Source organism: Woeseia sp. D3-10, assembly GCF_055809415.1.
On the sequence record NZ_JBVVTW010000007.1, the window covers coordinates 1844612 to 1902282 of the forward strand.

53 protein-coding genes (2 of these 53 running past the window's edge) are annotated in these 57671 nt (G+C 57.8%); 15 read left to right on the forward strand and 38 right to left on the reverse strand.

What is annotated here, in order from left to right:
• Together AC0L8N_RS08730 and AC0L8N_RS08735 are read left to right on the forward strand one after the other, a co-directional pair.
• Positions 1–461, forward strand: the 3' portion of a protein-coding gene (locus tag AC0L8N_RS08730; RefSeq protein ID WP_473667245.1) for a HEAT repeat domain-containing protein. The gene continues 439 nt to the left of window position 1, outside the view; the window shows 461 of its 900 coding nt (coding positions 440–900); the start codon falls outside the window, past its left edge; it ends in the stop codon at positions 459–461.
• Positions 461–1423 (forward strand): HEAT repeat domain-containing protein, encoded by a 963-nt coding sequence (locus AC0L8N_RS08735; RefSeq protein WP_473667246.1) that lies wholly within the window; start codon positions 461–463, stop codon positions 1421–1423. Before AC0L8N_RS08730 ends, AC0L8N_RS08735 begins: the two co-directional genes overlap by 1 nt.
• A 127-nt stretch (positions 1424–1550) precedes the next feature.
• Here the strand turns inward: AC0L8N_RS08735 and ald are convergent, their stop codons facing one another.
• Positions 1551–2672 (reverse strand): alanine dehydrogenase, encoded by a 1122-nt coding sequence (gene ald / locus AC0L8N_RS08740; protein ID WP_473667247.1) that lies wholly within the window; start codon positions 2670–2672, stop codon positions 1551–1553.
• A gap of 138 nt (positions 2673–2810) precedes the next feature.
• Here ald and AC0L8N_RS08745 point away from each other — a divergent pair, with 138 nt between their 5' ends.
• Entirely contained in the window at positions 2811–3272 is a 462-nt protein-coding gene (locus AC0L8N_RS08745) for an Lrp/AsnC family transcriptional regulator (protein WP_473667248.1), read from the forward strand.
• Between the two features lie 12 nt (positions 3273–3284).
• Here AC0L8N_RS08745 and nhaR read toward each other — a convergent pair whose 3' ends face one another.
• On the reverse strand, positions 3285–4202 hold the full coding sequence (gene nhaR, locus AC0L8N_RS08750; protein ID WP_473667249.1) for a transcriptional activator NhaR: 918 nt from the start codon (positions 4200–4202) through the stop codon (positions 3285–3287).
• Between the two features lie 780 nt (positions 4203–4982).
• Here nhaR and egtB point away from each other — a divergent pair.
• Both egtB and egtD read left to right on the forward strand, forming a co-directional pair.
• A complete protein-coding gene (egtB, locus tag AC0L8N_RS08755) occupies positions 4983–6248 on the forward strand; it encodes an ergothioneine biosynthesis protein EgtB (RefSeq protein ID WP_473667251.1) in 1266 nt (421 codons plus the stop codon).
• 9 nt (positions 6249–6257) lie between these two features.
• Complete coding sequence (egtD, locus tag AC0L8N_RS08760; protein WP_473667252.1) at positions 6258–7229, forward strand: L-histidine N(alpha)-methyltransferase; 972 nt, start codon at positions 6258–6260, stop codon at positions 7227–7229.
• A 3-nt stretch (positions 7230–7232) separates the two neighbouring features.
• Here egtD and AC0L8N_RS08765 read toward each other — a convergent pair whose 3' ends face one another.
• The 7 genes from AC0L8N_RS08765 to AC0L8N_RS08795 form a co-directional block, all read right to left on the reverse strand.
• Positions 7233–7502, reverse strand: coding sequence for an oxidative damage protection protein (locus AC0L8N_RS08765; protein ID WP_473667253.1), 270 nt, complete (start codon positions 7500–7502; stop codon positions 7233–7235).
• A 16-nt stretch (positions 7503–7518) separates the two neighbouring features.
• Positions 7519–8562, reverse strand: a complete 1044-nt coding sequence (gene mutY / locus AC0L8N_RS08770) for an A/G-specific adenine glycosylase (protein ID WP_473667254.1) — start codon at positions 8560–8562, stop codon at positions 7519–7521.
• Between the two features lie 57 nt (positions 8563–8619).
• Positions 8620–9222, reverse strand: coding sequence for an SRPBCC family protein (locus AC0L8N_RS08775; protein WP_473667256.1), 603 nt, complete (start codon positions 9220–9222; stop codon positions 8620–8622).
• The gene (locus tag AC0L8N_RS08780; protein ID WP_473667257.1) at positions 9212–11395 is read right to left on the reverse strand and encodes an AsmA family protein; all 2184 of its coding nucleotides are present in this window, start codon (positions 11393–11395) and stop codon (positions 9212–9214) included. Before AC0L8N_RS08780 ends, AC0L8N_RS08775 begins: the two co-directional genes overlap by 11 nt.
• Before the next feature lie 126 nt (positions 11396–11521).
• Positions 11522–12412, reverse strand: coding sequence for a DUF4097 family beta strand repeat-containing protein (locus tag AC0L8N_RS08785; RefSeq protein WP_473667258.1), 891 nt, complete (start codon positions 12410–12412; stop codon positions 11522–11524).
• Between the two features lie 68 nt (positions 12413–12480).
• Entirely contained in the window at positions 12481–13071 is a 591-nt protein-coding gene (locus AC0L8N_RS08790) for a hypothetical protein (protein ID WP_473667259.1), read from the reverse strand.
• Positions 13068–13718 (reverse strand): RNA polymerase sigma factor, encoded by a 651-nt coding sequence (locus AC0L8N_RS08795; protein WP_473667260.1) that lies wholly within the window; start codon positions 13716–13718, stop codon positions 13068–13070. Before AC0L8N_RS08795 ends, AC0L8N_RS08790 begins: the two co-directional genes overlap by 4 nt.
• Positions 13719–14062: 344 nt before the next feature.
• Here AC0L8N_RS08795 and AC0L8N_RS08800 point away from each other — a divergent pair, with 344 nt between their 5' ends.
• The gene (locus tag AC0L8N_RS08800) at positions 14063–16177 is read left to right on the forward strand and encodes an EAL domain-containing protein (protein ID WP_473667261.1); all 2115 of its coding nucleotides are present in this window, start codon (positions 14063–14065) and stop codon (positions 16175–16177) included.
• Between the two features lies 1 nt (position 16178).
• On the opposite strand, the gene AC0L8N_RS08805 is transcribed toward AC0L8N_RS08800, so the two are convergent.
• The 10 genes from AC0L8N_RS08805 to AC0L8N_RS08850 form a co-directional block, all read right to left on the reverse strand.
• Positions 16179–16487 (reverse strand): putative signal transducing protein, encoded by a 309-nt coding sequence (locus AC0L8N_RS08805; RefSeq protein ID WP_473667263.1) that lies wholly within the window; start codon positions 16485–16487, stop codon positions 16179–16181.
• A 17-nt stretch (positions 16488–16504) separates the two neighbouring features.
• Positions 16505–17275: a tryptophan synthase subunit alpha gene (gene trpA / locus AC0L8N_RS08810; RefSeq protein WP_473667264.1), complete on the reverse strand. Its 771-nt coding sequence runs from the start codon at positions 17273–17275 to the stop codon at positions 16505–16507.
• Positions 17272–18516, reverse strand: coding sequence for a tryptophan synthase subunit beta (gene trpB / locus AC0L8N_RS08815; RefSeq protein ID WP_473667265.1), 1245 nt, complete (start codon positions 18514–18516; stop codon positions 17272–17274). The genes trpA and trpB overlap by 4 nt, the downstream gene beginning before the upstream one ends.
• A 19-nt stretch (positions 18517–18535) precedes the next feature.
• Positions 18536–19129, reverse strand: coding sequence for a phosphoribosylanthranilate isomerase (locus tag AC0L8N_RS08820; protein WP_473667266.1), 594 nt, complete (start codon positions 19127–19129; stop codon positions 18536–18538).
• Positions 19126–19947, reverse strand: coding sequence for an indole-3-glycerol phosphate synthase TrpC (locus AC0L8N_RS08825; protein WP_473667267.1), 822 nt, complete (start codon positions 19945–19947; stop codon positions 19126–19128). Before AC0L8N_RS08825 ends, AC0L8N_RS08820 begins: the two co-directional genes overlap by 4 nt.
• Before the next feature lies 1 nt (position 19948).
• Entirely contained in the window at positions 19949–20974 is a 1026-nt protein-coding gene (gene trpD / locus AC0L8N_RS08830) for an anthranilate phosphoribosyltransferase (RefSeq protein WP_473667269.1), read from the reverse strand.
• A complete protein-coding gene (locus tag AC0L8N_RS08835) occupies positions 20971–21552 on the reverse strand; it encodes an anthranilate synthase component II (RefSeq protein WP_473667270.1) in 582 nt (193 codons plus the stop codon). Before AC0L8N_RS08835 ends, trpD begins: the two co-directional genes overlap by 4 nt.
• Entirely contained in the window at positions 21549–22934 is a 1386-nt protein-coding gene (locus AC0L8N_RS08840) for an anthranilate synthase component I family protein (RefSeq protein WP_473667271.1), read from the reverse strand. The genes AC0L8N_RS08835 and AC0L8N_RS08840 overlap by 4 nt, the downstream gene beginning before the upstream one ends.
• Before the next feature lie 228 nt (positions 22935–23162).
• Positions 23163–24998: an SLC13 family permease gene (locus AC0L8N_RS08845; protein WP_473667272.1), complete on the reverse strand. Its 1836-nt coding sequence runs from the start codon at positions 24996–24998 to the stop codon at positions 23163–23165.
• 83 nt (positions 24999–25081) lie between these two features.
• Entirely contained in the window at positions 25082–26233 is a 1152-nt protein-coding gene (locus tag AC0L8N_RS08850) for a hypothetical protein (protein ID WP_473667273.1), read from the reverse strand.
• Between the two features lie 323 nt (positions 26234–26556).
• Between AC0L8N_RS08850 and AC0L8N_RS08855 the strand changes: the two genes are divergently transcribed.
• The 4 genes from AC0L8N_RS08855 (at position 26557) to ppc (ending at position 31557) form a co-directional block, all read left to right on the forward strand.
• Positions 26557–26895 (forward strand): type 1 pili tip component, encoded by a 339-nt coding sequence (locus AC0L8N_RS08855; protein WP_473667274.1) that lies wholly within the window; start codon positions 26557–26559, stop codon positions 26893–26895.
• Between the two features lie 105 nt (positions 26896–27000).
• The gene (locus AC0L8N_RS08860; RefSeq protein ID WP_473670103.1) at positions 27001–28299 is read left to right on the forward strand and encodes a TlpA disulfide reductase family protein; all 1299 of its coding nucleotides are present in this window, start codon (positions 27001–27003) and stop codon (positions 28297–28299) included.
• A 23-nt stretch (positions 28300–28322) separates the two neighbouring features.
• A complete protein-coding gene (locus AC0L8N_RS08865; protein WP_473667275.1) occupies positions 28323–28805 on the forward strand; it encodes a YajQ family cyclic di-GMP-binding protein in 483 nt (160 codons plus the stop codon).
• Between the two features lie 34 nt (positions 28806–28839).
• Positions 28840–31557 carry a phosphoenolpyruvate carboxylase gene (gene ppc, locus AC0L8N_RS08870; RefSeq protein WP_473667276.1) on the forward strand — a complete coding sequence of 906 codons (2718 nt, stop codon included), beginning with the start codon at positions 28840–28842 and terminating at the stop codon, positions 31555–31557.
• A gap of 14 nt (positions 31558–31571) precedes the next feature.
• Here ppc and AC0L8N_RS08875 read toward each other — a convergent pair whose 3' ends face one another.
• Positions 31572–32246: a nitroreductase family protein gene (locus tag AC0L8N_RS08875; protein WP_473667277.1), complete on the reverse strand. Its 675-nt coding sequence runs from the start codon at positions 32244–32246 to the stop codon at positions 31572–31574.
• On the reverse strand, positions 32247–32693 hold the full coding sequence (locus AC0L8N_RS08880) for a YcgN family cysteine cluster protein (protein WP_473667278.1): 447 nt from the start codon (positions 32691–32693) through the stop codon (positions 32247–32249). It lies immediately after the preceding gene.
• A 49-nt stretch (positions 32694–32742) separates the two neighbouring features.
• Between AC0L8N_RS08880 and AC0L8N_RS08885 the strand changes: the two genes are divergently transcribed.
• Positions 32743–33699 carry a D-2-hydroxyacid dehydrogenase gene (locus tag AC0L8N_RS08885; protein WP_473667279.1) on the forward strand — a complete coding sequence of 319 codons (957 nt, stop codon included), beginning with the start codon at positions 32743–32745 and terminating at the stop codon, positions 33697–33699.
• A 5-nt stretch (positions 33700–33704) separates the two neighbouring features.
• On the opposite strand, the gene AC0L8N_RS08890 is transcribed toward AC0L8N_RS08885, so the two are convergent.
• Genes AC0L8N_RS08890 through AC0L8N_RS08900 form a run of 3 tightly spaced genes read right to left on the reverse strand, consistent with a single transcriptional unit; the run spans position 33705 to position 37332 of the window.
• Positions 33705–34124, reverse strand: coding sequence for an NUDIX domain-containing protein (locus AC0L8N_RS08890; protein ID WP_473667280.1), 420 nt, complete (start codon positions 34122–34124; stop codon positions 33705–33707).
• Positions 34125–34138: 14 nt separating this feature from the next.
• Positions 34139–36628 (reverse strand): ABC transporter permease, encoded by a 2490-nt coding sequence (locus AC0L8N_RS08895; protein WP_473667281.1) that lies wholly within the window; start codon positions 36626–36628, stop codon positions 34139–34141.
• Positions 36625–37332, reverse strand: a complete 708-nt coding sequence (locus tag AC0L8N_RS08900; protein WP_473667282.1) for an ABC transporter ATP-binding protein — start codon at positions 37330–37332, stop codon at positions 36625–36627. Before AC0L8N_RS08900 ends, AC0L8N_RS08895 begins: the two co-directional genes overlap by 4 nt.
• On the opposite strand from AC0L8N_RS08900, the gene AC0L8N_RS08905 reads away from it, so the two are divergent.
• Positions 37331–37978, forward strand: coding sequence for an arylesterase (locus tag AC0L8N_RS08905; protein ID WP_473667283.1), 648 nt, complete (start codon positions 37331–37333; stop codon positions 37976–37978). The two genes, AC0L8N_RS08900 and AC0L8N_RS08905, sit on opposite strands and share 2 nt — an antisense overlap.
• Before the next feature lie 47 nt (positions 37979–38025).
• On the forward strand, positions 38026–39693 hold the full coding sequence (locus tag AC0L8N_RS08910) for an AMP-binding protein (protein ID WP_473667284.1): 1668 nt from the start codon (positions 38026–38028) through the stop codon (positions 39691–39693).
• Between the two features lie 14 nt (positions 39694–39707).
• Here AC0L8N_RS08910 and hemE read toward each other — a convergent pair whose 3' ends face one another.
• From hemE to AC0L8N_RS08965, 11 genes are all read right to left on the reverse strand, one after another.
• Positions 39708–40778 (reverse strand): uroporphyrinogen decarboxylase, encoded by a 1071-nt coding sequence (gene hemE / locus AC0L8N_RS08915; RefSeq protein ID WP_473667285.1) that lies wholly within the window; start codon positions 40776–40778, stop codon positions 39708–39710.
• A complete protein-coding gene (gene pyrF / locus AC0L8N_RS08920) occupies positions 40778–41497 on the reverse strand; it encodes an orotidine-5'-phosphate decarboxylase (RefSeq protein ID WP_473667286.1) in 720 nt (239 codons plus the stop codon). The genes hemE and pyrF overlap by 1 nt, the downstream gene beginning before the upstream one ends.
• Before the next feature lie 95 nt (positions 41498–41592).
• Positions 41593–42735: a deoxyguanosinetriphosphate triphosphohydrolase gene (locus tag AC0L8N_RS08925; protein ID WP_473667287.1), complete on the reverse strand. Its 1143-nt coding sequence runs from the start codon at positions 42733–42735 to the stop codon at positions 41593–41595.
• Positions 42732–43805, reverse strand: coding sequence for a 3-dehydroquinate synthase (gene aroB / locus AC0L8N_RS08930; protein WP_473667288.1), 1074 nt, complete (start codon positions 43803–43805; stop codon positions 42732–42734). Before aroB ends, AC0L8N_RS08925 begins: the two co-directional genes overlap by 4 nt.
• A gap of 79 nt (positions 43806–43884) precedes the next feature.
• Positions 43885–44394 carry a shikimate kinase AroK gene (gene aroK, locus AC0L8N_RS08935; protein ID WP_473667289.1) on the reverse strand — a complete coding sequence of 170 codons (510 nt, stop codon included), beginning with the start codon at positions 44392–44394 and terminating at the stop codon, positions 43885–43887.
• Positions 44395–44452: 58 nt separating this feature from the next.
• Positions 44453–46291, reverse strand: coding sequence for an Ig-like domain-containing protein (locus AC0L8N_RS08940; protein WP_473667290.1), 1839 nt, complete (start codon positions 46289–46291; stop codon positions 44453–44455).
• 47 nt (positions 46292–46338) lie between these two features.
• Positions 46339–48534, reverse strand: a complete 2196-nt coding sequence (locus tag AC0L8N_RS08945) for a type IV pilus secretin PilQ (protein ID WP_473667291.1) — start codon at positions 48532–48534, stop codon at positions 46339–46341.
• Between the two features lie 28 nt (positions 48535–48562).
• Positions 48563–49087 carry a pilus assembly protein PilP gene (locus AC0L8N_RS08950; protein WP_473667292.1) on the reverse strand — a complete coding sequence of 175 codons (525 nt, stop codon included), beginning with the start codon at positions 49085–49087 and terminating at the stop codon, positions 48563–48565.
• 2 nt (positions 49088–49089) lie between these two features.
• Positions 49090–49689, reverse strand: coding sequence for a type IV pilus inner membrane component PilO (locus AC0L8N_RS08955; protein ID WP_473667293.1), 600 nt, complete (start codon positions 49687–49689; stop codon positions 49090–49092).
• Entirely contained in the window at positions 49686–50255 is a 570-nt protein-coding gene (locus AC0L8N_RS08960) for a PilN domain-containing protein (protein ID WP_473667294.1), read from the reverse strand. The genes AC0L8N_RS08955 and AC0L8N_RS08960 overlap by 4 nt, the downstream gene beginning before the upstream one ends.
• 1 nt (position 50256) lies before the next feature.
• A complete protein-coding gene (locus AC0L8N_RS08965) occupies positions 50257–51318 on the reverse strand; it encodes a pilus assembly protein PilM (protein WP_068618508.1) in 1062 nt (353 codons plus the stop codon).
• Positions 51319–51777: 459 nt separating this feature from the next.
• Between AC0L8N_RS08965 and AC0L8N_RS08970 the strand changes: the two genes are divergently transcribed.
• Both AC0L8N_RS08970 and AC0L8N_RS08975 read left to right on the forward strand, forming a co-directional pair.
• Positions 51778–54474, forward strand: coding sequence for a penicillin-binding protein 1A (locus AC0L8N_RS08970; RefSeq protein ID WP_473667295.1), 2697 nt, complete (start codon positions 51778–51780; stop codon positions 54472–54474).
• 79 nt (positions 54475–54553) lie between these two features.
• Entirely contained in the window at positions 54554–55171 is a 618-nt protein-coding gene (locus AC0L8N_RS08975; protein WP_473667296.1) for a hypothetical protein, read from the forward strand.
• An 82-nt stretch (positions 55172–55253) separates the two neighbouring features.
• On the opposite strand, the gene AC0L8N_RS08980 is transcribed toward AC0L8N_RS08975, so the two are convergent.
• The 3 genes from AC0L8N_RS08980 to hemW all read right to left on the reverse strand — a co-directional run.
• Positions 55254–56549 (reverse strand): citrate synthase, encoded by a 1296-nt coding sequence (locus tag AC0L8N_RS08980; protein WP_473667297.1) that lies wholly within the window; start codon positions 56547–56549, stop codon positions 55254–55256.
• Between the two features lie 280 nt (positions 56550–56829).
• Positions 56830–57054, reverse strand: coding sequence for a 50S ribosomal protein L31 (rpmE, locus tag AC0L8N_RS08985; RefSeq protein ID WP_068618517.1), 225 nt, complete (start codon positions 57052–57054; stop codon positions 56830–56832).
• Positions 57055–57397: 343 nt separating this feature from the next.
• On the reverse strand, positions 57398–57671 hold the 3' portion of the coding sequence (gene hemW, locus AC0L8N_RS08990; protein WP_473667298.1) for a radical SAM family heme chaperone HemW. The gene runs 890 nt beyond the window's last position; 274 of the gene's 1164 nt are visible here — the last part of the coding sequence; its start codon lies beyond the right edge, outside the window — the gene reads right to left on this strand; the stop codon is at positions 57398–57400.

The window sequence follows — 57671 nt, forward strand, 5'->3', positions numbered from 1 at the left end:
TCGCCGAAGCCGCCGTGGATGCCGATGAGTTCGAGGATGCGGTGGAGACGCTCGGTGCGATGAGAGCTACCGAACACCTGCGTTCGCTGCGCAGTAAGAAGGGCATGTCCGAGGCACTGATCGAAGCCTACGCCATAGCTGGCGACGTCGAATCGCTGCGCGAACTTGCAATGGACAGCAGTGAACCGGAACGCCAGGCTGAAGCGCTCGAAGGTCTCGCTATCGCCGGCGACGATGATGCAAATCAAACCTTCATGAGCGTTTATCGCAACACCGACAACGATGATCTGAAAGAAGCCGCGCTCGAGGCAATGCTGATTTCCGGCTACGACGAAGGTGTGCTCCTGTTGTTCCGCGAAAGCACGGATGCAGCTGAGAAGCGTGAGTTGCTGCAAATGCTGGTGCACATGGACAGCGATGCCGTATGGGACATTATCGATGCCACTCTGGAGGACGACTGATGCGTACCTTCTTCACGGCCTGTTTGCTGATCACGCTTTGGCCAGCACCTGTTTATGCACTCCCCGGTGCGGCGGTCGATGGCTGGTACACCTGGCGCGTCCCGGTCGTCGATGACGCTCCGAACTGGTGCTGCGTGGACTGGAAGAGTGGCCGGTCGACGCCCGTCGCCTGCCAACTCGACAACCGCAACTATGGCTTCAGCAACACGGACGGCTACCTGCCGGAAACCGGGGAACTACAGATTTACGCATTGCTGGTGGATGGCAAAGTGGAGCGCATTCGACCTTTGAGTCCAGCCTGCCCCGTCGAAGCCAGCAAGCCAATTAGCGATCTGGGGCTGGTCAAGGCTGCCGATAGCCTCGACTGGCTGGCACCCTACGTTCGCAATGACGATGACAACGATGCACTGCCGGCTATCAGCATGCACCGGGGCTCGGAAGCTCTGAGTTATGTACGCAATCTTGCGTTGCACGATCAGAACACGGAGCTGCGCGAGCGCGCGATATTCTGGCTGGGTCAGGTGCGAATCGCCGATGGTAAAGACACGCTCGTGCAAATAATGTTTGACGACACGAGCACTGATCTTCGCGAGTACGCGGCGTTTTCTCTCTCGCAATCTAACGCTGTCGACAAGACCGAGCTGCTGACCCGGCAAGGTCGCACTGACAAAAATTCAGAGGTTCGTGGCCGGGCCTGGTTCTGGCTGGCGCAAACTGGGGCGGCAGAAAGCGAGGCCATCATTCTCCAGGCAATGCGGGACGACCGCAGCACGGAAGTACGTGAAAGTGCGGTATTCGCATTGTCGCAATTGCCGGACGGGCGCGGCATCTCCGGTCTCGTGCGCATAGTTAAGGACAAGACCATGGGTCGCGAGTTGCGGGAGCAGGCGTTGTTCTGGCTTGCAGAGTCGGACAGCGATGAAGCGTTCGCGCTTATCGACGGATTGTTGTCGGCACGCTGACAAGCCGCACTATTGGGAACAGCGACAGGCACAAAAAAAGCCGGGCTTGCGCCCGGCTTCAAACTGGCCTGATTCAGAGGGGGGAGGTGAATCAGGCAGCGTTCTGTAACCCTTATATTGCGGCCGATTATCCCGCTTTCAAGGCGTCTTCGGCCGACAAATACTGATAACCCAGCTCCTTGGCCACCGCTTCGTAATTGACGTGGCCGTCGTGGACGTTCAGACCCATCGCAAGGTGCGAATCCCGGCGCAATGCTTCCCGCCAGCCGTGATTCGCCAGCGCTTTCGCGAACGGCAGAGTCACGTTGGTCAGGGCAAACGTCGATGTACGTGGGACAGCGCCCGGCATGTTGGTCACGCAGTAGTGAACAACATCGTCCACGAGGTAGGTCGGTTCGGCGTGAGTCGTCGGACGACTGGTTTCGAAACAACCACCCTGATCGATCGAAATATCCACCAGCACTGCACCAGGGCGCATAGCCTTGACGTGCTCACGGGTAACGAGCTTCGGCGCCGCTGCGCCAGCGATCAAGACCGCGCCTATAACCAGGTCCGCGTCAGGAACAAGACGATCCATCGCGTCCTTGGTCGAGTACACCGTGTGCACGCGACCGTTAAAAATTGTATCCAGTTGACGCAAGCGCGGTACCGAACGATCAAGCACCGTGACATCAGCGCCCATACCAACCGCCATCTCCGCCGCGTGCGTACCCGCAACACCGCCGCCGACAACCAGCACTTTGGCCGGTGGAACGCCCGGCACACCGCCGAGCAACACACCGCGTCCGCCGTTCGCCTTTTGCAGCGCAAAGGCGCCAGCCTGAATCGACAAACGACCCGCTACTTCGCTCATGGGGGTTAACAATGGAAGTGAACCGTCTTTGGCGGTAACGGTCTCGTAGGCAATTGCCGTTGCGCCGGACTTGACGAGCGCCTCGGCCTGAGCCGGATCAGCCGCCAGATGCAGGTAAGTGAACAACACCTGCCCTTTCCTCAACATTGCGCATTCATGTAGCTGCGGCTCTTTCACTTTGACGATCATGTCAGCCGCAGAGAAAATTTCTTCGGGGGTCGCTAGAACGGTTGCACCCGCCGCTTGGTAATCTTCATCGGTCATGCCGATTCCGAGTCCTGCACCGGTCTCGACCAGGACTTCGTGTCCGTCGTGGACCAGCTCTCCAACACCCGCCGGGACCATGCCTACGCGGTATTCGAGAACCTTGATTTCTTTTGGCACGCCGATTTTCATTACTAGCCTCCCCTGTTTTTTGGTTATGCCACGCAATATACGCCCCCCTATGAGCAAGTTCCTTGCCGTATCAGTGACATATCCGGGATTTACTGGCATATTCTGTCGTTCAAACTCCTTTTTACACAAGATTCCCTCATGAGCCTGGACCGGTATGACCGCGCGATCCTGCAAGCCCTGCAGCAAGACGGCCGAATCAGCAATGTGGTTTTGGCGGGGATAGTTAACCTGTCCGAATCAGCTTGCCTGCGAAGGGTACGGGCACTGGAAGCGAAAGGATTGATTGAACGCTACGTCGCGTTGCTGAATCAGAAACAGGCTGGTTTGGCGGGCAACGTTTTCGTACACATAGCCCTGAACCGCGAAGAACAAAGCGAGCTCGCCGCGTTCGAAGAAGCCGTGCAGCATTTGCCGGAAGTAATGGAGTGCTATCTGATGACCGGCGAGTTTGATTATCTGTTACGAATTGTTGTCTCGGATATGGCTGACTTTGAGCGCGTGCACAACGAGTCACTCACTCGCCTGCCCGGCGTTGCGCGCGTGAACTCCAGCGTTGCCATTCGCACGGTACGCAAGACGACCGAATTGCCGATCGCGTAACACGCCCTGCCCTCAGCTCTTACTCAACCACGCCAGGTTGCTGGCGGCTGCCTTCTTGATCGCAACAACGGCTGCATGCCGTAACCGTCTTTCGGTAGAAATCAGATAGAAGCTCTGCGTTATCTCCGTCGTGCGACCAACAACGCCCACTTTGTAGCGCTGCAAGATGTCACTCTCCATCGCCGTAGGCAACGCGTAAACGCCGGTATTTGCCTCACCAAATGCGTTCATCAATGCGCTGTCTTCAAATTCTGCAACCGTGCGTGGCTGAATGCTGTTGCTCTCGAACCATTGCGCAAGGCTGTCCCTTAGCGCACAGGTTCGTGCTGGTAACAAGAATTCTGCGCGATGCAGGCTGTGCGGAAACCGTCCTTGATATTGCGCTACGGATCGACGGGCCGCGAAGAACGACAAACCCGATTCTCCCAGGAGATGGTTGTACGCTTTGACCGGGTAGCTGTTGTTTACCGGACTGTCGGTTAGAACAAGGTCGAGTTTGTGGACTGCCAGATCAGCGAGCAAGCTTTCTACCGGAGCTTCATGACAATAAAGCCGGACAGGCTGCTCCATCTTCAGGACCGGCTCTAAAGTCCTGTACGCAATCAACTTGGGAACCACCATTGCGATGCCCGCGTTACAACTGATCGGCCGACGAATCTCGCCGTCGCGCAACACTTCCTGCAGCTCTTCACCCTTGCGGAAAATCTGGTCGGCGTAGGCCTGCACAACGCGGCCGGTTTCCGTCAGTGCCAGTCCGCGGCCACTTCGCGTGAACAGCCGCTCGCCTATACGCTCTTCCAGCTTGCGCAACTGGCCGCTGATGGTCTGCGGCGTGACATGCAGGATGGCTGACGCACTCAGCAGTGAATCGGAGTTAGCAACCACCCAAAAGTAATGCAGGTGATTGTAGTTAAGACTCTTGCTGATCATTCGGTGCCTCCACGTGCGGGTAGCGTGGATTATAGGGCGTCGGTGCTGAAAGGAACTTCGTATTAATCGACCGACTATATCGGTTTTTTCGAAGTATTGGTGACCCTCGACTCTACGGCAATACCGTAGCAGGCACCGCAATAGAACCGACTATTCAGTTCTGATGGTTTGAAATACAGTGCCTTACAAGCTGTTGGACGAACAATCCGACAAGCAACGCTCACTTTCGAGCAGGCCCTTCCCGTACACGCTGAAGCGCTCTAACCAGCGATTACAGCTCACGCAGGGAAGGCCGGATGCCCCACGAAAACGGACTGCCGCAGTATCGTTCGGTATTAACGCCGACCTCACTGCGCCCGCTCACACGGCACAATTCGGGGAAGGGTTTCCCGAACCCGAAAGGAGCCACACAAACGCTCCGCAGACGAGGCGAGTTTCGCCCGCTCGGCCAAAGGACACTCCGTGCAGTCCCCCCTGCACAGCCTCCGGCGCGCCAGGTTCAGGTAGTCAGCGCATTGCCACAGGCTGTGACTTTGCAGATATACCTGTCCCTGGCGCTGCCGGCTTTTTTCGATACAGATACCGTGAACTCTGTGCCCGTGCTTCCGCAGCAATCAAGCTGAAAGCCGCAGCCAGCAGCGACCTGCCGTTCTGCCATTGAACCGGCCACGCGACCCGCGGTCTTAAGGGGCACACGACGAGCGCCGCACGATATCGGCGCTTTGACAATATACAGGGCAGCACTTACGCTGATTCGCCGCTTCCATCAGGACCTTTTCCATGCTGCCAGACAGGGAAGCCGCCACCAGTTCGCAGGCCATAGGGCCGTTGCTTTCGCGCTATCAGGAAGTCCGCAGTACAACCGAAAGACTGTGCAGCACGCTGGTGCCCGAAGACTTCGTCGTCCAAAGCATGCCGGACGTCAGCCCGACAAAGTGGCACCTCGCGCATGTAAGCTGGTTCTTCGAGCGGTTTGTACTCGAGCATTTTTCACCCGGGTACCGCCGTTATGACGAACAGTTTCACTACCTGTTTAACTCCTACTACTTCAGTGTCGGACAGATGCACGCGCGCCCAAAGCGTGGCTTGCTGTCGCGACCAACGGTAGATGAGATATTGCAGTACCGACAGCATGTCGACGAGCAGATGCATGCACTCATCGCACGCCGCGAGGGCGACCCGGAACTTGAACAGCGAACGACACTGGGCTTGCATCACGAGCAGCAACACCAGGAGTTATTACTGACCGATATCAAACACGTGTTTTCCTGCAATCCATTGCTGCCTGCGGTCAACCCCGGTCTCTCGATTCCGTCGGCATCAATTGCTGCGGACTTGCACTGGCAGGTCGGTGCCTCCGGGATTCAGGAGATCGGCACGAACGGTGATAGCGCATTCTGCTTCGACAATGAAACACCGCGGCACCGCGTGCTGCTGCAGGAACACAGTCTCGCGAGCCGACTCGTAACCAACGGCGAATATCGCGACTTCATTCGGAATGGCGCATACCGTAAGCCGGCGCTGTGGTTGTCGGACGGCTGGAGTGTACTCAATGAGCGTGGCTGGCAACGCCCGTTGTACTGGAGTGAGGACCTCGAACAGGAATTCACGCTGGCCGGCCTGCGCACGCTCGATCTTCACGCACCCGTCACACACATCAGTTATTACGAAGCTGATGCCTACGCGCGCTGGGCTGGCGCCCGTCTGCCACTGGAAGCGGAGTGGGAGACTGCCGCCGCCAGGGAGATCGAAGGTAATTTTCTCGACAACAACGTCTGGCAGCCGGTTGCGGGAAGCGGGCAGTTTTATGGCGATGCCTGGGAGTGGACCGCGTCGCCGTACACGGCGTACCCCGGGTTCGAACCGTTGGCGGGTTCGCTTGGTGAATACAACGGCAAGTTCATGTGCAACCAGATGACCGTGCGTGGTGGCTCCTGCGTGACGTCGCGCGAGCACATGCGGACAAGCTATCGCAGCTTTTTTTACCCCGACGCTCGCTGGCAGTTCCTGGGCCTGCGTTTAGCAAAAAGCGCCGCGCAGGCGTAAGGAACACCCATGTCACAGGAAGCACCGCAACTGGAACTGACTGAGCAGGACGCGGCAGTCACTGACGACCTCGCCGAGATACTGGCCGGGCTCAGCCGGGCGCAAAAGACACTGTCACCGAAGTTCTTTTACGACGAGGCGGGCTCTTTGCTGTTCGAACAGATCACCGAACTGCCAGAGTACTACCCGACACAAACAGAGCTGTCGATCATGCAGGATACAGTGCACGAAATGGTGGCACTGATAGGCGCGGAGGCCAGCCTTATAGAATTCGGCAGCGGCTCCAGTCTCAAAATCCGCTTGTTGCTGGAGCACATGATCAAACCGGCGGCCTATGTACCTGTCGACATATCCAGGGATCACTTACTGGCTTCTGCCGAGAGTCTGGCCGCTGATTTTCCGGATATAGAAATTCTGCCGGTTGCTGCGGATTTCACTCAGCCATTCGCGCTGCCGGATCCGGTCATCGCACCCGTTCGGAATATTGTCTACTTTCCCGGTTCGACCATCGGAAATTTTTCGCCTGAAGAGGCAAAGAGTTTGCTGGAAGTCATGCACGAGGAAGCGGGCGAGGGCGGCGCACTGCTCATTGGCGTTGACCTGCAAAAAAGCGTGGAGGTTCTGGAACGAGCCTACGACGACAGCGCGGGCGTAACCGCCAGTTTCAATCTCAATCTGTTGCAGCGGTTGAACAATGAGTTTGGAGCAGACTTCGACATTGATGCCTTCGAGCACGTGGCGTACTACAACAGCGCCAAGAGCCGTATCGAAATGCACCTGAAGAGCCTGCAAGCTCAGACCGTTACGATAGGCGGACGCAGTTTCAACTTCGAACCGGGCGAACTGCTGCACACCGAGAACTCGCACAAGTACACGCTGAAGAGTTTCAGCGAACTCGCCAGCAGCGCAGGCTTCACGGTGCACACAGTCTGGATGGATGAACGCGAGTACTTTTCTATTCAGTACTGCGTACGAGACTGAAACTCAAGCGTTCGGTACGAACTCTTTGGGCTTGGCCGAACCGCCGCCGAAAAAGAACTTCTCCATTTCGGTTTCAATAAATTTGCGCGCTTCCGGCTCAATCGGCGTCAGGCGATACTCGTTAATAAGCATGGTCTGATGCGCGACCCATTGCTGCCACGCTTCCTTGCTCACGTTGTCATAGATGCGCTTGCCCAGGTCGCCCGGGTACGGCGCGTAGTCAAGACCTTCGGCGTCTTTTTTCAGCAGGATGCAGTGTACGTTTCGTGACATGTCGAACAGGACCTTCTCAGTGCGTGATATCCAATTGTGCCAGTAATTTGCTAACCGGTGCTGCCAGGCCGACGTTCAGTGGCTGATCCAGCGGGTACCAGGCGCCCGGCAGGTCCGCCACTGTACGTGATACCCCTGAAAGGCGCACCGTAAGCGGTTGAATATCGAGATCGTAGTGACTAAAGCTGTGGCGTAGCAACGGCCATGATTCCACGGTCAATACCCCCGCATTGAGCCGGGTCTGCAGCCAGTCATCAACGTCTTCCGTGCTCGCTATCTCCGGCAGACTCCACAGGCCGCCCCAAATACCGCTCGGTGGACGTCGCTCGAGGAATACCGCATTTTCGTGCAGTGCGAGCAGCATAACCGTGGATTTTTGTGGCCGAACTTTCTGCGGTTTGCGCCCCGGGTAATCACTCTGGGTGTTGCTGGCACAGGCCTGACACGCCGTCCGCAACGGGCAGTCACCACAGCGCGGCCGGCTGCGGGTGCACAGCGTTGCACCCAGGTCCATGATCGCCTGAGTGTAATCGGCCACTCTCGATTCCGGCGTATGCTGTTCCGCTTTCTGCCACAACGCCGCAGCAACGGCGGCAATGCCAGGCCAGCCGTCAATGGCGTGATAGCGCGCCAGCACCCGCTTGACGTTGCCATCAAGAATCGCATGACGCGCATTGCGCGACAGCGCCAGAATCGCGCCCGCCGTGGAACGACCGATGCCGGGCAGGGCCAAGACCTCATCGAATTGCTCCGGGAACTCTCCGCCGTATTCCTCGCAAATCGTCACCGCTGTCTTGTGCAGATTGCGGCAGCGCGCGTAATAGCCAAGTCCTGACCAGTGATGCAGGACATCGTCGACGGGTGCGGTCGCCAGTCGCTGAATATCAGGATAGGACTGCATGAACCGGGTGTAGTAGGGGATTACCGTTGCAACCTGGGTCTGCTGCAGCATGATTTCGGAAACCCAGACCCGGTAAGGTGTGGGTTGTTGTTGCCACGGCAAGTCGTGACGACCGTGCAGGTCGAACCAGGCTAGCAACTGTTCAGCGAAAGTTTTCACGAAGTCATTGTCTGCTTGCCCGCGCGACAAGGAAAGCCGGGGCCTTGCATGAACCCGTTAAGGTTTCGGTTCCTTGCCCTGGGCAACCGCTTCGATACGATCAACAGCGTCGATGCCACCTGCGCGGAGTACGCGTTTGATCACGAACGGTCCTACTACCGGCGGCACCCAGAAAGCCGGTTCCAATTCGAAGTAGTAGGTCATCAAGGTGCCATCACCGTCGTCCTGCAACACCCAGCGTTCACGACTGAAATTGAAGTCACTGCTGTCTCTGTGTGCAATCGCGATAATTTCGGAGGGTGGATTAAGAACCAGATGGCCCGTGCGCCGCATAGATTTGCAGAACAGCAATACGCAGCCTTCCATACGCGTGAAAAAGCCCGGACGACCGGCATTATCCGGCGCCAGATTGCGCGTTTCCACAAAAGCCGACGTGAACTTTTCGAACAAGTCGTAGTTGGTTAACACCCGGTACAGATCAGCCCGCCGGACATCAAACCGCGCCCTTGATTCAAGTCGATAGCGATCGTTCTCGAATTCGACGGTAACCTTCTGCAGGTCGGCGCCAGTGACTGGCGACTGCACGGCAAGTAATGCCAATGCCGCCAGCAACAGGCCGAAGCAACCGCGTGCAGAGTATTGGAAAGTGCTATCTCTCAAGTAATTTCTTCAGCCTGTCCTTAAGCTGGTCCTCTACGCTCGGCTCTTCGGCGGGCTCTGCGCTGTCAGTCGCAGCACCCTCGGCCGTATCGCCTGCCGGCGCATCCTTGGGCGGCGCAATGCGGTCGAGCAATCTCTGACGCAACTCGTCACCTTTCTCTTTCAACGAGTCCTCCACTTCTTTGCGGAACATCGCTTCTATATCAGGCCGTACGCTGGGATCAGCCAGCGGTCCGCGCACGCGGACGGGTATCAGTGCTTCGGTGAACTCGGACAGTTCTGCGTCGGTGGCACCGCGCACAAACTCCGGGCGCTCGAGTACGCGAGCCTGTAATGCGTAGTCGATCTCGCCTGCCACGAGGTTCACAACACCATTGCCGGTAAGCTGCAGGAACGGCATTTCTGCCAACAAGTCGTCGTTGCTGAAGACACCGTCTGTGACGGTTCCGGTCGCTTTAACCGAACTGAACTCGGTCTGCACCGGCGTTTTCGCCGGAGGCGGCTCTTCGCGCTTGTACAGGGCACGGGCTGTGCGCAATTGCTGCCACATATCCACGCCCTGCCAGGCACCATCCGCCAGCTCGAATGACATAGTGCCGTTCAGATTCTGCCGCATGGCAGACAACGTTTTGCCGCGCGCCGTCAGCACGAAGCGGCCGGCGATGCTGCCGGTAATGTTGTCACGCTCGAACATGGCCTGCGCCAGCGGTGTCAGGCTGACACCGGTAAGTTGTTCGTTCAGCGACAGCTTGGGAGTCTCACCCGAAGCGTCAATACGAACATCACCTGAGTAGGTGCCGTCAAAAAGCTCTGCCGACAGCGGGTTGAGCTGCAGCTTGCCGCCACTCACGTTCAGACCGAGCTGCATGTTGGTAAAGAGCATGCCGGAAAATGTGGCTTCAGCAAGTCGTAAGTTGCCTCGCGCATTAAGGCCGCGGATCATTTCGACAGGAATCTCGAAGTCATCGGCAGCAGCAGAATCCGCAGCGGTATCATCTTCGCTGGCCGGCGCCATGTAGCGATCAACATCCATACGATCAGCGTTCAGGTCGAAACGAATCGGTGCATCACCACTCATTGGCAACGCCAGCTCACCCGTGATCGTGGTGTCGTCTAGCTGCATATTCATCTTGCCCAGGGTCAGGGCGCTGGCATCCAGCGCGGCATCCGCGCTGAACGAAAGTTTTTGCAAAGCATTCGGGTCAGCCGTTTCCGGCGCTTCGATGTCCAGCAAAGCAAGCAGCTCAGGCAATGAAAACTGTGCCACTTTAATGCCGGCGTCAGCCGTAAGGTCGCTGGCCCAGGACAACGCCCGCACGTCTGCGTCGACCGTCAGGCCCAACGCCGTCAATACCAGGCTGGTGGGTGCGAGCCGGCTGTTCTCGAGATCGACCTTCAGGGTCGCCGCAGCCAGACCTACCTCAGTGCTGTCTTTGGCAATACCGCTGACGACGCCGTCGATAACCAGATCATCGAGTGCGATGCTGGCGAAATCGTCCGCAATATTGGCCACGCCTGACATGACCAATTGGCCGCTGATGGCATCCGGCTTCGCGTCAAATGCAAACTCGCCGCGTACATCAAAAGGTGTACCCAGTGCGATACGCCCAGTGCTGAGATTAACTTCATTCAGGGTGTACTCGGCGCCGCTTTGCCTGTCGCGGTAGCGTATTTCAGCGCCGCTGATTTCTACGCTGGCGATATCGAGTCCCGCCAGCCCGGAACCTGAGGCATCATCTTGCGTCGCTGCGGCGCCTGCATCGTCACTGGACGCGAGGTCCTGCCAGTTGTTGTTGCCATCGCTGCTGACTTCAAGATTGAGTCGCAACGATTCGAGCGATGCCGTTCCAACTGCGATCTCGCGCCGAAGCAGTAAAGGTAATAAGCGCACGCTCAGCCGCGCCGATTCGAAGCTCGCAAAGGCTTCATCGTCAAAACCGGCCGCGTTGCCCAGGCGGGTTTCGCCCATCTCCACGGCAAGCCAGGGAAAAATGCTTACGGAGAGATCGCCTTCGATCGTCAGGTTGCGACCCGTGGCCGTTTCAACTTTCGCTGCTATTTCGTCACGGAAGTTGTTGGGGTCAACGAACAGCAGTATCGCGACTGCGCTCAACACGACCAACAGAACGATGCCGGCGATGGCCAGCGTCAGGACTTTGAATAAGCGGTTCATACGGCTCCGGGGGATTTGCAACGAACGGCGAAGGATATCAAATATCAATGACCGCCTGCGTGTGAGGCCGTTCCGCTTTTTTATGATTTACGGCTAATTCCGGGCCTTATTCGCCGCCAGCGTCGCTTAATCGCGACACATTTGCAGATCGCCGTTCAAAGTACGGATGGTGACCCGGGCGCTACCGCCACCTTCGGTGAACACCAGCTCTCGCCCTGGCGCGTACTTGCTGGTACGTCGTGATTCCGGCCCAAAGCAGTTGCGAATATCGCCATTGAAGGTTTCCACGTCGAAACGCGCGGAAATTTCGCCCGCGAACTCAATATCAACGTCGCCGCTAATCGTTTCCACGTCCAGCCGGCCCTTACTCAACAACTGTGCGCGAAAGTCGATGTCACCACTGGTAGTGTTCATGGCGACCCGCGTAAACCGACCTCCGGCTACCACCACGTCACCACTAACGGAGCCGGTTTCGATCTCACCCGACAAACCAACGATATCAATATCGCCACTGACCGAACCAATCGTTGCGTGCAGTTCTTTGTCATCACCGCGGACGTTTATGTCTCCACTAACGGTATCGATATCAACGTCCGACTCGAACGCGTAAGTATCAATGTCACCACTGACGGATTGCAGTCGCTGCGAACCGTGTATGTCGTTGGTCACGATGTCCGCGCTAACGCCGGCGATCTTGACTGAACTGTTTTGCGGCACGCGAATTTCCAGATCACTTGACGCTCCACGCGCATTGTTGCGCGGGATTTTGACGATGACTTTCACTTCATTGCCATCCCGCTCAAAGATCAGCTCTTCGACACCGCGACCAAGATCACTGTTGACCTCAACCTGATTACGCGACCAGCCTTTCACCTCGATTGTCCCGGCCGGATTGGAAATCGACACCAGCCCATCTTCGCTCGCGTCGATAATTTGCCGAATTTCCTCGGCGGCCACAAAAGCAGTACCGGCAAGGTACAAAGCAACTGCGACGAATCCTTTAATAGTCCTGCTCATTTCAGTATCTCGTGTGTCGGGTTCGTGCGCGTTGCCGCTGCACCCCTGCGAACCTCGGTTGCCAATCCCTAGATATCCGTGCGGCGCATGACCGCATGGCTGATTCCATCGACTTTTTGCATGATCGCCAGTTCTTCGCTGTAGGTGCTGAGCAGCAATTCCTGCAACAACACATTGTCCGGTTCTTGCGCCAGAGCCTTGTTGATTTCCGCAATCGCCGCTCGAATTACGGCGATATTTTTCTCAACTTCGAGCCGCGTTTCGGCGGGTAAACGCTCCAGCTGTTGGTCGAGCTTAACCACCAGACTGTCGCGCGCATCCTGAAAGTCTGGCCCGAAACTGTATTTGCTACCAAACGAGCCAGAGACAGGCTCGAAGGTCAACTCGCCGGAACTGACCACCGGATCGACTGTAACGGTTGTGTTGTTCATGGTGACCCAGGTCAATGCGGACGACGCGCCGACCAGCAACAACACAGCCGCCGCCTGCGCGAACATTGTCGGCCAGCGTCGCCCGGCTTGCACAGCTGGCCGCTCACTGACGTCAATAGCGGCAGCGATACCCGGCCACAAATCGCGCGCAGGCTGAACATCAGTCGCGATGTTCCGCGCCCGTTTCAGCACCTCACGTTCCCTGTCCGTCATTTCATTGTTGTTCATGTCTCTGCACCTTCCAGTTGCTGCGCCAGCAAGCGGCGCGCGCGGTGTAGTTGTGCCTTGCTGGTACCGCTCGCGATACCCAGCATTTCGCCTGTTTCATCGTGGCTGTAACCGTATACGGCGTTCAGCACGAACACGTGGCGGGCACCGGCTGGCAATTCGTCGAGCGCCTGCTCCAGATCCTGCAAGCCGCCACTGTCACCGACAGTCGCGGTGGGCGGCGCTATATCGCGTACCACCTGCAAGCGGTCGTGTTCCCGACGGGACTTACGCATACGTCCCAGTACTGCATTGACGGCGATTCTGTGCAACCAGGTTGCAAATGCGCTATCCCCCCGAAACAACTCAAGCTTCGTCCACGCCTGAATAAAGGCGTCCTGGGCACAATCTTCGGCTTCGCTCGCATTGCCGGTCATGCGCAGACACAGTCCGTAGACTTTGCCGACGTGCAGGCGATAAAGCGCCTCGAACGCCGTCGAACTGCCTTTCTGTGCCAAAGCAATAAGCGTTTGCTCATCGCCCGCACCCTGATTGCTTACCGCCACTGCCTCATCTTCCTCGCGATTGGCGGCCACAGACGCTCCCAAAGCCGTAATCTCCCGTACTTTGCTGTTTGGACGTCCGTCGTCGCTGTTTGGTTTAAGCAATTGGCGCAGTAGAAGTGTGAATTGTGCCCCAGAAAGCGGTCGAGCAGGGGGTAACCCGCGATTTCTGGCGGGGGCGGTACCGATAGCCACAGCAATCGGCAGCAGTATTTCCAGCAGCCTTTCGCCACTCTCGTCGGAGCAGAAAAAAGCAGCCGGTACGACACGAAACGGAAGCCTGTGCGCGGGCACTATTCTGGTATTATGCCGCTGGGGAAAATCTAACGCGTAACGCCAAACCGAAACGAAAAAGAAATAACATAATGGCGCATGGATAGTAGCGACCAGAAACTAACCACGCAGGCACAGTCAAAGGGATCGCAACCAATGCCGGCAACATGTAGCTGATGGCGAGTTATATCGTTCTGTATCTCGGCCATCGTGAATTTGCCGAAGACTTCCTGCACAGACTCGAGCAACTGGATTGCTGCGAGCGGTTAATCGTCTGCGACAATCCCGCCTCTGCTGTTGCAGCGGCCAAAGACAGCCGTGTCGATATCATATTGTTTGAGACCGGGCCTGGCATGGGTCGCTCTGGCGAAATCCTGAAGAACCTTGTTCGATCCTTCACCGCTTTTCCGCTGGTTGCCGTAACAGACCGCGACCATGAGCATCGTGGTGTCGCCGCGGTACGTGTCGGCGCACAGGGTTATCTGTGCATGGACGACAGCAGCGTGGAGCGGCAAGCAGGAATTCTTGATCACGCCATACAGCGCCACCGATTGCTCGAAAGCCTGTCAGAAGCTGACGACACCGTGCTGTCTATACTAAAGAGCATCAACGACGGCGTGATCGTCGTGGACAGTGAAGGGCATGTACTCGACATCAACCCGGCGGCCCGCTCGATACTGGGTCTGCCACGACGTGGCACGCCAGGACCGGAATGGGTCACGACCTTCTGCGCCCTTGAAGCAGACGGAGTCACGCAAACCGGGCAGACTCTGCAACCGCTGTTTCGTGCTCGTCGCGGTGAAAAATTCAGCAATCAGATTGCACTGCACCGTGCCGAGCAACAGGCCGATACATTGCTTAGTATCAACGGACAGGGGCTTTATAACTCCAGCCAATCGCTGGTCGGCGGCGTCATCACGTTTCGCGATGTCACCGAAGTCATGTACAAGACGCTCGAGCTGGAGAAGCGGGCTGAGTACGACGACCTGACCATGCTGCCGAACCGCCGCTTGTTTTCCCGACAACTGCAAAAATCCATGGGCCGCGCGCAACGGAGCAAACGGCCGCTCGGCGTTTTGTTTATTGACCTCGACCGGTTCAAATCCATCAATGACACGCTTGGCCATGACTGCGGCGATGAATTACTCCGTCAGGTTGCCAATCGTATTCAGAGCAATCTCCGGGTTGGTGACTTTTGCGGTCGTTGGGGTGGTGACGAGTTCGTCGCTTGCCTGGAAGAGTTTGGCGACGCCGATGACGCTGCAGCCGTTGCGCAGAAACTGTTGCTGGTGCTGTCCGAGAAATACACCATCAATGAAAGCGAAGTCTACGCAACGCCCAGCATCGGCATTGCTTTGTACCCCGAATCGGGACTGACCACAGATCGCCTGGTGAAAGCGGCTGACGTAGCCATGTATCAGGCTAAAAAGCGCGGTGGTGGCCGCTTTCAATATTATTCTGCTGCCCTTAACGCCAAGCTTGAACAAAGCGACGAGCTTGAGGTTGGCCTGCGACACGCGCTGGTGCGTAACGAGTTCATACTGCATTACCAGCCGCGCATCGACGTACTGTCCGGGCGCCTGATTGGCCTCGAAGCGTTGCTGAGGTGGCAGCATCCGCGCTACGGCCTGTTACCGCCAGCGCGCTTTCTAAGCATTCTCGAGAGCAGTGGGCTTATACATTCAGCCGGGGAATGGATAATCGACACTGCGTGCCGGCAGCTCGCCGCATGGCAACGTCAGTTCGATCTTCCCGACTTGTCGGTTGCCATCAATCTTTCGTCGCAACAGTTGACGCATGGCCGGCTGGTCGATGCCGTTGAGCGCGCGATCGCGAATACGGCGCTTGATCCTGGCTGCATAGAATTCGAATTGTCGGATGGCGACATCGTCGGCCGTCGGCCTACTGAACGGGAGCTACTGGAAGCACTGCGCCGTCTGGGTGTGCGCTTGTCACTCGACAACTTCGGCACACGCGACATCTCGTTCACGTCACTCGACACCGGCGTCATCGACAGTTTCGTGCTCGACCCCAGTCTGATTCAAGACGTAGAAATCAACCACAGTCACCAGCGTATCGTGCGCGCCGCCATTGCGATGGCACGCGGGCTGAACATTGAAGTAGCCGCAGAGGGCGTTGAGACGATTACGCAGCTGGAGTTTCTGAAGAGTTGTGATTGCGACCTCGCACAGGGCTTTTTGATCAGCAAGCCGATGCAAGCGGAAAAAGTATCGAGCATTCTGCGTAACGAAATCGCTGGCGCCCGCCTGTTGCACATCAACGCCGCCTGAATCAGTTTTCGAGCTCGCAACTCCAGCAGGCGGCAAACTGACCTTCGTTATCTTCGCCGCAATTGCTGCAACGCCATACTTCGCCCGGGCTTTCCTGTAACAAGGTCTCGGTATCGATGAGCTGCAATGCCCGATCGTAGTCCAGATCGTTGTTGATCCACAGTTCCGGCCAGACTTCCTGAAACGGCATTTCGCCGACAATAGAACCCAGATGCTCGTTGCGCAGAAATGCGTCGATGCCCTCGCTCTGCAACAGATTGCGGTAGTGGTTGATTGTTATGATCGACGGCGCTGTCGTGAGTTTTCGCATGGCCGTCTCCTTGTCGCTTAGTCTCGCAGGCTACGCAGGAAGGCCGCCGGGTCTTCACCGCGTTCCAGCACTTCAACCAGCGCCGAACCCACGATAGCACCCGCCGCATGCTGACCAACGCTCGCAACGTCGCTGGCCGCACGGATGCCAAAACCCGCGCAAACCGGCAGCGGCGATACCTGGCTTACCCGGTCGAGATAAGCGGCAAGATCATCGGGTAGTCCGCCGTCACCGCCCGTGATACCGGTGATTGTTACCGCGTACAGAAAACCGCGCGACGAATCTGCCAGTAGTTGCAATCGTTCGGCAGGCGTTGCCGGGGTAACCAATTGCACGACGCCCAGCCCCTGCTTTTCGAGCGCGGCACGCAGTTCATCGCTCTCCTCGAATGGCAGATCCGGCACGATAAACCCGCAAACTCCGGCTGACAGTGCACGCTTCGCCAGTTCCTCGTAGCCGATGGCCAACAAGGGGTTCATGTAGGACATAAGCACAACAGGTGCTTTGACCCTATCGCGGTTCGCAGTCAGCTGCTCGAAAATCCAGCGCAACGATACGCCGTTCTTGATCGCTTCATGGCTGGATCGCTGAATCGTCATGCCATCGGCCATCGGGTCCGAGAAGGGCACACCTACCTCAACCACATCACCAACTTCGCTGACCGCAGCCAGCACGTCCATGAAGTCATCAAGCTTCGGATAACCTGCGGTAATGAACGGTATCAGGGCCGGCCGCCCGGCATCGTTCGCGGCACGCAGCGCATTGCTAATTGATTCGTGCGCGCTCATTTGCGGGCACTCACCGGGTACTGGATCAGGGTTGGCATATCTTTGTCACCGCGACCGGAGTTACCGATCAGAATACGTTTACCGGGGTTGCTTGCCGCCCATTTTTTTGCGGCCGCGTAAGCGTGTGCGGTTTCCAGGGCGGTCAGAATACCTTCCGCCTCGCATAACTCGCCCAGTGCTTCCAGAGCTTCCTCGTCGCTGGCCATGATGTAATTCACGCGACCAATAGCCTGCAACAACGCGTGCTCAGGACCCACACCGGAATAATCGAGCCCGGCTGAGATTGAATGGGTTTCCTGCACCTGGCCGTCGTCGTCCTGCAGGATCATCGTGTAACTGCCCTGCAAGACACCCGGTCGGCCCGTGGCTAGCGTCGCTGCGTTATCGCCGAGGCCCGGACCGCGACCGCCAGGCTCAACACCGAATAACTCGGTTTGCGCATCCGCCAGCAGTGGATAGAACAGACCGATTGCGTTCGATCCACCGCCGACGCAGGCGAACGCTGCGTCCGGCAAGCCGCCGGCAAGCCGTAACATTTGCTCGCGTGCTTCCTGGCCGATTACGTTTTGCAGTTCGCGCACCAGCCACGGATACGGATGCGGTCCTACAGCCGAACCCAGCAAATAGTAAATACCATCCGGATCCGACACCCAGCATCGCATGGCTTCATCAATGGCGGCACGCAAAGTCGCATCACCACTCTCGACCGCGACGACTTCGGCACCGAGGCGGTGCATACGATCCACGTTGGGTGCCTGGCGCTTCATGTCGAGCGCGCCCATGTAAACAGTACATGGCAGCCCAACCCGCGCACACGCCGCAGCCGACGCGACACCGTGCTGACCAGCGCCGGTTTCGGCAATCACCCGTCTTGCTCCGAGCCGTTTCGCCAACAAGGCCTGGCCAATCGCATTGTTGATTTTATGGGCACCGGTATGCGCGAGATCTTCGCGCTTCAGCCATACGTCGCAACCCCAGCGGGCACTCAGTGTAGGCGCGGGCGTCAGCGCAGTCGGCCGACCAACCCAGTCGCGCAACTCGGCGCGAAATTCCTTCTGGAAGTCCTCGTCATACAGATAAGTGCGAACGCCTTGTTCAAGCCGTTCGAATGCAGGCACAAGCGTTTCAGGAATGTACCGTCCACCGAACGGCCCGAAACGACCACGTGCATCCGGCAACTCGCCGTTGATTGAGGCAGTGAGCAGTTTTTCTGCGTCGCCTGACTCCAGTAAAGACTTCATGGTTTCCAACCTCGGTTCTTTAATTAAGCTGTATTGATCGTGCTGCGGTTACGAAGGCTGTAATTTTGCCGGTGTCTTTTTTGCCCGGTGCAGATTCGACTGCACTCGATACGTCCACGCCCCAGGGCGCCACGCTCGCAATTGCCGCTGCGACATTCGCGGCGCTCAAGCCCCCGGCCAGGATCATCTGACCCCGGCGAGCGTATTCTGCCGCGACACCCCAGTCCACCTGCTGACCGGCACCACTGTTACTGCCTTCATAGAGAAAGGTCGCCGGCAAAATCATGTCCGGTGTCACCGCGCCTTCGCGGTAGACGGGCCAACGCTCAATGTTCGCCGGGACCTCGAGCTGCCGAAAATCATCTGCGTCGGTTTGCAGGACATCGGGTGCGAATGTTGCCAGCACTTCCTGCCATTCGGCGTTAGTCGGATGGCGCATGACTGCGACGCGTTGCACTTTCGCTGGCACATTGCTGGCGATCTCCGCCGCGGTTTTGGCACTAATCTGCCGCGGCGATGCCGCAAACACGAAGCCAACCGCGTCAGCGCCCGCGTCGATCGCCGCGGCAACAGACGCCTTGTCCGTCAGGCCGCAAATTTTGATCATCGTCATATTGCGGCCCGGGCCGCGCTGCCCGCGCGACGCATGTCGCGAATCAGCCCGGCAGGATCGGCACTGCGCATCAGTGCCGTGCCAACGAGTGCCATGTGATATCCCCAACCGGCGGCGGCGGCGGCATCGGCGCCAGTGTGCAGACCACTTTCGGCTACGCAAACAGCGTTGTTCGGCAATGCCGGGCCGAGCTGCCGGAGGCGATCCGGATCAACTTTCAGCGTCCGCAGGTTACGCGTGTTCACGCCAACGAGTAACTGCCCGGTACTGGCGCGGTCTGCGTAACGCGGCTGCTCCAGCAGTCGCGCGGTGCGCTTGAGATCGTCTTCGTCAAACGCCTCAAGCAGGACGAACAGAGAAAGATCACACGCACAATCGAGCATCTCGATGAGTTGTTGATCATCCTGCATGGCGGTGATCAACAGTGCACCACTGGCACCGGCAGCGCGTGCCTCCAGCAATTGCACCGGATCAACCAGAAAATCTTTGCGCATCGCCGGTATCCCGGCGCCGGCCAGCAATGCCGCCACTTCACTCAGATGTCGGAGGTCGCCGGCGAATCGCGACGGCTCGGTCAACACCGACACGGCCACGGCACCGCCTGCCGCGTACATTTGCGCCTGATGCAGACGATCGCTGTCGGCGCCCGCCAACGCACCTTCAGATGGCGAGTGGTCCTTGATCTCTGCAAGCACATCGAAGCTCGATAAGCTCAATGGCAATAACGGCAGATCAAGTTCATCGTCGCTGTACTTGCGCTTGGCACGACTGGCGCGCTCTGCGCTTGACAGCGCCATCTGCTGTAGAAAATCGCTCATATTATTCCGCGAAATGTGTCCGCATAGCGTCAAGGAATCGAACAGCGCGGCCGTCGTCGATTGCGGCAGCCGCCATCGCGACACCCTCTCGCGGATCGCTCACCAAACCCATGACTTCCAGCACCAGCGAGGTGCCCATCAGCAAGGCATCACGATGCGCGCCCTTGTCGTCGCCATTGAATACCCGTTGCAGTTCGGCCGCGTTGTGTGCCGCGTCGCCACCGGCCAGGTCAGTCGGCGAGCAGCGCGGCACACCGTAGTCCTCCGGGCTGCGCTCGGAGCGGCTTACAGAACCGGGTCGCACATCGAAGAGGACAAAACTGCCCGCCGGTGTCGCTTCGTCCCAGCCGGGTTCGCCATGCACGACAAACGCGCGCTCTATCGGCATGCCGGACAAGGTATCAGCCATCAGTTGCGCTGCATCGGCACTGAACGCGCCGATTAACTGGTAGGGCGGAGCCGCCGGATTCGTCAGAGGCCCCAGTAGATTAAAGACCGTTCGCACGCCGAGCGCGGCACGCACCGGCATGATCGCTTTCATTGCCGGGTGATAAGCCGGGGCAAACAGAAACGTGAAACTCGTTGCATTGAGTGCAGCCATCGCGGCATCAGCCGCCAGCGGCAACGGCATGCCCAAACACTCCAGCATGTCAGCACTGCCTGAACGGCTCGATATAGAACGGTTGCCATGTTTAACGACGCGGGCACCGCAAGCGGCAGCCAGTAAGCCGGTACCCGTTGACAGATTCAGACTGCCGGATCCATCGCCGCCCGTGCCGACGGTATCAACCGTCGGTGTGCCGTCAGGAACTGCCGGTGCCAGCGCGAGTTCACGCATGGCAGTTGCGAAGCCCCGGATTTCAGCCGCGGTCTCGCCCTTGGCGCGAAGTCCGGCGAGAAACGCACCGGCCAACGCGGGATCCAGTTCGCCGCTCGCCATGGCATGCATCAGGCCGTGCGCTTCCTTTTCCGTGAGCGCCGTGCCAGACAGCAGGCGATCGAGCACGGCTGAATGCCGCCCGCTCATTGCCCGGTCCTGAGGAAGTTGGCCATCAGGCGATCGCCCTCGGGCGTGAGAACACTTTCGGGGTGGAACTGCACACCCTCAATCTGCCATTCCCGGTGGCGCACGCCCATGATCTCTCCCTTGTCAGTTTGCGCGGTGATTGTCAGTTCATCCGGCATGGATTCCCGCTGTGCACCGAGCGAATGGTAACGACCCGCTTCGAACTGCTGCGAAAGACCATCGTAGATACCGAGTCCGTCGTGCGCGATCGGCGATGTCTTGCCGTGCATCAGACGATCAGCCCGCACAATCTCGCCGCCGAAGTGACTAACGATGCATTGATGACCGAGACAGACACCGAAAATCGGCAGACTGCCGGCAAACGCCGCAATCATCTCCAGAGACACGCCAGCGTTTTCCGGTCGACCCGGGCCCGGTGAAATCAGCAGATGACTCGGTTCCAGGTCATACGCTTCGTTAACGGTGATAGCGTCGTTGCGATAAGTGATGACATTCGCGCCGAGCGCCAGGAATGCCTGCACGATGTTGTAAGTAAACGAATCGAAATTGTCGATCAGCAGTATGCGTGCCTTTTTCACAGGCCTTCTCCCGCCATACTCAATGCATTTCGCAAGATGGCGCTCTTCGCAAGCACTTCCCGGTACTCATTTTGCGGCACGCTGTCTGCAACGATGCCAGCCCCCGCCTGAAAACTGTATTCGTCGCCGTTGAACACGAGCGTACGAATCGTAATAGCCTGATCCATGTTGCCGCCTACGTCGAAATACCCTGCCGTGCCGGCGTACAGCCCGCGACCACTGGATTCCATCTCCTCGATGATTTGCATCGCCCGCACTTTTGGCGCACCAACCAGAGTGCCGGCCGGAAAGCTGGCCGCAAACAAATCGAATGCGTCATAGCCCTCGGCAAGCTCGCCTTTGACGCCACTGACTATATGCATGACATGCGAGTACCGCTCGATAGAGCGGTACGGTGCAACGTGGACACTGCCAGCCGCGGCGACCCGACCCAGATCATTACGTGCCAGATCGACCAGCATGACGTGTTCGGCGGATTCTTTTGGGTCCGCCAGCAAACGTCGTTCGTTGTCATCGTCTTCAGCGCGGGTCGCACCGCGCGGCAAGGTGCCCGCGATCGGCCGCAATGACGCCGTGCGGCCATTCAGCTTGACCAGCGCTTCCGGCGACGAGCCGACAACTTTAAGATCGCCGAACTCGAAATAGAACATGTACGGCGACGGGTTCAACAGGCGCAAGGCGCGGTACACCTCGAACGGGGGAATGTTGCTACGGCCTTTGAACAATACCGAGATAACGATCTGGTAAATGTCACCCGCCGCAATGTATTCCTTACAGGCAGCAACCCGGTCGCAATACTCGGCTTCGGTCATGCCCGCTTCGGGCGAGGTCAGTTGCAGCGCTTCGTTGCGCTCTGGCAATGGACCGTGCAGGCGCTTGATAACGTCACGCCGCAAGCTATTGCGTTCCTGCTCACTGCCCGCATGCAACAAGGCAACGCGCCGAGTGAGGTGATCGAATACGAGCATCGATGAGGGCGCGCAGAAAGCCGCTTTGGGGATTCCTGCCTGCGGCGTCGAGGTCTGCGGCAAACGCTCGAAAAGTCGCACGATGTCGTAACCGGAAACGCCCACCAGCCCACCGTGGTACGGCAACTCGGGAATCACCGGCGATAACTCCGGCGCGAGTGACTGTGCATGTCGCAGGGCATCAAGCCAGTCTTTCTGGCAGCCCGGCGCCGGCTGCTGTTCGCCGCCGATGACGAGGCCATCGTCGTCATAACTCAGTTCGAGTGCCTCACCGAAACCGAGGAAGGAGTAACGGGCAAGTCGCTCGCCGCCTTCAACGCTTTCGAGTAGAAATCGCGGCTTGAGGTCTTTCAGTTTCAGGTAGGCGGAAACCGGCGTGTCGAGGTCGGCCGCTATATCGAATGGTGGTTGCATCGGGTCTCTTCTTGTTTATTCAGTAACCGCCGCACCAGGAACAAAAAAAAACCCACCCCCACGTACGGCGGAGATGGGTTTGTCGGATTCATTACTCTCAGGCAGAAATCAGCCGGCCACCCACTCCATATCGGGTCGCCACAGCCAGCTTGTCGGTATCCGCGTGATCATGGGGCGAGTATTACCGGCAGCCTCCGCTCGCGTCAAGTCAGACACCGGACTAATGCCTCAAAAATCGTAGAGCAGCGGTAACAGCAACGAGAAACCGATCCACATGACGATAGTGAGCGGTATTCCGACCCGCATGAAGTCAGAGAATTTGTAGCCGCCTGCGCTGAGAATCAATAAGTTTGTCTGGTAACCAAATGGCGTCGCATAACTCATGTTGGCGCCAAACAGGACCGCCAGAATGAACGGTTCCGGATTGACCCCGAGCCGTTGCGCGACAGCGACGGCGATCGGCGTACCTATTACGGCCGCAGCATTATTCGAAACGACGTTGGTCAGGACCGTCATGATCAGAATGAACAGACTGAGGATGAGCTCAACGGGCATGTCGGCTGCCGCAGAGACAAAACCGTAGGCAAGAAAATCCGCCATTCCGGTACCCATCAGTGCCTTGCCGAGCGCGAGACTGGTTACGATGATCATGATCACCGGCGTCGACAGCGCACTCGCCGCATCACGCCAGTTCAGACAACCGAATGCGAGGGTCAGGCCAACGCCGACTATGGCCGCCACCGAAATTGGCATGATGCCGAGGGCTGCCACCAGCACGACAAGTGCCATGATTCCCAGTGCACGGTTCGCGAGGTGCGTGTGCGGCAGGTCCATCGTGCCGTCAAGTACCAGCATGCTGCCGCTTTCTTTAAGGTTCTTGATCGCATCACTGGTGCCCTGCACCAGCAACACGTCACCAGCGCGCAGCCGAATCGCGTTCAGATCACCGGTGACCTGTGAGCTTGGCGCACGTGCCCGATGGATAGCCAGCGGCAGCAAGCCATAGCTGCTGCTGAACGCGGCGGCGGCAAGGCTGCGCAGATGCAAGGGCGACCCGCGAGTAACAACCACTTCCGCGAGTTGCTGGCCTTCGGCTTTCAGCGGCGTGTCGTCATCAATCGGGTGCTCATTGTCCGACACGTTGAACAGGGTCGCACCCAGCTCGGTCTCGTAGAGCTTCAGATTTTCGGGCGAATCCTTGACGAATAAACGGTCGCCGGGCTGCAGAATGACCGACGGCAATTTGGCAAGAAACAATGACTCGGTGCGCTGAATCTTGTCGACGCGCATATCGCCATTGGTCTTCGCGAGAATTTCGGACAGCGTCTTGCCATCCGCAAAGCCGCCTTCTTTGACGTGCAACTGCGCACTGAAAACCCGCGGCGACGTATCTGCCATCGGCGGTATGCGATCCGGCAGCAAGCGTGGCGCAATGAGCCAAAGGAACAGAATGCCAACACCGCCAACAATCACTACTGGCATCATGAAGTCGAACATACCGAAACTCTTCAGCCCCATGTCCTGGGCGATACCGACAACGAGCAAATTGGTGGACGTGCCGATTGTTGTCGACATACCGCCGATGATCGTTGCCAGGCCCATCGGCAACATGACACCGGACACCGGGAACTTCACGCGCAGGGAAACACCGACGAGTATCGGCATCAATAACACGACAATTGGCGTGTTGTTCATGAAGGCGCTGAGAATGGCGCCAGCAATCAGCGTGATGAGCAAAGCCAGCAGCGGTCGCGCTGACCACGCGCGACCAACAATGGCGGCCAAAGGTTGTAACGCGCCGGTGGTTTCAAGTGCCTTGCCAACGATCATCAGGGCACAAATCGTGATCAGCGCTTCGTTACCGAAGCCGGCAAAAAAATCCGAGGCTGCCAGTGATGCGTCGCCGTGCTGATAAGGGAAGAGCTGAAAACCCGTTACCAGCAGGATCAATACAATCAGGCTCGATGTTTCGAGGGGAATCTGATCGCGGGTAAACAGCACCAGCGCTGCTGCGGTGAGCAGCAGTACAGCAACTCCATGCGCATCTGGTGTTATCGCTTGCAAATAATTCTCGCATCCGTGTTGGTTGACCTGCTGATGCGGAAATGTCACCCATCATCGCAGCCGGGGATGAACCGTATATCAGTTCATGCCCCTGCCGCAACGAATGTCGCCGCGTTGCGACGCTGCAGAATTGCGTGGGCGCGGCAGTGGAAGTTCTTGAATTCACTGATACTCCAGCCGGAAAAATCTGCTGCCGGAGCAAAGCTGCAGGCATCGGCGTGGGCCAGCAGCGGCAACAGATCCGCATAGTCGCGGCGGTCGCCTGCACCACTTTGGGGCATCACCGAGTAGGGTGACATGACCAGCAAATTGCGATGCCGAACCGCAACTGAGGACAACGCAGCGTGCCAGCGGCCTTGCCAGTTTCGGCGCTGCTCAACCGTGTCCACACCGCGACTGGGATCCCGGGCCGCCAGTGCCGGCAGCAGGCCACGGCTGCTCGCCAGCCTGTGCGACCGGTCCCACAGACCTTCATGGATGGCACCAATCAAACGGTCAAGGTAACGCAGGCATTCAATATCCGCCGGGTCAGCACCGCGTAACTGAACGAGATCGCCAATACCCTGCAGTACGAAACCGATGCGGCGATTGCAGACGGCATCCCTGCGCTGTTCCCGGTCACGCCAGTACAGGCCATCGAACAAATGGTCGGCTGTGTCCAGCGCCTGCTGCAGCGCCGCCAGTAGTTGGCCGCTGTCGATCTGGCCGTGCCGGTTGGCGAACCGACAAATAGACAACTCAAGGCAAAGCCAGGCACTGCCGGTCGGCACCCGTATCGCGTTTTCGGATGACAAGACTGGCGTTCGTTCGTCGGACAGCAACGGACAACGCGTTCGCGAGTCTCCGCCATACACCGGGCGCAGTCCCCACCGCCAGGTGCGTTGCTGGTAAAGGGCGGTCCAGGCCGGTGACGCCTCTGCCAGACCGCCGCGGGCAAGGTGAGCGGCTTCGAGTACCACGTAGCGGGGTCCCTGGCCGAGCAATACCTTGCTCATGAGCAGAAAGGCTGGCAGTGGCATTTCTTCGGCGGCTACGGCAAGCCCCAGCAAACGGCGATTGATGCAGGGCGCGACCACCGCTCGCCGCAACTTTCGCAGCAGGCGTTCTATGCGCCGGGAACTGCCGGCACCCGCGTCACTGAGCGTCAGGTTCACTGCAACGCCACTCAATAACAATGTGCGGACACGCTCTAACTGCGGGGCAAGCTGCTCGGGGGCCGCCGTGAGTGTTCTCACGGGCCAGCAAAAACCGGCGCCTGTTGCTGACACGCCCTGACCTGACCGCAAAACGGCCGGCCGAAACCCAAGCGTTGCCAATGTTCGCAACTGGAGGTTAAGCGAGTTCCCGTTTTTGTCACCAGCGTGTGCTGCAGGCGGCAAAAGCGGTGTGACGATCGGTGTGATATGTGCAGACATAGCGGTCCTTCCCTGACCTTTAACGATGCTGCTCCACAACGAGACACCAGGCATCTTGCCTAACTGGGCAGCTTGGACAGTTTTTGTTATTGTCGCCGCGGCTCACGTGGGCCTCCCCTTTATACGTTGCAGGAGCGACGGCAATGCGATTCAAGACTTTGTTGAAAACCTGGAGCAAGCAGCACGCTCAGGAACACACTGAAGAGCAATACTCGATTCGACTGAACGTGGGTGATGCCGCGCGGCTCGCGGCACTTGCTGAACTCTTTCCCGGCAATACCGTCGAGCAGCTCATCAGTGACCTCTTGTCCGCCGCTCTCGACGAGACTGAAACTGCGATGCCGTACGTCGCCGGTACAACGGTCATTCGGGAAGACGAATTCGGTGACCCGGTATACGAAGACGTTGGCCTGACCCCGGAGTTTCTTGAGCTCGTCCGCCAGCATCGCGCCAAATTGGCCAGCAATAGCGGAAACGCCTGAGCACCCGGCGCGCAGCGACTGCCGCTTGCGAGTAATCTCTGGATCGGGTCCGCGACTGCGTTAAACTTGCAGTCCTGAAACTGGCAACGGGCCGCCGACACAGTGATGAGATACTTCCCCGCACGATTTCTTGCGCCACTACTCGCCATTTTCCTGTTCAGCAGCTGCGGTCAGGAACCCAGCGAGATCGCGGGTGAACCGCCGCTTCCGGTTGGTTTTTGGCATGCCAGCATTACCCTGCCCGGCGGCGAGATCGATGCGGGAATTGAAATCAGCCGCAAAGACGATCGCTACAGCGCCAGCCTGATCAACGGTCCGGAGCGTGTGGTGATTCGCGAGGTCAGTTATAAAGACGGCGTGCTCCTGCTGCGCTTCCCCGCATTTAACAACGAGATCAGGGCTCGCATCGTCAACGGCAAACTGGTCGGCGAGCTGATTCTGGTCAAGAGCAAGGGCGCGACCCAGTCGATGCCATTTGTGGCCACCGCCGGCGCACAGCGCAGCGACCCGGCAAGTGGCAGCAGCGTGCACGACCTGTCCGGCCGCTGGGCAGTGCAATTCCACGAAGCAGACGGCAGCAATACACCCAGTGTCGGTGAGTTTTCGCAACGCGGGTCGCGCCTGTTTGGCACATTTCTCAATGCCAGCGGCGACTACCGCTACCTGACCGGCTTTGTACGCAACAACTCTTTCAACCTGTCAACGTTCGACGGTGCGCACGCCTTCCTGTTTTCGGGAACGATCGATGACAACAAAATCACCAATGCCGACTTCTGGTCCGGGACGTCCTGGCATCAGACCTGGTCCGCAGTCCGCGATGCCAACGCAAAATTGCCCGACGCCTATCAACTTACACACCTGAAACCCGGCTACGATCGCTTCGAATTCAAGTTCCCGGATCTTGATGGCAAGGCCGTGTCGCTGGACGATCCGCGTTTTGCCGGCAAGGTCGTGGTCGTGACACTGGCGGGCACCTGGTGTCCCAATTGCCATGACGAAGCGCGCTTCATGGCGCCGCTGTACGAGAAGTACCGGAGCAAAGGCCTGGAGGTCGTCGCACTGATGTATGAGCACTTCGACGATCCGCTGCTAGCCGGGCAGCAAGTGGCGCTGTTCCGTGAGAAGTTCAATATCGCCTACACCACACTGATCGCAGGAACGTCGAGCAAGACTGAGGCAGCAGAAACACTGCCGTCACTGGATGCCGTACTCGCTTTCCCGACAACGATCTTTATTGATCGAAGTGGTAACGTGCGCAAGATCCATACCGGCTTCAGTGGTCCCGGCACTGGCGAGCACTACAAAGTTCTGACCACAGAGATGACCAGCCTGATAGAAACCTTGCTGGCCGAACCTGCTGTCCCCGTCAGCGCATCCGCCGCCACCCGTCAGCCGGGCATTTAAAGCCAAATCGCCAGGAGCACCGCATGCCATCGTTTGATGTAGTCAGCGAGTTCGAGATATTTGAAGTACGTAATGCCGTGGACCAGGCCAACAGGGAAGTCGAAACACGGTTCGACTTCAAGGGCAGCGACGCAAAGTTCGTATTTGAGGATGACGTCATTCTGATGACGACCAAGTCGGATTTTCAGCTCAACCAGATGCTGGACGTATTGCGCCAGAAAATGGCCAAACGCGGCATTGATGTCGGCTGCATGGACCCACAGAGCGTCGACAAGTCGCTGCATGAAGCTCGCCAGAAAATTGTCATGAAAAAAGGCATCGATACCTTACTCGCCAAGCGCCTCGTGAAAACGATCAAAGCCAGCAAACTGAAAGTCCAGACTGCAATTCAGGGCGAGAAGTTACGTATCACTGGCAAGAAGCGCGATGATTTGCAGGCCGCCATCAGCTTGCTGAAGGAAACGGATACCGAGATTCCTTTGCAATATGAAAACTTTCGCGATTGACCCGCGCAAATAACAACCAACAGGTAGCAATCCAGTGCGCAGGCAAGACATTACTTTTGAAGACAAGGACCAGGCGTTACGCGACGACGTTCGTACGCTCGGCACCCTGGTTGGCGAATTACTGACGGAACAGGGCGGCGAGCAGCTGTTCGAAATTGTCGAAGAGGCCCGCTTGCGTTCGATCCGGCGCCGGGAAGGAAACGAAAAGGAGAACGAACGACTCGTTGACCTTGTCAGCAACCTCGATATGTCACTGGCACTGGAAGTGATCCGGGCTTTTTCCACCTATTTCCAGATGGTAAATACCGCGGAGAAAGTTCACCGCATTCGGCGCCGCCGCGAATACCTGCAGGAAGTGGGACAGTACCAGCCGGGCGGCCTCGAAGAGACGATGGTCAAGCTCAAGGCCGCTGGTATCGACGTCGACCAGTTGCAGCAGTTGTTGCAGCAATTGCACATCGAACCCGTGTTCACGGCACATCCGACAGAGCCAACGCGGCGTACGATCCTGCGCAAAGAACAACGCATAGTTCGGCGACTCATCGACATGCTGAACCCGACCATGACCGCGCAGGAAACGTATGCGGCCATTGAAAACATCAAACTGGAAGTTGCAACCGGCTGGCAAACAGCGGAGCACCCGTCGGAACAAATGACCGTTGCGGACGAGCTGGAGCATGTCCTGTTTTTCATCACCGATGTCTTGTACCGGGCTATTCCGCCGTTTTACGAGGACATCGAAGCAGCGGCCAAACGAGTGTATGGCAAAGACGGCGAGCGCGTTAACGTGCCGAATATCGTCCACTTCGCGTCCTGGGTCGGCGGTGACATGGACGGCAACCCGAACGTCAATGCCAAGACGATACGCTCCACGATGGCGCGACAGCGTTCCCTTATTCTTGACCTGTATTACCGCGAGTGCGCATCGCTGTCAGCCAAGCTCAGTCAGTCCATTCTGCGAGTAGAGGTCAACGAAGACGTATTGCAACGCATTGAGCAATACCGTGCCGAATTTCCGAATGCTTATCATGCAGTCCCGGTCAGGCACCGTGACATGCCTTACCGGGTTCTGCTGCGGCTGGTTCAGCAGCGCCTGCAGGCTACTTACGATGACGCAGCCTTTCCTTATGAGTCGGCAAAACAATTTCGCGCCGATATCGATATGGTTGCGCGCAGTCTTGCCGACAACAACGGCCAGCATGCGGGTCTGTTCGCTGTGCGGCGCCTGCTGCGGCGTATCGATACCTTCGGCTTCCATATGGTTACGCTGGACGTACGTCAGGATGCTCTGCTGCACCGTCAGGTAATTGGTGAATGTCTTGGTATCGACGACTGGCTGACCTGGAGCGCAGCGGACCGGGCAGCCCGGATCGTCGAAGCGATAGAGATGAAAGATCCACCCCCGGCCCAACAGAGCATTGCCGCACGCAAAACGTTGGCAGTATTCCAGGCCATCAGTTTTTGCCGTCGCAAATACGGCAAGGAGGCCATCGGCCCGTTTATCGTCAGCATGACCCAGGGCGCGGACGATATCCTGGCGGTTCTGTTGCTCGCCAACTGGAGCGAATTGCACAACCGCCGTGGCGAAGTACCGATGGATGTAGCGCCGTTACTCGAAACAGTAGCTGATCTCGACAACGGTCCGCAGATTCTGAATGACCTGTTGGGTAATGATTTGTACCGGGCACATTTGCGACAACGCAATGATACCCAGACCGTGATGATTGGTTACTCCGACAGCAACAAGGACTCAGGCCTCACTTCGGCCCGCTGGGCGCTGCAGAATGCTCAGCTCGCGCTTGTTGAGTCCGTGAAAGAAGAAGACATCACCCTGCATCTGTTCCACGGCCGCGGCGGCACGATCAGCCGTGGCGGCGGCAAGACCCACGCCGCCGTACTTGGCTCACCTCCCGGCACCGTTAATGGCCATTTGCGGGTAACGGAGCAGGGCGAAATCATCAACGAAAAATACGGTCTGCGCGGTATTGCGCTGCGTACCCTGGAGCAGGCAGCCGGCTCTGTGGCGCTGGCCACCGCCATGCCACTGCATCGCGGCAGTGACCTCCCCGAGTGGCACACGATGATGCAGGTCATTGCTGATGTCAGCCGCCAGAAATACCGCGGACTCGTTTACGACACCGAGCGTTTCTACGACTATTTTCGCAAAGCAACACCTATAGACCTCATTGAACGGATGCGTATCGGTTCGCGACCGTCATCGCGCCGTTCCGGCGGTGGCGTGAACGACCTGCGGGCGATTCCCTGGGTATTCTCCTGGACGCAAAGTCGCCACATCCTGCCGGGCTGGTTTGGCTTCGGCAGTGGTCTTGCCGCCGCCGCAGAGCAATTCGACGACGAAGCATTTCGCACTATGTTCCGTGAGTGGTACTTCATGCGCGCGCTCACGGCGGATGTCGAAATGGTGCTCGCGAAAGCCGACCTCGGAATTGCCGAAGTGTACTCGGAACTTGCGGGCAACCTGCATGAAGAGTTTTTCCCGATCATCAAGGCAGAATTCGAACTCACCCGCGAATTGATCCTGAAGTATTCAGATCACCACGAGCTGCTCGAAGGGGACGTCACACTGCAACGGACCATCATGTTACGAAATCCGTATGTGGACCCGATGAGCATGATGCAGGTAGACCTCTTGAAACGCTGGCGCGCGACGGGCTGCGAAGACCCGGAACTGTTCGAAGCATTGCTCGCAACGGTGAATGGCATTGCCCAGGGATTGCAAAATACCGGCTAAACAGCCCTTGTTGGTCAATCCTCAATAAACGACACATAGTCGTTCAAAGGTTTGCGATGAATGTCCGGCACGCGGGCATCCTCGGCCGGGTAGCCGGTGACCAACAACAGGAAAGGGCGCTCACTTTTCGGCCGGCCGAGAATTTCATTCAAGAAACTCATCGGACTCGGCGTGTGTGTCAGGCAAGCGAGGCCTGCGCGATGCAGCGCAGTAATAAGCAGGCCCGTCGCCAGGCCGGTGGACTCCGCCGGGTAGTAGTGTTTTACCTTGCTGCCGTCGGCACGAATATCGTATTTCCTGAGGAACACGGCGATTAACCATGGCGCTGTTTCCAGAAACGGCTTGTTGGTGTCGGTACCGAGGGGCTTCAATGCCTCCAGCCACTCATCCGATGCACGGTGTTCGTAGAACTCTTTCTCTTCTGCCTCGGCGGCAACCCGAATACGCCGTTTGCACTCCTGTTGACCGACGACAACGAAATGCCAGGGCTGGAGATTCGCGCCACTCGGTGCTGTACCGGCAGCCTGCAACGCCGTCTCGATCAACTTACGCGGCACGGCGCGCGCGGAAAAATCCCGGACTGTTCGTCGCCGGCGCACATCCTCATAAAACTCGCTGGCTCGTTGCTGCATTTCCAGCGGCGTGAACTCCCGCCAGTCTGCCAACGGCACAAATGCCTTGTCTGTCATCTACTCCTGCTCTCCGTTTTCGCCAAGTCTTCGCAACACCGTCCATTCGCTGGTATCGCGTTCAGAGACCGCTTTGCCGCGCACTGATATGCCGGCCCTGTGTACGGACTCCGGGTCGCCGCTAAGCAGCGGATGCCACTCCGGCAAGTCCTTGCCCTCCGACAAACGCCGGTAGGCACAACTGCCGGGCAACCACTGAAACTCTTCGGGCTTGTCCGCGCTCAGGGCAAGGCAGCTCGATACCCGTCGGGCGCGATTCGCGTAGTCGGTGCAACGGCAAGCGTCCATGTCCAGCAATCGACACGCCAGATCTGTGTAATAGACCTCGCCGCTATCTTCGTCTTCAAGTTTCTGTAAACAGCAGAGTGCACAGCCGTCGCATAGCGACTCCCACTCGCCGCGCGACATCTGCGCAAGCGACTTGAGTTTCCAGAAGGGTTCGCTCATTGTTTGTCGCTCACTGCCAAACGCCAGGGTCAAGGATACCTCAGTCCGGATGAACGCGACGTTCCTCGATTTTTCCACCATCGGCGCGAATGAGCTCGACCCCACGCCGCTGCTGAATGTTCTGCCTGAATTGCGATTCTATGACACGACCGCGCCGTCACAGGTTGTCGAGCGTATTCGCGATGCTGAAATCGTCTTACTCAACAAAGTGAGTATCGACCGCGCTGTAATGCAGCAAGCACCCAGGCTGCGTTGCATCGGCCTGACCGCGACCGGTGTCGACAACGTTGATCTTGAGGCCGCTCGCAATCTGGGTATCGCTGTATGCAACGTAACCGCCTATTGCACGCAGTCAGTTGTCGAACACGTCTTCGGCACGCTGCTCACACTGACTCACAACCTGAATCAGTATAACGCGGCGGTCCGTAACGGCGCGTGGCAGAAGTCCGCACAGTTCTGCATGCTCGATTTCCCGCTGCGCGAACTGTCGGCAATGACGATGGGCATCGTTGGTAGCGGCAACCTCGGCAGTGCGGTCGCCCGAACAGCGGAGTTCTTTGGCATGCAGGTCTTGTTCGCACAGCGGGCTGGCGTGTCGGCGACTGAAGACGGCCGCTTGCCGCTCGACGATCTCCTGCGAACAGTCGATGTCCTGTCGCTGCATTGCCCATTGAACGAACAAACAGCCGGACTCATCGGCACCCGGGAATTGTCGTTGATGAAGAACAGCGCGCTGCTGATTAACACCGCTCGCGGCGGCCTGGTGGACTCGGCAGCACTGGTTAACGCGATCGACAGCGGGCAGATTGCTGGGGCAGCGATCGACGTACTAAGTGAGGAGCCGCCGATCAACAGCGATCCGTTACTGGAATCCGACAACCCGCGGCTGTACGTAACACCGCATATCGCGTGGGCAACACGTGAGGCGCGCCAGAATTCACTCGAACAACTGGCGAATAATATCGATGCTTTTCTGCGCGGCGAACGCCGCAACCGGGTCGACTAAGGTCCTTACGTGCCGATAATCTGCCGCGCCCAGACCACCACGCTGCGCACGCGCGGCGACGAGATATCGTAGGCCTCGTCGAAGGTCATCCAGCGATACTCATGATGCTCGGGTCGGCCAGTGAGTGGCGATATACCCATTTCCACGGTCTCCTCTGACGTACGCGCCAGATAATAGCGCGCGGTCTTGCCGCGATTGTACGGACCCGTGTTTATCGCGGTATCGCCCCATTGCATGGTCAGTTCGCGGATTCCGGTTTCCTCGGCGACCTCGCGGCGCGCGGCCTGCAGCGGTGTCTCACCCGGTTCGCACATACCTTTCGGAAAATCCCAGATGCGCCACGCTCGCAACATTAACGTGTACCAGCCGTCATCGGCTGGCCGGCCGAGCACGATGCCGCAGGAAAGGCGTTCGCCACTATCCACTGCGATCGCTCTCGTCAGGCACCACGCAATACCTCAATAGGCGGTGCATTGATGGCGCTGCGCGCCGCCAGATAGCCGCTAATACAAACCAGCAAGACGCCGCCCAGCAAGCCGGATACCCAAAGCGCGGGGTTAAAACTGAATTCCAGATCAAACAGGCGCACCGATATCACCGCGGCGAGAACTGACGCGCCGGCGGCGGCGAGCAGGCCAGCCGCGAAACCCAGTGCAGCAAACTCTGTCAGCACACCAGAGAGGACCGTTCGCCGCCGCACACCAAGCGCGCGCAACATGGCACTCTCGAAACGACGCTCGTCGATGGTGGACTGCACGGCTGCAAACAGGACGGCGATGCCGGCGGCAAGCGTGAAGACAAACACCGCCTGCACGGCGAGGCTTGCCTTATCGATGATGCCCTTGACCTGCTCCAGAATCGCGTCCAGATCAATGACGGACACGGTGGGATGAGCGCGAACGAGTTTAAGCAGCACGTCATTCTGGGTGTCGTCAACGCGTAAGCTGGCGACGAAAGTGGTTGGCAGTCCTTCCAGTGCGCCCGGCGACAGAACCATGAAAAAATTTGGCTGGAACGAATCCCAGTTCACGCGGCGAAAGCTGGCGACCGTCACCTCAATTTCCTGCCCGGCGACCAGGAACCGGAAACGGTCACCCAGGGTAATACCCATCTCCGTCGCCGCGTCTTCTTCAACCGAGACCAGCGGCGGACCATTGTAATCCGGCTCCCACCATTCTCCGCCGACCAGTTCATTGCTCGCACTCAACGTGGCGGCAAAGGTCAGGTTTGCTTCGCGGTTAGCCTGCCAGCGGCCGTCTTCGGTCGGGTATTCCCGTTCCTTGACGTCTTCACCGTTGATAGAGGTCATGCGCGCCCGCACAAGCGGCACGAATTCCGGCGCCGCGATGCCGCTTTCCTGAAATATCCCGGCAATGCCGCCACGTTCTCCCGACTGGATATTGATGAGAAAGTGGTTCGGTGCATCTTCGTCCAAGGTCTGCTGCCAGCCCGCCAACAAATCTGTGCGGACAAAGGTCAGTAGCAACAAGACCGTCAGGCCCAGGCCGAAGGCAACAACCTGGACAGCACTGTCCCGACCCCGCCGTGCCACGTTCGCCAGACCGTAGCGCCAGGCTATGCCCACCCCGCCGCGCGAGTAACCCATCAACGATACGAGGCCGCGACCAGCGGCATACAGCGCGGCGGACACCAGCAACATACCGCCGAGCACGATCACTAACATGAGGGCGTCACCAATAGCCCAGTACAACAAGAGCGCGACGGCGCACAACGAGGTACCCGCTACAAACAGGCGCGATGGCGCAGGTGGCATCGCATCGTGACGTAATACCCGCAGCGGCGGTGTGTTGCGCAGTTGTATGAGCGACGGCAAGGCAAATCCGATGAGCAGCACCAGGGCAGCGCCCGAGCCGAGGAACACCGGTTGCAGGCCGGGTTCGGGCAGGTCGGAAGCAAACAGGTCAGCCAGCATGCCGGTAATGACCCATTCAACAGTGAAACCAACAGCGCTGCCAACCACGACACCCACTATGCCAAGCAGTACAAGCTGAACAGATGCCGCGACAATAACGAAGCTTTGTTTCGCACCGAGGCTTTTCATCAGCGCGACGGTATCCATACGTCGGTGTGCGAATCGGCGCGCCGACATCGCGATAGCAACCGCGCTCAGCAACAAGCTGATAATGGCGGTTAATGACAAGAACCGTTGCGCACGATCTGCCGCATTGCCGGCGCGGTCACTGGAGTCCTCGCGATTGCGCACACGCACGGACTCTGGCAACTCGTCTTCGATAGCCGCGTAGTAGGCATCAACGTCATCATCATTACCGGCGACCAGCAGTGCATAGCCGACGCGACTGCCTTCGCTGATCAACTGCGTACCCGGCAGATCCGCCAGGTTCAGAAGCAACGACGGCGCCAGGGATGCGAAGCCGATTGATTGATCGGGACGGTAAGTCAATACGGCGCCCACCTGGAGCTCCGATTCTCCCACCGACAGCGCATCGCCTACTTGCAGGCCAAGGCGCGCGAGTATCGCCGCATCAGCCCAGACCGTGCCGGGCGCCGGCACGACGTCCACTTCATGTTGTTCGCCAAACAGCCGGTCGGCAACGCGAACCTTGCCCCGCAGCGGGTAACCGTCACTGACACCTTTGATCGATGCGAGCACGCTCTCATCACCTGCGAAGACGACGCTGGGAAAACTTTGCGTGTCCGCGGTCTGCAGATTGTATTCATCGGCCAACTCACGCCACAGCGAGGGCACGGGTTCAGGCGAGCGCAGCCGCAAATCTGCAGCGAGCACTTCGTTGGCTTGCCTTGCCACTGCCTTGCCTATACGGTCGGTCAGAAATCCGACGGCCGTAAGCGCAGCAACTGCCAGAGCGACAGCGGCGAGCAGTACCAGTACCTCGCCAGAACGGAGTTCGCGACCGAAACTGCGCAGGGCAAAGGTAAGGGATCTCATGCGTCGTTCCTGCGGTCGCTCAGCAGCTTGCCAGCATCAAGAATAATTTCACGCTCACAGCGGCTTGCCAGTGACGAGTCATGCGTTACCAGCACCAACGTGGTCGACGAGTTGCTGTTCAGGTCGAACATCAGGTTCATGATCATCTCGCCGGTCCGCGCATCGAGATTGCCGGTCGGCTCATCAGCGAATAACACCGCGGGTTCGGTCGCAAAAGCACGCGCAATCGCTACGCGCTGCTTTTCACCACCTGACAATTGGGATGGGTAGTGGGTACGCCGATCTGCAAGCCCGACTTCGGCCAGAATACGCTCTGCCGCCGCACGCGGTGAACCGCTGCCCGCCAGTTCCAGCGGCAGCATGACGTTTTCCAGCGCGTTCAGTGATGGCACCAGGTGAAACGACTGGAACACAAAGCCGACGTGCGCCGCCCGGATTGCCGCGCGGCCATCTTCGTCGAGGGCGGTCATGTTGGCGCCGTTCAGCCAGATTTCACCGCCAGTCGGCAGATCCAGGCCGGCCAGCAGCCCGAGCAGGGTTGACTTGCCGGCGCCGGATGCACCGACGATGGCAACGGACTGGCCTTTATCAATACTGAAACTGACATCGGACAAAATGGTCAGATCACCTTCTGGGCTGGTAACCTGTTTGCTGACGTTATTCGCGGCCAGCACTGCGCCAGCGGGACTTGATAGGTTCGACATGCGAAAAATACTTTCCCTATTGCTGTTGTTAATGGCAGCAGACGGCCAAGCGACTGACTCGCCAGTTGTAATGATTGTCGGCGACAGCCTAAGTGCCGGTTACGGCATAGACGTTGACCAATCCTGGGCTGCTTTGTTGCAGAGCAGGCTGCGCGATCAAGGTTACGAACATCGGGTCGTGAACGCCAGCATATCCGGCGAGACCAGTGAGGGCGGTGCCGTACGCATCAAAACGGAGTTGCAGACCCATGCTCCTGCCGTGGTGGTGCTGGAGTTGGGCGGCAATGACGGACTGCGTGGTTTTCCGCCGGCGCGGCTGAAAAGCAATCTCGCCACGATGATCGAGACCAGCCGCTCAGCCAACGCCGAAGTCGTGCTACTGGGAATTCGTATCCCAAGCAACTATGGGCCACGGTATACTGAATCCTTCGAGAAAGTCTATCGTGACCTCGCGGAAGAATACTCCTTACCGTGGATCGAATTTTTCATGCAAGGGGTGGCGCTCGACGACTCTCTGATGCAGGACGACGGCATACACCCTAACGCCAGTGCACAACCGATCCTGCTCGACAACGCATGGCCTGTGATAGAAGAAGCACTTAAAGTTGACCGCGGCAACACGGTCGGTCAACCCGCCGGTACTTAGGCGCTGACAGCACTCGGGCAGCGCGCAACAAAAAGGAAAATAGCTGCGTGGATAAACCCTGGCTGAAGTCCTACCCCGAAGGCGTGCCGGCAGAATTGCCGGAACCGCCTTACAAATCTGTGCTCGACATGATCAACGACTGTCTGCACAAGTTTGCCGACCGGCCTGCGTACAGCTGCATGGGTACCACCTACAGCCATCGCGACCTTGACCAGAAATCGCGGGATTTCGCGGCCTATCTGCAGAAAAACCTGGGTCTGATGAAGGGTCAGCGGGTCGCGATCATGCTGCCCAATGTCCTTCAGTACCCGGTAGCGCTGTTCGGAATTTTTCGCGCGGGACTGGTTGCCGTCAACGTAAACCCGTTGTACACAGCGCGGGAGTTGAAACACCAACTCAAGGACTCCGGCGCTTGCGCCATAGTGATACTCGACAACTTTGCCAGCGTTCTTGAAGAAGTAATTGCCGAGACTGACGTGAAGCATGTCGTAACCACGCAGGTTGGTGATTTTCTATCGTTCCCGAAAAGCGCCATCGTCAACGTTGTGCTCAAGTACGTGAAGCGCGAAATACCTGCGTACAAGCTACCAACTGCTATCTCCATGACTGACGCACTGCGCGCCGGTGGCGCTCAGGACCTTGCGCCGATGCAACTCGGCTATGCTGACATTGCCTTCCTGCAATACACGGGCGGCACGACCGGTGTCTCCAAAGGCGCGATGCTGAGTCATCGCAACATGGTGTACAACGTCCACCAGGGTCAGGCCTGGCAGGGTGGCGTTTTTGACAAGATCGATAACCTGGTTGCCATCACGGCATTGCCGCTTTATCACATCTTTTCTCTGGAGGCGAACTGCCTCGGCATCCTGCTCGAAGGCGGCCACAACATACTCATCCCCAACCCGCGCGACATGCCGGGCTTCGTCAAGGAAATGAGCAAACACCCGTTTGTGTATATCACCGGCGTCAACACACTGTTCTCTGGACTTGTGAATACGCCCGGTTTCGAGAAACTCGATTTCAGTCACCTCGCGCTGACCGTCGGTGGCGGCATGGCCGTGCAGGAAAGCGTTGCCAAGCGCTGGAAGGAAATCACCGGGAAGACCATCGTGCAGGCGTACGGACTCACAGAAACGTCCCCCGCAGCAATCATAAACCCTGTAAATATCAAAGACTTCAGCAAGGCTATCGGCCTGCCAATTTCATCGACGGACGTCTGCATCTGCACTGACGAGGGCAAGAAGCTGGCGTATGACGAGATTGGCGAGATCTGCATTCGCGGACCACAGGTCATGGCAGGCTACTGGCAGCGTCCGGAAGACACGGCCAGTGTCATGTTTGATGGTGGCTGGCTGCGTACCGGCGATGTCGGGCGAATGAATTCGGACGGCTTTGTCTTTATCGAAGACCGCAAGAAAGACATGATTCTGGTGTCCGGTTTCAACGTTTACCCGAACGAGATAGAGGGTGTTGTCTCGGAGCTGGACGGCGTACTCGAGGTGGCGGCTGTCGGCGCGGCACACGAAAAGTCGGGTGAAGTCGTCAAACTGTTCGTGGTCCGCAAAGACCCGGCACTGACCGCAGAACAGATCATCGCGTACTGCCGCGAAAACATGACCGGCTACAAGGTTCCGAAAGAAGTTGTGTTTCGAGAGGAACTGCCCAAAACCAACGTGGGCAAAATCCTGCGGCGGGAACTTCGCGACGAGCAATAAGCTATCGGCGGCGTTTAGTCGCTGTGGTAAGCCGGGCTCAGTTCATGCACGGCATCGACCAGCACGCCAAGATGCTCCGGGTTCACATCGGGCGTAATGCCATGCCCAAGGTTGAACACGTGGCCCGGTCCGGACCCGTAACTGGCCAGCACGCTGGCAACGCCCTCGCGAATCGTCGCGGGCGACTCCTTGAGCACTGCCGGATTCAGGTTGCCCTGCAGGGCGACTTTGTCTGCCGTGAAATCTCGTGCTTCGGCCAGCGTCGTCGTCCAGTCTACGCCGAGCGCATCGCAACCGGTCTCTGCCATCGTTGCCAAACGCTCGCCAGCGCCTTTGGTGAACAGAATGACCGGCACCGTGTGGCCGTCACGCGTACGGATCAAGCCATCAAGTATCCGTTGCATGGGCTCGAGCGAGTAACGACGGTAGTCATCGCCCTGTAGAGCGCCGCCCCAGGTGTCGAAAATCTGGATTGCCTGGGCGCCGGATTCGATCTGCGCGTTAAGGTAAGCCGTCGTCTTGCTGACCAGCGTGTCCAGCAGTTCGTCGAGGAGTGCCGGCTGTTCTTTCGCCAGTCCGAGGGTCCGTGGGAATTCCCGGCTGGAACCGCCCTCCACCATGTAAGTCGCGACGGTCCAGGGGCTGCCCGAGAAACCAATGAGCGGCACTTCGCCTTCCAGTCGTTGCCGGATCAACGCAACTGCGTCGAATACATACTGCAGGCGACTTTCTATATCGACAGGCGCGAGTCGGCGAATATCGCTGCCATTTCGCAGAGGTTTTCGGAACTTTGGGCCTTCCCCGGTTACGAAATACAGCTCGAGACCGAGTGCGTCGGGAATGGTCAGGATGTCAGAAAACAGGATTGCCGCATCGAGCTTGAAGCGACGGAGTGGCTGCAAGGTAACCTCGCAAGCCAGCTCGGGGTTCGAGCATAGGCTCATGAAGTCGCCGGCCTGCTCGCGGACCGCACGGTATTCGGGCAGATAGCGGCCAGCCTGACGCATGATCCACACGGGAGTCCGGCTTACGGGCTGGCGGGTTAGCGCCCGCAACAATAAGTCATTCTTGAGTACTGTGGTCATCAGGCGTTACCGAAAACTGAGGCAATTGTTGTCTGTATCGCTTCGGCCGCCGCGCGCGGACTGTCCGCATCGCGAATTGGCCGGCCGACCACGATGTGATCAGCGCCATTGCGGAACGCCTGCTCGACGCTGACAACGCGTTTCTGATCACCGTCGGGCCGGTTGGAAACCGGCCGGATGCCCGGTGTGATAACCAGGAGCCGGGAGTCGATGAACTCGCGCAGTTTCGGTGCCTCGAGACCTGAGGAGATAACCCCGTCACAACCGGCTTCGAGCGCGCGCCGGGCGCGCGACAGTACCAGCGCTTCGATATCGCAGTCGAAACCCAGGTCGTCAAGATCGCCGCGATCCAGACTGGTCAGGACCGTGACTGCCAGTACTTTGAGCTCATCGCCCTTATTCTCGGCAGCCGCTTCCATAATCGACTGATTACCATGCACGGTTACGAAACTTGCGCCGCGGTCTTTCAGAGACCGCACAGCCGAGCCAACCGTGGCAGGAATATCGAAGAATTTCAGGTCCGCGAATACTTTCTTGTTGCGGGCCAGCAGCCAGTCCATCAGCTCGAAATAGCCGCCACTCATCATCAACTCGAGGCCAATCTTGTAAAAACTCACAGAATCGCCCAGGTCTTCGGCAAGCTTTCGCGCGGTGTCGCAGTCAGGCACATCCAGCGCAAATATGAGTCGGTCTTTCGAGTCTAGGCTCTTGTTGGTCACAGCTTGGGTGCTCCGGGCAGCGTGGCAGGCGGCGCATTGTAACGAAATTGCCAGTGGCGTGTCCGGACAGCATCCGCGGCGTCAATCAGGCCAGTCTACTGAAGGCGCTCGTACTCGGCTATGGCATAGCGATCCGTCATGCCGGCGATGTAATCGGCAACCACCCGGGCTCTGCCCTCGGTGCTGCCGGCATTGGCCGACAGGGAAAATTCGTCCGGCATTTCTCCGGGCACCGCCATGTAGCGTTCGAAAAGGACCTCAATCATGCGTTGCGCCTGCCGAGTCATTGCCAGCACTTTGTCGTGCTGATAGAGGTTCTTGAACAAGTAGCGCTTCAGGTCCTGGTGCTCCTGTAACACAACATCGCTCAGTGACACGAGCGGTTCGGCTTGATCACGGACATCATCAATCGACTGAACGTTAGCCGCTTGCAGCCGGGTTCGGGTCGTTTCGATAAGGTCGCTGACCACGCGATCGATCATCCGGCGAATAATTTCGTAGATAAAGCGTCGGTCATCGAGGTTCGGGTATTTTTGCAGAACCTCATCGTGCCCGCGTGCAAACAGCGTCTGAGAACGTAAGCCATCAATGCTGATGAGCTGGGCGCGGTAGCCATCGTCAACATCATGATTATTGTAGGCAATCGCATCGGCAATGTTTGCTATCTGCGCCTCCAGACTCGGTTGGCGACGATCCAAAAAGCGTTGACCAATATCGCCCAGTTCCCGGGCATTGCGTACAGAACAATGCTTGAGGATGCCCTCGCGAGTCTCGAACATCAGGTTAAGGCCGAGAAAGTCCGCGTATTTCGCCTCGAGTTCATCCACCGTGCGTAACGATTGCAGATTGTGTTCGAAGCCGCCGTAGTCTCGCATACAGGCGTTCAGCGTATCCTGACCCGCGTGGCCGAACGGCGTGTGACCAAGATCATGAGCAAGACTGATTGCCTCGACCAGCGCTTCGTTCAGATTGAGTGCGCGCGCGACCGTACGGGCAATCTGGGCAACTTCCAACGAATGGGTAAGCCGCGTTCGGTACAGGTCGCCTTCGTGATTGACGAATACTTGCGTCTTGTAAACGAGACGACGGAAAGCGGTGGAGTGCACGATTCGATCCCGGTCACGCTGAAACTCACCGCGATAGCTCGCCGGGTCTTCAGGGTAACGGCGGCCGCGACTTTGCTCTTCATGCGCCGCGTAGGACTCAAGCGGCAAACTGTTGTGTGACGCTGGACTCACGGACCGGCCTGAGCCAATACGTCGTCCAGCCGGGATTCGTCGACGTTGGCATTGATATAGGCGTCACCCAGTTCGTGCAACAGGACGAAACGGAGACGGTTGTCCTGAACCTTCTTGTCCATACCCATTGCTGAGCGCATCGTCGCCGCCCCGATCGGCGGTGGTGCAACCGGCAGTCGCGCTGCGATCAACAAAGCTTGCAGGCGATGCAGCTGCTCGTCGGGCAGATCACTCAACCGGGCGGCCATCACCATGCCGGCCGCTACGGCTTCGCCGTGCAGCCATTCGCCGTAACCCAGATTGTTCTCGATAGCGTGACCGAACGTATGCCCGAAATTCAGCAGAGCGCGGCGGCCGTGCTCACGTTCATCCTCCGCCACTACCTCGGCTTTGATCTCGCAGCAACGACGAATCGCGTAAGCCAACGCGGTTGGATCGCGCGAGATCAGCGATTCGATGTTTTCCTCCAACCAGCGAAAGAAGTCTGAATCCACGATGGCACCGTGCTTGATCACTTCGGCCAGGCCGGCGCTGAGTTCCCGGTCCGGCAATGTCTGCAACGTATCGGTATCGATCAGAACCAATCCCGGCTGATAAAAAGCGCCGATCAGGTTCTTGCCGCGCTCGTGATTGACACCGGTCTTGCCGCCGACGGACGAATCCACCTGCGACAACAACGTGGTCGGGATCTGGATGAACGGCACTCCGCGCATGTAGGTTGCTGCCGCAAAGCCGGTCATGTCACCAACTACTCCGCCACCCAGTGCAATCACCGTAGTGTCACGACCCGCGCCGCTGGTCGCCAACTCGTCAAGGATCTCGCTGACAGACTGCAGGTTTTTGTAGACCTCACCGTCACGAAGGTTCAGGTGCCGGACTTTTCGCGAAGGCAGCAAGCGCAGAACCTTGTCCAGGTACAGCGGTGCAACGGTCTCATTGCTGACTATCAGCGCCGCCGGCCCGCGCACGAAGGTCGTGAGGTCGAAATCATCAGTCAGCAATCCGCGACCAATGTAGATTGGGTAACTGCGATCGCCAAGCGCAACTGAAAGGGCGGGAGTTGCCGTCAAAGGAATGTCCTGTCCAGAGGTTACGGCACAGTGTACTGAATGCAGCGGTGGCGGAACAGATTACGCCCCGCACCAGCGATTACAGTGCCGAATGAATTTCCTTGGCTACCGTTTGCACGCGACGACCGTCCGTCGTCACCACCAGATCGGCGATCTCCCGGTACAGCGGGTCACGGATTTCCATCAGGCTCTCGAGGACCGCCCGTGGTTCACCTTTCTCCAGAAGCGGTCGTTCGCGACCGCGCTGGGTGCGCTCGCGTTGCTGATCGACGCTCGTGTACAAGTACACAACGAAGCCGCGAGCACCAAGCCAGTTACGGCTTTGTGAATCAAGGATGGCGCCGCCGCCGGTAGCCATGACGATGCCGTCGCGTTGCGACAGATCATCAATGACCTTGGCTTCGCGCTTGCGAAAACCTTCTTCGCCTTCTTTCTCGAAGATGAACGGAATATCCACGCCGGTGCGCTCTTCAATCTCGTCGTCGCTATCTACAAACTCGAGATGCAACAGCTTGGCGAGTTGACGACCAACAGCAGATTTGCCCGCGCCCATAGGGCCTACGAGAAACAGATTGTTCGGTTTCTTCATTTTGATTCGTAATAGGAGAAAGCCAGCCCAAACGGGCTGGCTTTCCGGAGATTACAGGTTATAGCGTGTCAGCGCAGGTATCGCTAACCCCGAATGGACTTGGGTTGCCTGGCGGATCTGTGTCTTCATCACCAAAGTCTTCGGCTGAACCCGGCAAGCGGAACCGGCTGGATTCTGCGAATTCCGTACCTTGTACTGACGTCGTCGCCGTTAGTGTTACATCAACCCAGTAGGCGAATTCCTGCGGATAGAACACGTCGATAATTCCGAACCCACCAGAATCCGTCGTGAACGTACCGCCCGTACCAGACTGCGCGACAACAGAAGCGATGTTGCCCGCTTCTATACGACCGCTGTTGTTGAAGTCTTCGCCCGGATCCAGAACACCGTTGCGATTGACGTCTTCGTCAACACAGGCACCAGCCGCTGAATAAACAGGTACCCATCTCGGATCAACGTACGTGTGATAACCCTTGTAATAGAAATCCGAAAGAATGCCCGACTGCACGGTAACGCCCTGTACGCCATTACCTTGAGAGTCACTCACCTGCACCACGAACTCTTTGCGGTACTGCGCGCTGTTCGGCTCGAAGATCGTGTTACCAGTACCGATCGAAATAAACAGCTCGCGTTGCGCAACGGTCAGTTCTGCAGTATCCGTTATGGTCGGGTCCGCCTGAATGGACGCGCTGATTCGCACACCGTTGTTTGCCGAAGTCGTTGAGCTCGACGTGTAGAACGTGGACGCGCGACCTTGGTTGTTGGTTTGTGCGGAACCCACAGACAGTTGACCGCCGGTGACATCGTCCAGTTCAAAGACTACCGTGGCGCCGGTAACCAGGTTGTTCGAGGCATCTCGGACGATCGCGGTGATCGCCGACTGACTGTTAGGGCCAATCGTGAATGGCGATGCCTGAACATCGATATTGCTTGGTGCAGTCGCAATAAACTGTACTGTCGTTTGCGTACTCGTACCGGCCGAGTTTGTTGCTTCGATAACAGCACCGCCAGCATTGCTCGATTGAATCGTCACAGTGGCATTACCCGCTGCATCGGTCGTTGCGGTCGGGCTACTGAGCGTGCCTCGAGTTGAACTGAAACCGATAACCTGACCGGCCTGCGGCGTACCACCGACAGACCAGTTAAGGGTCACAGTGGCGACAGATCCCAGGTCGATCTCAGCCCCGGCGGCAGGCGCTGTTAATGAAAAACTGTCATCGGAAACGGTCACATTACGTGTGGCCTGTATTCCCAATGCCGTTGCCGTCAATACATCGGCGTTAGCCACCGTTGCCGTCATCTGAAACTGAGCTTGACCGCTGCTGTCTGTGGTCAAAGAAGCCGCCGAAATCGTATTTCCGGTGTTTGACGTCACGTCGATGGTTTCGCCTGCAATGCCGTCACCGGCTGCATCCGTCAATACCACCGTATAAGTGGCGATATCGCTTTGTGCCAAGGCCGCGGGACCGGTCATTTCCAGGCTCGTGCCTACAACATTGACCGTAACGCTGCCCGTTACGCCGCGCGCGTCAGCACTGACCGTAATGGGGCGATTGGTTGGATCACCGCCGTTATTCAGCGTTGCGGTCGCGATACCACTGGGGTCAGTGACCGCATTAACGATGGTCAGGAAACCGGAGTCCGTCGACATCACAACGGTAACGTCTTCCATTGCAACGTTGTTTTCATCGCGAACGATAACGCTGATGGTTAACGACTGGCTGTTGTCCGACTGCATGGTCGGGCTGCTGGCCAATACGGTGACGGCTGACACCGGCGTTAACGTCGGATCAGTCGGGTCCACCGTTGGATCGGTCGCAAAACCGCTGCCACTGCCACCGCAAGCCACGAGTACCAGCGTCACTGCCAGTGTTGTGAGTCTCTTGATTATGCTCATCTTTCCAATTCCTTAAGCTCCAGGCCCAAACGGAGTGCATTCCGTGGCTAGTAAATACTCGATCCTTCGGTAAGGATGCGTGGCGTTACGAAGATCAGTAACTCCGCCTTGTTTGATACGTTCTGCGTCGAGCGGAACAGGTAACCGAAGCCCGGGATATCTCCCAGCAAAGGCACCTTGTTCACTGTTTCGCGGCGTTCCGTTTCGTAGATACCGCCCAGAACGACCGTTTGACCGTCTCGGACCAAAACCTGAGTCTCTACTGAACGAGTATCTATACTTGGTACAAACCCGCCGGTAGCACTGGCAACCAGTTCACCCACGTTATCCTTGCTCACGATCAAATCCATGATGATGTTGTCATCCGGGGTGATCTGCGGGGTAACTGTCAGGCTCAATACGGCCTTCTTAAACTGTGTGGTCGTTGCGCCGGAGGATGCAGACTCCTGGAACGGCACTTCGACACCTTGTTCGATACGCGCTTCTTTCTGGTTAGCCGTGATGATGCGCGGCGTGGAGATAATCTCGCCGCGACCTTCTGCTTCCAGTGCGGTCAGCTCGAGATCAACGATGTAATCCGAATCGAGCACCGCCAGCGCGAGACGGCCTGCAGCGTTATCAATAGGTACGTTAACCGCGTAACGGTTGTTCAACGCAGGTGCCGCTACCGGGAACGCCTGACCAGAGTTAGCCAGGTTATCGACAGCAGAGTCGACGATGGTGGCACTGCCGTCGCCCGAACCGGTTACAGAGATTATGCCGTCGCTACTGTTAGAGCGAACGCCAGTGAAGCCCATGCGTACACCCAAATCCCGACTGAAGTCATCGTTGACCACAACGATACGGGATTCGATTAAGACCTGACGAATAGGAATATCCAGAGTTCGAACCAGACGGCGAATGTCCTGCAAACGCTCAGCGGTGTCGTAGATCAACAGCGTATTGGTACGCTCGTCGATAGCGACGGTGCCACGCGTGGACAACAATGTTCTTTCACCGCCGCCGGTACCAATCAAAGTCGCAAGGTCTGCTGCCTTCGCGTAATTGACCTGCAGGAATTCCGAATAAAGCGGTTCCAGTTCGGTAATTGCCTGACGCGCTTCGAGGTCCGCTGTTTCACGAGCAGCTATCTCTTCAGACGGCGCAACAATAATGACATTGCCGTTCTCGCGCATATCAAGACCTTTGGTGGTCATGACGATGTCGAGAGCCTGATCCCACGGTACGTTGCGCAAGCGCAAAGTCACGTTGCCCTGAACCGTATCCGATACCACGATATTGCGGCCTGACGTTTCCGCCAGAAGCTGCAATACAGCCCGGGTTTCGATGTCCTGGAAGTTCAGGGTGAGGCGTTGACCTTCGTATTCTTTGTTTTCAGAGAACAGACTCGCGCCTTGCTCTGCTTCCGGCGCCGGGTTGATCTCAATTGCGAATTCGTTATCCGACTGATAAGCCAGTTGCTCGTATTTGCCGCTGGCAGAAATCACGATGCGCGTGTCGTTGTTGGTGCGCAAGGCGTCGACCGTCGATACCGGTGTTGCGAAATCGAGCACGTCCAGACGACGCATCAATTCATCGGGCAATGAGGTGTCTTTGAAAATAGCGACTACACGGCCACCTTCCTGGCGAATATCGACAGGGGTAGACGGATCGCTGAGGTTGATCATTACGCGGCCGCCACCACTGCTGGTGCGGCGGAAGTCCACGGCATCAATTCGACGTGCGCCGCTGGCGGCATACGAACGAGGCGCGCTGCTGGGAGCTGCTTGCGAGCCTTCGAAACGAGCCGTTACAGCAGAGTCACCGGAATCGGTGCCGAGCGTGACGTATATAGTGTTGCCGCTGCGGCGGGTTTCGTAACTAACCATTTGATCGAGGTTAAGAACGACCCGTGTGCGTCCGCCAGCTTCAGCGGTCAACACGGTATCGAGCGGGCCCATGTTGACGTTGCGGCGGCGCGAATTCATGCCGAGCGAGGTTTCTGGCAGATCAAGCGCAATTCTGGCCGGATCTTCAATTGTGAAAGCCAGTGGCTCAGGCGCGGCGTCTCGCATAATCAAACGCAATTCAACACGCTGGCCAGGCAGACTCTGCACCTGAATATCCTGCAGTTGGTTCCCGTCTTCCTGCGCAATTGCATAGGCGCCTGTGAGCAGCAGCAACGCAGCCTGAATCGTCACAGTGAATTGCGTCACCGAACGACGGAAGATATTGCCGTTGGCCGGCTTGTTTTTGAACGTCATTCCCTTTACTCCCAGATTCATTCAGGCACTAGTTCGTCAGAACTACAGCTGCTTCCCGCTCGAGATAGCCGCCGATCCCGTCTGAAATAATCTCTACCAGTTCGATTTCAGATTCCGTGACGCGGACGATTCGTCCGTCGTTTTGACCGATGTAATTGCCGGGCACTACGCGCTCGATAATTCCTGCCGGTGTTTGTACCAGCCCGTAATTCGTACCACCGAGTTCCATGGTTCCAACCATGCGCAAGGAATCCAATGGGAACTCCTCAAGGTACTCGCGACTGCGTTCCCGATCAGGGCGCGTGTCGTTACCGACGCCGCCTGCCGCTGCTTGCGGCGAATCCGGAACAAAAGGCGAACGATGCCCTTCGGCATCCGCGATGTAGGTAAACACCTCGTACGGCTTGATTTCAGGTAATGGCTCTATGCGCCCACCTGGACGTGCTTTGGTGGCATCAATGTATTGATTAAGGTCATCCATACTGCCGCCGCAACCTGCCAGCGAAGTCGCTGCCAACAGCGTCAGTGCCGTAATTTTCAAGGAAGCTTTCATTCTCACTCCGCCTCCTCTTCGATATACCGGTAGGTCTTGGCTGTTACTTCCATGGTCAACCTGTCGAAATTATCCGCGTTGTCAGGGGTAATGATGATGTCGTGCAGAGTCACGATGCGTGGCAACGCTGCTACGCCACTGACAAAGTTGGCAATTTCGTGATACCCGCCGGACAAGCTGATCTTGATCGGCTTCTCGGCGTAGAAGTCTTTCGGCACCTCGGGCTGCGGCTGGAACAGTTTTTCCTGCAGGCCAGCGGCCAGTCCGGTTTGCGAAACATCGACAATCAGGCTGGGTATCTCGGTTTCGCCAGGCAACTGGCGCAGCATGGTGCCAAAGGATTGTTCCATTTGCGTCAGCTGCGCACGGTAGGCGTCGTAATTTGCTGCTTTGCGTTGCTTGTTTTCGAACGTCACTCGCAGCGACTGTTCGTCAGACTCGGCGCGCTGCAGGCGCGGCGCCATGTCCTGATTGATTTTGTAATACCAGCCAACACCAACGACCAGCACGAAAGCCAGAACAATCACGGCAACACGAAACGGCAGCGGCCAACGGCCGACATCGTTGACATCAAGACTCTTGAGCTCCTCTACGAGGTTCATCCTGCGTCCTCCATGTCTTCGTCCTTCCGTTCTATCTGCTTCAACGTCACAACGAATTGCGCCTGACGTCCCGGACCGGCTTCTGTCGTCTCAACTCGTACAACGCTGGGATCGGTAAGCCATTCGGAAGCATCAATACGTCGCATCAAAGCCGATACGCGGGTCGATGACTGAGCAACGCCGGTCAGTTCCACGTCTTTGCCGCTTTGCTTCATGCCGGTGAGGTAGACACCTTCCGGTAACTGCCGCGTGATCTCATCAAACAAGTGAACGATCTCAGGACGACTGCCCTGCAAGCGCTCGATAATTTCCATACGTGCCAGCAGGCGTTCTTTCTGACGTTCAAGCCCGTCGATTTCGGTAATGCTCTTTTCCAGCTCGACGATCTCGGCCTCGAGACGCGCATTGCGTTCAAGCTGATGATCGATCCGCTGGCCGTAAACAAAGGCGAGCAATCCAAAAACCAAAGCGCCGACACCGACTGCGCATCCGACTGCAATCAGGAAATCGCGTTGTCGTCTTTTGCGCTCGGCTTCGCGCCAGGGGAGGAGGTTAATGCGTGGCATGTTAGTCGAAGCTCCTCAGTGCGAGGCCGCAGGCCGTCAACAGTGCAGTCGCATCCTTATGCACACCCTGAGACTTGGCCTTCGAACTTATTTTCATTTGGCCGAGCGGGTCACCGATCTCCGTCGGAATTCCTACTCTGCTCGATATCACATCCGCGATACCCGGGATGTTGGCGCAACCACCACATACCAGGATCATGTCAGGCTGTTCGCGACCACCGCCCGAAGCAAGATAGAACTGCAGTGATCGGCTGACCTGCTGGGTCATATCATCAACAAACGGCTCCAGCACTTCCGGCTGATAGTTGCTCGGCAAGCCGCCTTGCTTCTTGGCGCGGCCGGCATCTTCCATCGACAAACCGTAAGTGCGCATAATTTCTTCGGTCAGCTGCTGGCCGCCAAAGGAAAAGTCGCGGGTATAGACGACGCGAAGATCGCGCAACACGCTGAACGTTGTGCTACTGGCGCCGATATCGACAATCGCCACGGACTGGCCGATGCCATTATCCGGCATCTGGTGAGCCAGCAAAGCGCAGGCGTTTTCCAGCGCGAAGGCTTCAACATCGACGATTTGCGCAGTCAATCCGGCGGCTTTCACCGCAGCTTGCCGTTGTTCGACGTTCTCGGTACGGGTCGCTACCAGCAACACGTCCATGAGTTCGGGGTCATTCTCGTTCGCACCGACGACCTCGAAATCAAAACTGACTTCTTCCATCGGGAACGGGATGTACTGGTCCGCCTGAATTTCCACCTGGCCCTCAAGATCGCGCTCCGACAGGCTGGAGGGCATCTGGATGACCTTGGTAATGGCGGCGTCACCGCTGATGGCGATCGCGGCGTCGGTTGCCCGGGCGCCGGCACGCTTGATAGCGCGGCGAATAGCTTCGCCGACAGCCTTGGCGTCGACGATCGCCTTTTCGTTGACCGAACTTGGCGGCGTGGGCTCAGCCGCATAGGACTCGACCCGAAAGCGTTTGCCACTTTGTGACAGCTCAATCAGCTTCACCGACGAAGTCGTGATGTCCAGGCCCAGCAAAGGTTGGGATTTCTTCCGGAAGAGCACCTTATTTTTCCTTCTAAGTCGGTAAGTTGCGGCCCAAAATTAGGTTGGACCTGAGCAAAACGATTTAACTATATATCAACAAAATGTTAAATAAAACGTGACTTTGTTCACGAACACAAGATGCGCAATGCTACTGCCCCGACTACGTTCAATTCCGTGAACTGGTTAGCGCATCGGCATTCCTTTATTAAGACAAGTTCGCCCGTCGCTATCCGGTCTGGCGCAGGTTTTCGCTGGTCTGGTCCCCCCGAGACATTTCGCTGCCGCCGCAAAATACGCTAGTCGCCGGTTGGCGGGCCATTGCAGCTCAGTTGCATTGCTGGCTATTATTCGCCGCTGGTCGACCCTGGTTATTATTCCTGTCATTCCGACACAGCCTGGAAGCCGTTGGATTATACGGCTGACCGGCTATTCATACGCCCCCTTTTTTAACGATTCCGCGCAATTACGGTCGGTTTTATGCCCAAGTCCGCTAAACAGTCTGCCAACAACGCCACTCGCCGTCCTCGCTGGCGGCGCTGGCTGGTCCTGCTGGCAGGCCTCAGCCTGTGCGGTACGCTCGGCATTGCCGCCGGAATCATTGGCGCGTGGTTCTACGTTGTACCCGGATTACCCGCGGCTGAAACCATTCGCGACATCCCGCTGCAGATCCCGCTGCGGATATTCAGCCGAGACGGCCGGTTGATTGAAGAAGTCGGCGAGCGCCGACGCATTATCGTGAATTTCGACGAACTGCCGCCGCACGTGGTCAATGCGTTTGTCGCGGCCGAAGACAGTCGCTTTTTCAGCCACCCGGGCGTCGACCCGATTGGTATCGGTCGCGCGCTGGTGAATTACATGCGCTCCGGATCTCGTGGCCAGGGCGGCAGCACGATTACCCAACAGCTCGCTCGCGATTATTTCCTGACCCGTGAACGCTTGTTCAGCCGGAAACTGCGCGAAGCGTTCCTGGCCTGGAAGATCGAGCAGGAATTCAGCAAGCAGGAAATAATGGCGCTGTTCGTGAACAAGATGTTCTTCGGCCAGCGCGCCTATGGGGTAGCAGCAGCGGCACAGGTTTACTTCGGCAAGCCGCTCAGCAATGTCAGCGTCAGCGAAGCCGCGATACTTGCCGGGGTTCTGCCCGCACCTTCGTTCTACAATCCGGTTCGCAGCGCCGGCAATGCACGAGTGCGCCGTGACTATGTCCTCGGACGCATGCTTGACCTGGGCTTCGTTGATCAAAACGGATACGAAGCTGCTATGGACGAACCGGTACTGTCGCAGCTGCATGGCACCGCCACTGAACTGTCAGCGCCGTACGTCGCTGAAATGGTGCGCCGTGAAATGCTCGAGCGTTACGGTGAAGACACCTACTCCGCCGGCTACAAGGTAGTGACGACGCTGGACTCGCGCATGCAGAACAGTGCCACCTACGCTTTGAAAAACGGCCTGCTGGAATTTACCCGCCGACGCGGCTATCGCGGGCCGGTCGATCACGTCGACTTTGATCCGGCGCTGCTGGAACAGGCTTTCGAGGAATGGCCGGAAGAAATGCAGCTGGCGCTCGACGGTTACAGCAAGCCCGGTGGCCTGCTGGTTGCCCTCGTTACCCGCCTGCGTGAGGACAATGGCGCCGACATCGTCCTTGAAGACGGCTCGCAGAACGTATTGCCCTGGCACGGGATATCCTGGGCGCGCCCCTACATCGACGGGCAAAGTCGCGGCCCGGTTCCGACCAGCGTCGGAGAGGTGCTGAACCCTGGGGACATCGTCCATATCATGCCAATCCAGGCAGGCGGCTATGCGTTAGCGCAGGCGCCGCGGGTACAGGGCGCCGTGGTGTCTCTGGACCCGAAAGACGGCGCGATCACCAGCCTCGCGGGTGGCTTCGATTTCTCGATCAGCAAATACAACCGCGCCAATCAGGCTTCGCGGCAACCGGGTTCGTCGTTCAAACCCTTTATATATTCGGCGGCCCTCGAGTACGGCAATACGGCGGCAACGTTGTTACTTGATGCGCCGGTGGTTATCAACTCCTCGGAACTCGAGGCGGTTTGGCGACCTGTTAACTACACAGGGCGCTTTTACGGCGAACAACGCATGCGCGAAGCGCTGGTACGGTCCATGAACCTGGCCTCTGTTCGCCTGCTGCTGAACAACACCGGGATTGGCAACACTCTCCGGCATCTGCAACCGTTCGGTTTCGGCCCGGCGACCCTGATTCGCAATGGCTCACTCGCACTTGGCGGAGGTAATGCAACACCACTGGACATGGCGCAGGCTTATGCCGTGTTTGCCAATGGCGGCTACGCCGTCAAGCCGTATGTCATTGATGCGATCTTCGGCCCGGACAATGTGGAACTTTACCGCGCGACGCCTGCGGTGGTCTGCGACCGTTGTCAGCCTGCTGAAGAGCATCCGGCCGACGACATGGCGGACGAATTCGACGAAGCCGATGAACTCGATGACATCGGCGCGCTGGACGAACTTGATGCAGCCGCTGAAGAAGACCTGGCCGAAGTCATCGACCCTGAAGTTGCCGAGCGCAGTCAGGAACTGGCGCTGCTGAACATGGTGGAAATCGCCGAGTCCTACCGGCCCGACGCCAGTCGCGAGCCATCCCTGTACAAGGACGTGAACCTCGCTCCGCGGATCATCAGCGCGCAGAACGCGTACATCGTTGCCGACATGATGCGCGACGTGATCATGCGTGGCACCGGTCGCCGTGCGCGGGTGCTTGGCCGACGGGACCTGTCCGGAAAGACTGGTACATCAAACGATCGCCGTGACGCCTGGTTCGCGGGCTTCAACGGCGACATGTCGTCGATAGTCTGGATAGGTTACGACAACTACGACCCTCTCGGGCCGGGCGAAGAGGGTTCACGCACCGCGCTACCAGTGTGGATCGAGTTTGCGAAGAAGGCGCTGCAGGGCGCACCGAACAATCAGTTGCCGATGCCCGAAGGCATCGTCACGGTGCGTATCTCGAAGACCTCCGGCTGCCCGGCTGATACCCGGGTACCGCCGAGTGACGCCATGTTCGAGATTTTCCGGGTTGGGCACGTACCCGTCTGCCAGCAAGCGGACGAGCAGGAAGACATTTTCAACCAGGATGACGATTACCAGTTTGAAGAAGAACTGCCACCGTCAGGCGACGTCATTTTCCAGAGGTGAAACAGCAACGCTGGCTCGGGGTACAGGCACGTACTACACTGACCGGGTTGTCAGGGTGCACAAAGGTGTCCTTTACGATATGAGCAGACGAGACACTATCGGGACGGACCGCGCACGCCAGATGCTGGCGCAGGAAGCGGCTCGCATTATTTGCGACCAGGGCATTCAGGACTATCGTCTGGCGAAAACCAAGGCCGCCGAAAGGCTCGGCATGAGCGAACGTGGTTCATTACCCGGCAACCCCGAAATCGAACAGGCCGTCAGCGAGCACCTCGCTTTGTTTGGTCGCGAATCCCATTCCAGCTTGCTGCAGACGCTACGCCGCGCGGCCGTTTCAGCAATGAGCGTACTCGCTGATTTTTCGCCGCGGCTGGTAGGGCCCGTGTTGCATGGCACTGCAGGTGAATCGGCAGCCGTCAATCTGCATGTTTTTACAGATACACCGGAGCTGGTTGCCCTCGCTTTGGACAGCGTACCCATCGCGTACAAACCGTTCGAGAGACGCCTGAAGTGCCGGCGCAACAGGCCGGAAACTTACGCTGCGTTCCGCTTCGATCATGACGACGCCCTGATAGAAGCCACAGTGTTTCCGTTTGACGGAATTCGGCAGGCACCTATCAGCCCTATTGATGGCAAGCCGATGCGCCGGGCTGATACCGACGCCGTGCGTCGCTTGTTGCAGGCTCCCACCTGCTGAATGATTATCGGTCTGCAATCGTCAAAAGAAGGACAAAAAAAACCCCGCTTAAAGCGGGGTTTTTTCATTAAGACTGCGCTTTTTAGCGCTGATCGATCGACACGTAGTCGCGGGTCGGCGCGCCGGTGTAAAGCTGCCGTGGTCGACTGATGCGGCCGTTCGGATCGGTAATCATTTCCCGCCAGTGTGCTGTCCAGCCAACCGTTCGGCCGATTGCAAACATTACCGTGAACATAGAGGTCGGGATACCCAGCGCGCGATAGATGATGCCGGAATAGAAGTCGACGTTCGGGTACAGATTTTTCTCGATAAAGTACTCGTCCTTCAACGCGAACTGCTCGAGCTCAAGCGCGAGATCGAACAACGGCGAATTGGTGCGCCCCATCTGTTTCAGAACTTTGTGGCACATTTCCCGAATGATCGTCGCACGCGGATCGAAATTCTTGTAAACGCGGTGACCAAAACCCATCAGACGGAACGGGTCATTTTTGTCTTTCGCCTTCGCTACGAACTTCGGAATGTTTTTCACATCACCGATCGCCTCGAGCATGCGCAATACAGCTTCGTTGGCGCCACCGTGCGCCGGCCCCCAAAGTGCTGAAATACCCGCAGCGATTGCCGAGTAGGGGTTGGCACCTGAGCTGCCGGCCATGCGCACCGTTGACGTGGAACAGTTCTGTTCGTGATCCGCATGCAATATGAACAGCAGGTCGAGGGCTTCGGCCGCTACCGGATTTATTTCATACGGCTCAGCAGGCACAGCGAAGAACATTTGCAGCATGTTTTCGCAGTAACCGAGGTCGTTGCGCGGGTAGACGAAGGGCTGGCCACAGGTGTGCTTGTAAGCAGCCGCAGCAATGGTTGGCATCTTCGCCACGATACGGTGAGCAAAAACTTCACGCGCATCCGGGTTATTGATGTCCATCGTGTCGTGGTAGTACGCCGACATGGAACCGACAACCGCCGACAACATCGCCATCGGGTGCGCGTCATACCGAAAGCCGGTGAAGAAACGCAGCATGCCTTCGTTCAGCATCGTGTGCGTGCGAATGGAGGTGTCGAAACGCGCCAACTGTTCTTTGCTGGGAAGCTCGCCGTACAGAAGCAGGTACGAGATTTCCATGAAGTTGGATTTGGCAGCGAGTTGCTCTACCGGGTAACCGCGATACAGCAAGACGCCTTTCTGGCCATCGATAAAGGTGATTTTGCTCTCGCAGGAGCCCGTTGCACCGTAACCAGGATCGTAGGTGAAGACGCCTTCTTGCTGATACAGGCCGCTGATGTTGACAACATCAGGCCCCATGGTGCCCTTGTGAATCGGCAGCTCGGTCGAGCCGCTACCGTCATTTCTAGTCAGCGTGTACGCGTCTTTGCTCATTATTATCCTCAATCGTTGGTCCGCACCGAAGTGCGTGACCGACCTAACATCACGAAACTGCGCCTTGCAGACGCTCGTGTAGAACGACCCCGGGAACAGTATACCGGGGTCTGATTATCGGTCAGACGAGGCCCGGAGAGCTACCGCCTGACGGTAGTTTCTCCTGCAATGACAGCGGCTTTGGCGTCCAGCGCAGACTGAGAGTGCCAGCGCATGGCCGTCCGCGGTGATGGCCGTTGCCCGAAACCGTGTTGGGATCGGGCGAAACGTGCGCGACGTATTACTCTGCGGACGCGGCTTTGGAGCCCATGCCGTACTTGCGACGGAACTTGTCGACCCTGCCACCGGTATCGAGAATCTTCTGTTTGCCAGTGTAGAAAGGATGGCAGGCAGAACAAACTTCGATAGCCAGATCCTCGCCGAGGGTCGAACGGGTTATGAACTCGTTTCCACAGCTGCAAGCAACCTTGGTCTCGCTGTAGTTCGGGTGAATCTCGGCTTTCATTTCGGTTCTCCGGCGTGGCAGCGCGGTACAAAAAGGTCGCGTAGCATAAAGCTAAGTGCCGGAGGCTGCAAGCCCCCTGACACCGGCCTATCGTTATCCACAAAACCTGTGGATAAGGTTGTGGAAGAAAATTGAGTGAATGCGCTAAGTGGGCATTTTTAAAGCCCCACCATTAGAATGTCTACTTTGTGTCCAATTTGTTAAACACAATAAAAACAATGGTTTATCAGCCTTTCCGCAGAGGGACACTGAGCAACGGTCATGATTATGCTAAAAACGCCGCTTAAGGCCTGGCTTGTGCATAACGGCGGCAGCGTGGAACATTCCGCCGGCGCTACCGACCTCAGCCAATCGCCTCTGCGGAAGGCAAGAAGTAGGCCTGCAGCTCATTCAGAAACCGCAAGCCCAGTGCCGTAGGCCGCCAGCCGGACACCCCGGCCGCCTCCATCAGGCCACGATCCGCAAGATCGGACACCCCTGGCCGCGCAACGTCGAACGGCAGGCCGGTCCGCTCCGCAAAGTCGCTCTCGGCAAAACCGTCCGGTAAACGCAGCGCATTCAGCATGAATTCGAACAGCAGGTCTGCCTCACTAATGCGCTGCGACGGGTGCCGAGCA

What these genes read in the sequence shown, in the direction of transcription:
- rpmE (WP_068618517.1), bottom strand. Translation starts at nt 57,054, where the DNA reads ATGAAAGCCGAGATTCACCCGAACTACAGCGAGACCAAGGTTGCTTGC.
- AC0L8N_RS08865 (WP_473667275.1), top strand. Translation starts at nt 28,323, where the DNA reads ATGCCATCGTTTGATGTAGTCAGCGAGTTCGAGATATTTGAAGTACGT.
- AC0L8N_RS08840 (WP_473667271.1), bottom strand. Translation starts at nt 22,934, where the DNA reads ATGCAACCACCATTCGATATAGCGGCCGACCTCGACACGCCGGTTTCC.
- AC0L8N_RS08900 (WP_473667282.1), bottom strand. Translation starts at nt 37,332, where the DNA reads ATGTCGAACCTATCAAGTCCCGCTGGCGCAGTGCTGGCCGCGAATAAC.
- AC0L8N_RS08805 (WP_473667263.1), bottom strand. Translation starts at nt 16,487, where the DNA reads ATGCGAAAACTCACGACAGCGCCGTCGATCATAACAATCAACCACTAC.
- AC0L8N_RS08885 (WP_473667279.1), top strand. Translation starts at nt 32,743, where the DNA reads ATGAACGCGACGTTCCTCGATTTTTCCACCATCGGCGCGAATGAGCTC.
- aroK (WP_473667289.1), bottom strand. Translation starts at nt 44,394, where the DNA reads ATGAAGAAACCGAACAATCTGTTTCTCGTAGGCCCTATGGGCGCGGGC.
- AC0L8N_RS08895 (WP_473667281.1), bottom strand. Translation starts at nt 36,628, where the DNA reads ATGAGATCCCTTACCTTTGCCCTGCGCAGTTTCGGTCGCGAACTCCGT.
- AC0L8N_RS08790 (WP_473667259.1), bottom strand. Translation starts at nt 13,071, where the DNA reads ATGAACAACAATGAAATGACGGACAGGGAACGTGAGGTGCTGAAACGG.
- AC0L8N_RS08970 (WP_473667295.1), top strand. Translation starts at nt 51,778, where the DNA reads ATGCCCAAGTCCGCTAAACAGTCTGCCAACAACGCCACTCGCCGTCCT.
- AC0L8N_RS08855 (WP_473667274.1), top strand. Translation starts at nt 26,557, where the DNA reads ATGCGATTCAAGACTTTGTTGAAAACCTGGAGCAAGCAGCACGCTCAG.
- AC0L8N_RS08875 (WP_473667277.1), bottom strand. Translation starts at nt 32,246, where the DNA reads ATGACAGACAAGGCATTTGTGCCGTTGGCAGACTGGCGGGAGTTCACG.
- nhaR (WP_473667249.1), bottom strand. Translation starts at nt 4,202, where the DNA reads ATGATCAGCAAGAGTCTTAACTACAATCACCTGCATTACTTTTGGGTG.
- trpD (WP_473667269.1), bottom strand. Translation starts at nt 20,974, where the DNA reads ATGAGCGGGCGGCATTCAGCCGTGCTCGATCGCCTGCTGTCTGGCACG.
- AC0L8N_RS08905 (WP_473667283.1), top strand. Translation starts at nt 37,331, where the DNA reads ATGCGAAAAATACTTTCCCTATTGCTGTTGTTAATGGCAGCAGACGGC.
- AC0L8N_RS08940 (WP_473667290.1), bottom strand. Translation starts at nt 46,291, where the DNA reads ATGAGCATAATCAAGAGACTCACAACACTGGCAGTGACGCTGGTACTC.
- egtD (WP_473667252.1), top strand. Translation starts at nt 6,258, where the DNA reads ATGTCACAGGAAGCACCGCAACTGGAACTGACTGAGCAGGACGCGGCA.
- AC0L8N_RS08820 (WP_473667266.1), bottom strand. Translation starts at nt 19,129, where the DNA reads ATGACGATGATCAAAATTTGCGGCCTGACGGACAAGGCGTCTGTTGCC.
- AC0L8N_RS08880 (WP_473667278.1), bottom strand. Translation starts at nt 32,693, where the DNA reads ATGAGCGAACCCTTCTGGAAACTCAAGTCGCTTGCGCAGATGTCGCGC.
- AC0L8N_RS08765 (WP_473667253.1), bottom strand. Translation starts at nt 7,502, where the DNA reads ATGTCACGAAACGTACACTGCATCCTGCTGAAAAAAGACGCCGAAGGT.
- AC0L8N_RS08945 (WP_473667291.1), bottom strand. Translation starts at nt 48,534, where the DNA reads ATGACGTTCAAAAACAAGCCGGCCAACGGCAATATCTTCCGTCGTTCG.
- AC0L8N_RS08735 (WP_473667246.1), top strand. Translation starts at nt 461, where the DNA reads ATGCGTACCTTCTTCACGGCCTGTTTGCTGATCACGCTTTGGCCAGCA.
- egtB (WP_473667251.1), top strand. Translation starts at nt 4,983, where the DNA reads ATGCTGCCAGACAGGGAAGCCGCCACCAGTTCGCAGGCCATAGGGCCG.
- AC0L8N_RS08800 (WP_473667261.1), top strand. Translation starts at nt 14,063, where the DNA reads ATGGCGAGTTATATCGTTCTGTATCTCGGCCATCGTGAATTTGCCGAA.
- AC0L8N_RS08955 (WP_473667293.1), bottom strand. Translation starts at nt 49,689, where the DNA reads ATGAACCTCGTAGAGGAGCTCAAGAGTCTTGATGTCAACGATGTCGGC.
- AC0L8N_RS08860 (WP_473670103.1), top strand. Translation starts at nt 27,001, where the DNA reads ATGAGATACTTCCCCGCACGATTTCTTGCGCCACTACTCGCCATTTTC.
- AC0L8N_RS08780 (WP_473667257.1), bottom strand. Translation starts at nt 11,395, where the DNA reads ATGAACCGCTTATTCAAAGTCCTGACGCTGGCCATCGCCGGCATCGTT.
- AC0L8N_RS08785 (WP_473667258.1), bottom strand. Translation starts at nt 12,412, where the DNA reads ATGAGCAGGACTATTAAAGGATTCGTCGCAGTTGCTTTGTACCTTGCC.
- ald (WP_473667247.1), bottom strand. Translation starts at nt 2,672, where the DNA reads ATGAAAATCGGCGTGCCAAAAGAAATCAAGGTTCTCGAATACCGCGTA.
- AC0L8N_RS08980 (WP_473667297.1), bottom strand. Translation starts at nt 56,549, where the DNA reads ATGAGCAAAGACGCGTACACGCTGACTAGAAATGACGGTAGCGGCTCG.
- AC0L8N_RS08960 (WP_473667294.1), bottom strand. Translation starts at nt 50,255, where the DNA reads ATGCCACGCATTAACCTCCTCCCCTGGCGCGAAGCCGAGCGCAAAAGA.
- trpB (WP_473667265.1), bottom strand. Translation starts at nt 18,516, where the DNA reads ATGAAGTCTTTACTGGAGTCAGGCGACGCAGAAAAACTGCTCACTGCC.
- AC0L8N_RS08825 (WP_473667267.1), bottom strand. Translation starts at nt 19,947, where the DNA reads ATGAGCGATTTTCTACAGCAGATGGCGCTGTCAAGCGCAGAGCGCGCC.
- hemE (WP_473667285.1), bottom strand. Translation starts at nt 40,778, where the DNA reads ATGACCACAGTACTCAAGAATGACTTATTGTTGCGGGCGCTAACCCGC.
- AC0L8N_RS08975 (WP_473667296.1), top strand. Translation starts at nt 54,554, where the DNA reads ATGAGCAGACGAGACACTATCGGGACGGACCGCGCACGCCAGATGCTG.
- AC0L8N_RS08950 (WP_473667292.1), bottom strand. Translation starts at nt 49,087, where the DNA reads ATGAAAGCTTCCTTGAAAATTACGGCACTGACGCTGTTGGCAGCGACT.
- trpA (WP_473667264.1), bottom strand. Translation starts at nt 17,275, where the DNA reads ATGAGCGCGCACGAATCAATTAGCAATGCGCTGCGTGCCGCGAACGAT.
- AC0L8N_RS08745 (WP_473667248.1), top strand. Translation starts at nt 2,811, where the DNA reads ATGAGCCTGGACCGGTATGACCGCGCGATCCTGCAAGCCCTGCAGCAA.